Genomic DNA, 48,767 nt, shown 5'->3' on the forward strand with positions numbered 1-48,767 from the left:
CGCGCCCGCGCCCCGGCGCGCGGGGCGCCCCGCGCCGTCCGCGTCCGCGCGCCGGCCGGCCCCGGGCGCCGTCGTGGACTCGCGCAGGAGAGATCCATGACCAGCACCACCAGCACGACCCCGACCGGCGGCACCGAGGGCGGGCTCGGTCCCGCCCCCGGCCACCGCCCGTCGCCGACCGCCCTCGGCTACCCCCGCCAGGGGCGCGACCGGGAGCTGAAGCGCGCCCTCGAGGCCCACTGGGCGGGGCGGCTCGACGCGCCCGGCCTCCTCGCCGCCGCCGAGGAGGTGCAGGACCAGCGCTTCGCGGCGATGGCGGGCGCCGGGCTGCGGGAGGTCCCCGTCGGTGACTTCTCGCTCTACGACCACGTGCTCGACGCCGCCGCGCTGCTCGGGCTGCTGCCCGGCGCACCGGCGGCCGGGGGCCAGGAGGCCCGGCTCGCCCGGCTCTTCGCCGCCGCCCGCGGCGCGGCGGACGCACCCGCCTGGGAGATGACGAAGTGGTTCGACACGAACTACCACCACCTCGTGCCCGAGCTGGGGCCGGACGCGGCGCCGTCGCTGCACGCGGAGGACCTGCTCGAGCAGGTGCGCGGCGCGCGGCGCCGCGGGCTGGAGCCCCGGCCCGTCGTCGTCGGGCCCGTGACGCTGCTGCGGCTGTCCAAGCCCGCGGACGGCGCCCCCGCCGGGTGGCGCCCCGACGCGCTGCTCCCCCGGCTGCTGCCGGTCTACGCCGAGCTGCTCGCGCTGCTCGCCGCAGAGGGCGTCGGGTGGGTGCAGCTCGACGAGCCGGTGCTCGTCACCGACCTCGACGACGAGCTCACCGCCCTCGCCCGGGAGGCGGTCGGCCACCTCGCCGGGCTGGCCGACCGCCCCCGGCTGCTCGTCGCCGGGTACTTCGAGCGCCTCGGCGACGCGGCGCCGCTGCTCCTCGCGGCGGGCGCGGACGGCCTCGCGGTGGACCTCGCGGGGGCCGACCGCGCCGAGGTCGAGGCCCTCGCCGCGCTGCCGGGGCTCGCCGGGCGGCGGCTCGTCGCCGGGGTCGTCGACGGCCGCGGGGTCTGGCGCCGCGACCTCGAGCAGGCCCTCGACCACCTCGAGGTGCTCGCGGCGTCCGGCGCGCACGTCGACGTCGCCCCCTCGTGCTCGCTGCTGCACGTGCCGCACGACGTCGAGCGGGAGGTCCAGCTCGACCCCGAGGTCCGCTCCTGGCTCGCCTTCGCCGACCAGAAGCTCGCCGAGGTGGCCGTGCTCGCCCGAGGGCTCGCGGACGGGCGCGACGCCGTGCGCGCCGAGCTGGAGGCGTCGGCCGCGGTGGTGGCCTCCCGGCGCGCCTCGCCCGTGACCCGCTCGGCCGCCGTCCGCGAGCGCGCCGCGGGCGTCGTGCCCGCCGACCTCGAGCGCGGGACGCCCGCGGCCGAGCGGCGCGCGCTGCAGGCCGCCGCGCTGGGCCTGCCGCTCCTGCCGACGACGACCATCGGCTCCTTCCCGCAGACGCCGGAGATCCGCCGCGCGCGGGCGGCCCACCGCGCCGGGTCGCTCGACGACGCCGGGTACGAGGCGGCCATGGAGGCGGAGGTCCGCGCCGTCGTCGCGGCGCAGGAGGCCGCGGGCGTCGACGTCCTCGTCCACGGCGAGCCCGAGCGCGACGACATGGTGCGCCACTTCGCCGCCCGCCTCGACGGCTTCGTCACGCCGCTCCACGGCTGGGTGCAGTCCTACGGCAGCCGGTGCGTGCGCCCGCCCGTCGTCGTGGGTGACGTCTCCCGGCCGGCGCCGATGACGACGCGCTGGACGGCGTACGCGCAGTCGCTCACCGCCGCCCCGGTCAAGGGGATGCTCACCGGCCCGGTGACCGTCCTCGCCTGGTCCTTCCCCCGCGACGACGAGCCGCGCTCGACGACGGCGCGCCAGCTCGCGCTGGCGCTGCGGGACGAGGTGGCCGACCTCGAGGCCGGGGGCGCGCGGGTCGTCCAGGTCGACGAGCCGGGCCTGCGCGAGCTGCTGCCCCTGCGCGCCGCCGGGCGCGCGGAGTACCTCGCCTGGGCCGTCGACGCGTTCCGCCTGGCGACGGCCGTGGCCGCGCCGTCCACGCAGGTGCACACGCACATGTGCTACGCCGAGTTCGGCGACGTCATGGCCGCGATCGACGCCCTCGACGCCGACGTCATCAGCCTCGAGGCGGCGCGCTCGCGCCTGGAGGTGCTCGACGAGCTGGCCGCGGAGGGCTACGACCGCGGCGTCGGGCCGGGCGTGTGGGACATCCACTCGCCCCGCGTGCCCTCCGTCGACGAGGTGGCCGACCACCTGGCACGCGCCCTGGAGCGGCTGCCCGCGGACCGGCTCTGGGCGAACCCCGACTGCGGGCTCAAGACGCGGTCGGTCGAGGAGGTCGCGGCGGGGCTGGCCTCGCTCGTCGCCGGGGCCGCGCGGGCGCGCGAGCAGCTGGCGGGCTGAGCCCCGGGCCCAGGACCGCCGAGCCCCGTCCCGCGGGCACGACCGCGGGACGGGCCGGCGGCTCAGGCGCCGGGGGCGACGAAGACGTGCGAGGCGACGGAGTCGGCCAGCTCGAGGCCGACCTCGGCGCCGTCGGCGCGCACGACGACGGAGCCCTCGGCGCCGCGGCGCGCGGGCGCCCGGCGCTCCAGGGCGACGGCGCTGCCCGGGCGCACCTGCGCGGCCGCCAGCTGCGCCATGACGACGTGGTCGTACTGCACCGGCTCCCCGAGGCGCCGGACGAGGAAGACGCCCTCCCGCTCGCTCGCCTCGACGAGGGAGACGACGCCCTCGAGGAAGGACGACGACGCGTCGCCCGCGCCGTCGGGCGCGCCGCCCTCGAGCTCGCCCAGGCCGGGGATGGGGTTGCCGTAGGGGGACTCCGTCGGGTGGTCGAGGAGCTCGACGAGCCGCTTCTCGACGCGGTCGCTCATGACGTGCTCCCAGCGGCACGCCTCCTCGTGGACGTACTCCCAGTCCAGCCCGATGACGTCGGTGAGCAGGCGCTCGGCGATGCGGTGCTTGCGCATGACCCGCGTCGCGAGGGTGCGCCCGGTCTGGGTGAGCTCGAGGTGGCGGTCGCCGCTGACGACGACGAGCCCGTCGCGCTCCATGCGGGCGACGGTCTGCGACACGGTGGGACCGCTCTGCGACAGGCGCTCGGCGATGCGGGCGCGGAGGGGGACGATGCCCTCCTCCTCGAGCTCGAAGATCGTCCGCAGGTACATCTCGGTGGTGTCGATGAGGTCGCTCACGCGGTGTCTCCGTGTCCGTCGTCGTGGCACCGAGCGGCGTCGGTCTTCCCTGGAACGATCCTAGAGTGGCGCGCCCCGGCGGCGCCTCCCCCGCCATCGGGCCCTCCTCGTCGACACCTCGCGCCGCCCTCTCATGGGCCCTCCCCGCCGCCCTCCCGGCCTCGTCCGCGGACCCCGCGGAAACCCCTGGCGCGACGCCGGGGGCGGACGTACGGTGCCGCCACACGAGAGAGGAGGTGGTCCGTACAGTGAGTGGTACAAGGACACGTGAGGTGGCTGCCCGCTAGCCGCCCGAGCACCTCGGACGACGCTGCCCAGCAGTCGAGTCCGGCCGCCGACCGGGGAACAGGCCCCGGTGCGACAGAGGCGACCGGCGAGATCCCGGCAGCCACCGCAGCCCCCGGGTGCCGTGCCCGTCCAGCACGGCGCGACGTCGACGACGTCGGACCCGGGGGCTGTTCCACGCCCGGCCCCGGACGCCCCCTAGGGCGAGTCGTCGCCTGTTCGCCCCTCGAGGCCGCCACCGGAGGGCGAGTCGCCGTCTCCTCGCCCCTCAAGGCCGCCACCGGAGGGCGAGTCGTCCCCCGTTCGCCCCTCAGGGCTGCAGGCGCGCGAGGCGCCAGGCGCCGGCGTCGTCGAGGCGCGCCGGCTCGCCCGTCACCGACGTCCACGCCGCGCGGTCGTGCAGGCGCGAGGCGCGCCCGGCCCACAGCTCGACGGCGACGGGCAGCACCCGCACCCCGCCCCAGGTCGGCGGCAGCGGCACCTCCTGCCCGGCGAAGCGCTCCTCCAGCTCGGCGACGCGGCGCTCGAGGTCGGCGCGGCTGCCCACGGGCTGAGACTGCGCCGACGCCCACGCCGCCACCTGCGACCCGCGCGGGCGCTGGGCGAAGTAGGCCGTCGACTCCTCGCGGGTCACCCGCTCCACGCGCCCCCGCAGGCGGACGTTGCGCGACATCGCGTGCCACGGCAGCACCAGCGCCGCGTGCGCGCGGGCCTCGAGCTGGCGCCCCTTGGCCGACGCGAGGTTCGTGTAGACGACGGCGCCGCGCCCGTCGAGGCCCTTGAGCAGCACCGTCCGCGCGTCGGGGACCCCGTCGGCGTCGACCGTCGCGAGCACGACGGCGCCCGGCTCGACGACGCGCTCGTCCGCGGCCGCGTCGGCGTACCACCGCTCGAGCAGCCCCAGCGGGGCGAGGGGCGGGTCGGCGGTCCACAGCGGCGCGTCGTCCTCGAGCCCTGTGCCCGTGTAGGAGACCCGCGCGGACGGGTCGACCACCGGCTCGCGCGCCCCGCCGTGCTCGCCCGAGGCGCCCGCCGGCGCCCCGCCGCCCCCACCGCCGTGCTCCGCCGCGACCACGCGCGGCAGAGTAGGCCCGCCGGCGCACGGGCGCGCCGGGCGAGCGCGCCGCCCGCGGGGGCGGCGGAGGGGAGTCGCGGTGGACGACGACAGCGCGTCCGCGCGCGGAGAGACCGCCGCGGGCGAGCCCGGCGCGACCGGCGGCCTGGCGCGGGAGGCGTCGCTCACCGCACGCGCCGCCCGGACCACCCGGGTGAGCCAGACGGGCCCCGGCGTCCTGCGCTACCGCGGGCGCGACGTCGCCGACCTGGCCGGCAGCACGCCCTTCGGCGAGGTGTGGGCGCTGCTCGTCGACGGCGAGCCGCCGTCCGGCGCCCGCGACGGAGCCCTGCCCCCCGCCGAGCCCTTCCCCCTGCCGGTGCGCACGGGCGACGTGCGCGTCGACGTCCAGAGCGCCCTGGCGCAGGTCGCGCCCGTCTGGGGGCTCGCGCCGCTCATGGACACCCCGCCCGAGCGGGCCCGCGAGGACGTCGCGCGCGCCAGCGTCCTGGCGCTCAGCTTCATCGCGCAGTCCGCCCGCGGGCCGGACGCCCCGATGGTCCCCCAGCGCCGCGTCGACCAGGGCCGCACGACGGCCGAGCGCTTCCTCCTGCGCTGGCGCGGCGAGGTGGACCCCGACCACGCCCGCGCGCTCGACGCCGGCTGGACCGTCCTCGCCGAGGACGGGCTGACGCCGGCCACGGTCACCGCGCGGACGGTCGCCGCCAGCGGCGCCGACGCCGCCGCGTGCCTGTCCGCCGCCGTCGGCACGATGAGCGGACCGCTCTGCGCCGGGGCCCTTCCGCGCGTCCTGCACCTGCTCGACGCCGTCCACCGCACGGGGGACGCCGGCCGCGTCGTCGCCTCCGTGCTCGACGGCGGCCACCGCCTCATGGGCTTCGGCCTCCACGGCCGCGGCGGTCCGGACCCGCGGGTGCCGCTCCTGCGCGACGCCGTCCGCGAGCTCGCGCCGGCGCGCCTGCCGAGCGCCCTGGCGCTGGAGGAGGCCGGCGAGGCCGCCCTCGCCGAGCGCGCCCGCCGGGACGCGGACGGCCTGCCCCGCACCGCCAACGCCGCGCTGTGGGCCGCCGTGCTCCTCGACGGCGCCGGCGTCCCGGCGTCGATGCTCACCCCGCTCGTGCTCTGCGCGCGGACGGCGGGCTGGTCGGCGCACGTGCTGGAGCAGCACGCGGTCGACCGGGGGGCACGACCCGCGAGTCGCTGACGGACGCTGCGCAGCCGGTTACGGTGCGCGGCACGGGGATCGGACGGGGAGGCGCATGACGAGCGGGGGGCACGTCGCCGCGGAGGCGCGCGCCCGCGCGCTCATCGACGCGCAGCTGTCGGCGGCGGGGTGGTCGGTCCAGGACCGGGGCGACACCAACCTCTTCGCCGCGCAGGGAGTGGCCGTCCGCGAGGTGCCCATGGCGCCCGGCCACGGCCGCGCCGACTACCTGCTCTACGTCGACAAGCGCGTCGTCGGGGTCCTCGAGGCCAAGCCCGAGGGGACGACGCTGTCCGGCGTCGAGTGGCAGTCGGCCATGTACGCCACCGGCCTGCCCGCCGACGTGCGCCACAAGGCGGTGACGACGGACGGCCGCCTGCCCTTCGTCCTCGAGTCGAGCGGCACCGAGACCCACCTCACCAACGGCTTCGACCCGTCGCCGCGCGCGCGGCTCGTGAGCCACCCGCCGCAGCCGGCGACGCTCGCCCGGCTCGTGCGCGACGCCGAGACGGATCCCGACCGGGCGACGTGGCGCGCGAAGGTACGGCACCTGCCGCCGCTGGCGGTCGAGGGCCTGCGCCCGGCGCAGATCACCGCCATCGGGGGCGTCGAGCGCTCGCTCGCCGAGCAGCAGCACGACCGGTCGCTCGTGCAGATGGCCACGGGCGCGGGCAAGACCTTCACGGCGATCACGCAGGTGTACCGCCTGCTGCAGCACGGCGGCATGCGACGGGTGCTCTTCCTCGTCGACCGCAACAACCTGGCCGACCAGACGCTCGCGGAGTTCCAGAACTACCGGACGCCGGGCGACGGGCGCCGCTTCACCGAGATCTACAACGTCGACAAGCTGACGAGCGCGGGCGCCCTCGGCAGCAGCTCGGTCGTCATCTCGACCATCCAGCGGGTGCACGCGGTGCTCCGCGGCCGAGAGGCGAGCAGCGACGACGACCCGAACGTCGACGACTACGTGCCGGACAAGCCTGTCGAGGCGCCCTACAACGCCGCCGTCCCGCCGGAGGCCTTCGACCTCGTCATCGTCGACGAGGCGCACCGCTCCATCTACGGGGTGTGGCGCGGGGTGCTCGAGTACTTCGACGCCCACGTCCTCGGGCTCACGGCGACACCGGGCAAGCAGACGTTCGGCTTCTTCCGGCAGAACCTCGTCAGCGAGTACACCTACCCGCAGTCGGTGGTGGACGGCGTCAACGTCGACTTCGACGTCTACCGGATCCGGACCCAGATCAGCGAGCAGGGGTCCGTCATCGACGCCGGCACCGTGGTGCCGACCGTCGATCGGCGCACCCGGCAGCGCAAGTACGTCGAGCTCGACGAGGAGCTCGCCTACACGGGCCCGCAGCTCGACCGGGCGGTGACGTCGACCGACCAGATCCGCACCGTGCTCGAGACCTTCCGCGACCGCCTCTCCACCGAGATCTTCCCCGGGCGGAAGGTCGTGCCGAAGACGCTGGTGTTCTGCAAGGACGACGCCCACGCCGAGGAGGTCGTCACCACCGCCCGGCAGGTGTTCCGCATGGGCAACGACGCCGTCCGCAAGATCACCTACAACGCGCAGGACCCGAAGCGCGCGCTCAACGACTTCCGCCAGACGGCGGCCATGCGCATCGCCGTCACCGTCGACATGATCGCCACGGGCACCGACGTGAGACCGCTCGAGTGCCTGCTCTTCATGCGGGACGTGCGCAGCGCGCAGTACTTCGAGCAGATGAAGGGCCGCGGCGCTCGCACCATCGCGCCCGCCGAGTACCAGGCGGTCACGCCGGACGCCACGGAGAAGACCCGCTTCGTCCTCGTCGACGCCGTCGGCGTCACCGAGCACCCCTTCGTCGAGCCGCCGCTCAACCGGGAGAAGGGCACCTCGCTGCAGAAGCTGCTCGACCGGGCGGCCAACCTCACCCTCACCGAGGACGAGGCGGCGACGCTGGCCTCCCGGCTGTCCGCCCTCGAGCTGCAGCTCTCGCCCGCCGAGCGCATCGAGCTGGACGAGGTCGCCGGTGGGTCGCTGCGCGACGTCGTCCGCGGCCTCGTCGACGCCGTCGACCCCGACGTGCAGGCCGGAGTCCGCGCCGGGCTGGAGGGCGCCGACGCCGACCGGGCCGTCACCGAGCTGCTGGAGCGGGCGACCGAGCCCCTGGCGGCTAACCCACCGCTGCGAGCCCGCATCCTCGAGCTGCGGCGGGCGAAGGACCGCGTGGTCGACGAGGTGAGCGAGGACGTCCTCCTCGACGCCGGCGGCGTGGTGGACACCGACCGCGCCCGCTCGGTCGTCGAGAGCTGGCGCGCCTACCTCGAGGAGCACCGCGACGAGATCACCGCGCTGCAGGTGCTCGAGGAGGCCCGCGACCGGCACCTGTCCTTCGACGACATCGAGGAGCTGGCCAACCGCATCAAGCGCCCGCCGCACAGCTGGACGCCCGACCTGCTGTGGCGCGCCTACGAGGTCGTCGACGCCGGCCGGGTCCGCCACCGCGACCGGAACCGGCTGACGGACCTCGTGTCCTTGCTGCGCTTCACGCTGGGCCAGGATGACGAGCTCGTGCCGTACGCCGACCGCGTCGCCGAGCGCTACGCCGCCTGGCAGCGCCAGCAGGAGCAGGCCGGCGTGCGCTTCACCGACGACGAGAAGTGGTGGTTGGACCGCATGGCCGAGGTCATCGCCGCGTCCGCCGGCATCGGGCCGGACGACTTGGAGACGGCGCCCTTCACCGAGCGGGGTGGGCAGGACGGGCTCCTGCGGGCGCTGGGGGGCGACCGCGGGGTCGAGTTGTTCCACGAGCTGAACCGGGAGCTGACGGCGTGACGGCGCTGCCCCCTGATTGGCGCCTGACTCGGCTCGACGAGGTCGCCGACACCGCCCTCGGCAAGATGCTCGACCGCGGCAAGACCCGCGGGCACCGCGAGGTGCCGTACCTCCGGAACGTGAATGTGCAGTGGGGGCGCATCGACCTCGACGACCTGCTGACCATGGAGATCGCCGAGGACGAGCTCGATCGTTTCGCCGTGGCCCGCGGCGACCTGCTCGTCTGCGAGGGCGGCGAGATCGGCCGCAACGCGATTTGGCAGGGGCGGAGCGAGTACTTGGCTTACCAGAAGGCCCTTCACCGCATCCGCCCGCACGCCGAGCTCGAGCCTCGGTACCTCAGCCACCTGCTCCGTCGCTACGCCGACGACGGGACGTTGGCCAGCGTCGCCACCGGTTCGACGATCGCGCACTTGCCGCAGCAGCGCCTCCGCGCTTTGCCGGTGCCGCTGCCGCCGCTCGACGAGCAGCGACGCATCGTCGCCGTCCTCGAGGACCACCTCTCCCGCCTCGACGCCGCCGACGCCTACCTCGCCGCTTCCCTGCGTCGACTGCGGTCGGCGCATGGCTCGACACTTGCTCGACTCGTACCCGATGAGGTCGACTACCCCCCGCACTGGGACGCCACAACGACAGGCGGAGCAGGTCGAGTCGAATTGGGACGCCAGCGCCACCCCGACTGGCACGACGGCGACAACGTGCGCCCGTACTTACGCGTCGCCAACGTCTACGAGAACGACATTCGTGCACACGACCTGAAGTCCATGCACTGGCCAGGCGACACCTTCGAGCGCTTCCGCCTGCACCCGGGCGACGTATTGCTGAACGAAGGGCAGACGCCGGAGCTCGTCGGCAGGCCAGCGCTGTACCTAGGCCAGCCACCTGACGTCGCCTTCACCAACAGCCTCTTGCGCTTCACGGCACATGACAACGTTGTGCCCGAATTCGCACTCCTGGTCTTTCGACGACACGTGCACACGGGGCGTTTCACGCGGGAAGCGAGAATTACCACGAACATCGCCCACCTCTCCGCCGCACGCTTGAAGGGCGTCGAGTTCCCCATCCCGCCGCTCGAGGAACAACGAGCCCTCGTGAACGAGGCAACGAGCGTCTTCCAGGCACACATAAGGCTTCGAGAGGGTCTCGACCTAGCCGTCGCTCGTGGCACCGCCCTTCGCCGCGCCCTCCTCACCGCCGCCTTCACCGGTCGCCTGACGGGCCGATCCAGCGACATGGACGTCGCCGAGGAGCTGGCCGAGGCGGCGTCGTGACCGTCCCCGACTTTCAGACGCTCATGCGCCCGCTGCTGGCCGAGCTCGTCGACCGACAGCCTCACCGGGTCCGCGACCTCACGGAACGGATGTCCGACCTCTTCGGCCTCACCGAGGAGGAGCGGGCGCAGATGCTGCCCAGCGGACGGGCGCGGCTCATCGTCAACCGCGTGGGGTGGGCGGTGACGCACATGGCGCAGGCCGGCGTGGTCCACCGGCCGCAGCGCGGCCACCTCGTGCTCACCGACGCCGGCGCCGAGGTCCTTGCCGCCTACCCCGAGCGCGTGGACATGACGGTGCTCTCCACGTTCGCGGCCTACCGCGACTTCCGTGGTCGAACCTCGTCCGAGGCGACGCCGCCCTCCGTCGACCCCGTCGCGAGCACTCCGCCGGCGACGCCTGACGAGGTCCCGGACGTCACCGCAGCCGCCTCCCCGCAAGATCTCCTGGCCCAGGCCGTCACCGAGAACCGCGCGGCCGTCGAGAGCGAGCTGCTCGACCGTGCCCTCGCCCTCAGCCCTCCGGACTTCGAGCGCCTGGTCCTCGAGCTCCTGCGCGCCATGGGCTACGGCCGGGCGGGCCGACTCGAGCACTCCGGCGCATCCGGCGACGGCGGCATCGACGGGATCATCAGCCAAGACCCGCTCGGCCTGGACCGCATCTACCTGCAGGCCAAGCGCTACGCGGCCGACCACTCCGTCGGCCGCCCCGAGCTGCAGGGCTTCGTCGGCGCCCTCGCGAGCAACCAGGGTGATCGAGGGGTGTTCATGACGACAAGCACCTTCACCAAGGGCGCCCGGGAGACGGCTGACAAGGTCAGCCACCGCGTCGAGCTTGTCGACGGCGCCCGCCTCGCCGCCCTCATGCTCCGCCACGGCGTCGGCGTGCAGGCGGAGACGACGGTGACGCTGCACCGTCTGGACCAGGACTTCTTCGAGGCTCTGTAGGCGGTCGAGGTCGAGCGTCGCCACCGCCGCAGGAGCAGCTCGCGGGCGAGGGCGGGGTAGACGCCGTGTCGCTATGTCTTTATCTTCGTGACACCGGCACGAGGATCGACGGCGTGTCCCGATGACAAGGACATAGCGACATGCCTGCCCTCTTCCGCACTCCCGACCTGGACCTCGACGACGACCGCGTGCTGCACGACATCCACGCCATGCGGTCCGCACTCGCCACCGTCCTGCGCGCGCCGCGTCGTTGGACGGGAGGTCTGCGACGCTCCGCGCAGGCGCAGGCCATCCGCGGCTCCAACAGCATCGAGGGCTACGTGGTGTCGGAGCAGGACGCCCTCGCCGCGGTCGACGACGACGAACCGATGACCGCCGACCAGCGGACCTGGGCCGAGATCGTCGGCTACCGCCGCGTCCTCACCTACGTGCTGCAGCTGGCGTCCACGCCCGGCTTCCGCCTCGATGCGATGACCCTCCGCTCGATGCACTTCATGCTGCTCGAGCACGACCTGAGCAAGAGCCCTGGCCAGTACCGCCCCGGGGTCGTCTACGTCCAGGACGAGGCGACCGGTCAGACCGTCTACGAGGCACCGGACAGCGACGCCGTGCCGGCACTCGTGGACGCCCTAGCGGAGCGGCTCGACGCAGACCGCGGGACCGACCCGCTGGTGCGTGGCGCCATGGCGCATCTCAACCTCGTCATGGTCCACCCTTTCCGCGACGGCAACGGCCGGATGGCCCGCGCCCTGCAGACCCTCGTGCTCGCCCAGGACGACGTCCTCGAGCCGAGCTTCTCGAGCATCGAGGAGTGGCTCGGCCGCAACACCGAGGACTACTACCGCGTGCTCGCCGCCACGGGGCATGGCGCGTGGCGGCCCGAGCGCGACGCCCACCTCTGGGTCAAGTTCTGCCTGCGCGCGCACCACATGCAGGCGCAGACGCAGGCGCGGCGCTTCCGCGAGGCGGAAGAGCTGTGGAGTGCCATCGACGCGCTCGTCACCGAGCACGGGCTCCCGGAGCGCACCGCCGACCTGCTCTTCGATGCCGTCCGGGGTGCGCGCATCCAGCGACCGTCGTACGCCCGTCGCGCCGGTCTCGAGGACCGGACGGCCACCCGCGACCTCGGACGGCTGGTCAACGCCGGCCTGCTCCACCCGCACGGGCAGACCCGAGGCCGCTACTACGAGGCGACCGAGCGGCTGATGCACCCGTTCCTCGCCCTGCGCTCCGGACGACGACCGCTGGAGGACCCCTTCCCCGACCTGATGGACGAGGTTCGCCGCGCCTCGCCGCCGGTCACCGAGGCGCGGACCGTCTGACTGTCCGAGGTCGCCCCTACGGTCCAGGAGTGATCACGACTGGGATCGACCTGGCGACGGAGCCGGCGAAGACGGGGATGGCGACGATCCGGTGGGACGCCGACGGCGCAGTGCTGACGGACCTCCGTCTCGGCGTGGACGACGCCGCGATCGTCGACGCGGCGGCGACGTCGACGAAGCTCGGCCTCGACTGCCCGCTCGGCTGGCCCGACGGGTTCGTCGAGATGCTGACGAGGCACCACACCGGCCACCTCGAGCCCCACGCGCTGGACGACGCCGACTGGCGCCGTGGTCTGGCCAACCGCGCCACCGACGTAGCGGTCACGCAGACGACGGGGCTGCGACCGCTCAGCGTGGCCGCGGACCGCATCGGCCTTACGGCGATGCGGACGGCCAACCTCCTCGGCCGGCTCGCCGCCGCGGGCTCGCCGGTCGACCGGGCGGGCACGGGCGTCGTCGTCGAGGTCTACCCGGCGGCGTCTCTCCACGTCTGGGACCTCGGCTCCCGCGGTTACAAGGGCAGCGCCCGGACGGCGGCGCTCGGGGCGCTCGTCGACGGCCTCGTGGAGGCCGCGCCGTGGCTGCGGCTCGGTGAGCACGAGGAGCTCTGCCGGCGGCGTGACGATGCCTTCGACGCGCTGGTCGCTGCGCTGTCCGCCCGCGCGGCCGCGCTCGGGCTCATGGCCGTGCCGACGGACGCGCTCGCAGCGGCACGCGCCCGGCGCGAGGGCTGGATCGCCGTGCCGACGTCCGCGCTCAATGACCTCAGCTCCCAAAGTCGTTGAGGGAGCCTCGTCAGGCGTAGGGCGAGCGTGGTACGGACGATCAATTCTGCCGGGGGCTAACAATGTCACGGCACCACACCGGCCAGGGAAAGTGCAGGCGGAAACGACCGTGACGCTGCGCCGCCTCGACGAGGACTTCTTTGAGGCGTTGTGACCGCCGACCACGGAGACGAGGGTCCAGGACCCCTCCTGGGCCGTCGAGCGATTCGCTCAGGTCGTGCCGACGAGACGGAGCCCTTGTCGACCCACCTGCGGCGACGGCTGGCCCTCCGGCGCGAGTGACGGCGCCACCGTCGTCATGGCCAGCCCGAACGTGAGGTCGTGCACGTCCCCAGGGCGGAGGCCGAGCGCATCGGCGACGTCGCGCGTCGTCGTCCCGGTCTCTCGAAGAGCGTCGAAGACGATGCGCAGGACCTTGGACCGCTCGCGAGCGATGCCCGCCGGTTCACCCGCCCTGTACCCCATCTGAGTCAGGCGCACGCAGTTCTGGCGGTAGGTCCAGTCGCTCATCCGCCCCGCCGCGTGCAGGCTCCGGTTGAGCGCCATGGCAGAGACCCCGAAGTAGGCCTTGCTCCGGACGACCTGCGGCGCGGCGACCTCCCGCCCGACGCGGGTGCGGAGCTCCTCCACCGGCATGAGCAGTGCTGCAGCGAACTGGTCCGCCTCGCGCTCGAGGTCACCGCCCCCGGAGCGCGAGTGCAGGACGAGGTGCCCCAGCTCGTGCGCGAGGTCGAAGCGGGCCCGCTCCGGCGTCTTCGACACCGTCAGGAAGACGTACGGCGCCCCGTCGTGCCACACGCTGAAGGCGTCGACCTCCGCCGCGCCCGCGGGCAGGGTCAGGACCCGCACGCCATGGGCCTCGGCGAGGTGGACGAGGTTCGGCACGGGTCCGGTCGGCCGGCCCCACCGCCCCCGGAGTGCTGACGCAGCACGCACCGGATCGTCGTGGTCGAGCTCCGGGAGATCGACGTCCGGCACCGTGAAGCGCTCGAGCAACCAGGCGTAGAGCTCGATCCCGATGCGCCCCGCCGCGGTGGCCGCAGCACGCTGCCCGGCGGAGGTCCGCCGGCGAGCGCGGAAGGCGACGCGCTCGTCGTCGACGAGGTCCAGGGCAGGACGCCGGAAGAAGTCGCTCGGCACGTCGAGGGCGTCGGCGAGGGCCTCGCCGGCCTTCGCGGGGGCGCCCTCCCGCTCGTACGTGCTGACGGTGCGCGGGGTGACACCCAACGTCCGGGCGAGCGAGGTCATCGTCAGCCCGCGCCGCTGCCGCGCGATGGTGACGCGCGAGGGGTCGATGGGCTGCGACTCAGCGGCGCCCGACCCGGACCTCGACATCGCCGTCTCCCTCACCATCGTCACCTGCATCCCGCGCCGACCCCACGTCGGGTCCGAAGGTCAGCGGCGGCAGGAGGATGCGCTCCACCCAGCCGGTGACATGGCCAGTCTCGTCGACGCGGACCGGCAGGGACAGCTCGGCCCTGAGCTGCTGCGGGTCCTCGTCACTGAGGTAGTGCAGGAGGATCCACGTCTGTACTCCGTCGGTGCGCTCGGCAGAGGGATCCGCGACGACCCTGACGTCGAGGGGCAGCGCCATCTGCTCGTTGATGTTGACCGCCTGGACGGTCGACCGACCTCGAGCTCGAGCGGTCTGCGGCGTCACCTCGACCTCTCCGGTCCCCCGGTCGCCCCGTGCGACGAGGACCGCCGTGGTGCGGTCAGGGCTCAGCACACGCGGGGAGTTCCGGACGTCGTCGGGCGCCCAGTCGAGCTGGACCTCCAGCTCGCGTCGCAACGTCTCGACGGTGGCCAGCCAGCGCAGGATGCCGGCGGCCGTCACGGGGTGGTGCTCGGTCGCCTGCTGCGCGGACGTCTGCCCGGCTTCGAGCGCCATGACCAGCACGCCCCGCTCGAGACCCAGCTCCTCGAGCCGACGGTCGACGTCGAGCCCGCTGACGACGCGGACGGCGCCCTCTCCCTGCGGCACTGCGGTCATGAGACCTCCCCGTGGTGTGGAGCCACAGCCTCTCACTGGAGTGCGCAGAACCAGAAGACCCGCAGGTCAGCGCGCGAGTCGTCGCACGATGCCTGCAGCCGCGAGGCTGGACGACCCCCCGCCTCGCAACCGACGAGGCGTCACGCAGGACCGCTGGTCGGTCGACCCGAGGGCACCCTTGGTGCTGAACGGGCGGGCTCCTCGAGGGATCGGCGGAGACGGACGGACGGCAGAGACCGGCAGGATGCCCCCATGAGCGACGCCCGCCGCCTCGTCGACAAGCTCTGGTCGTACTGCAACGTCCTGCGCGACGACGGCGTCGGCACCATCGAGTACACCGAGCAGCTGACGTACCTGCTCTTCCTCAAGATGGCCCACGAGCGCGACGAGCGCGCCAACCCCTTCGCGAGCCGCGACAGCGCGCCGAAGCAGCGCATCGTGCCCAAGGAGCTGTCGTGGCAGACGCTCCTCGACGCCGAGGGGCAGGACCTCGAGGACACCTACTCGCGCATCCTCCGGGAGCTGGCCCGCGAGCGCGGTGTCCTCGGCACCGTCTTCCGCAAGGCGCAGAACCGCATCCAAGACCCGGCGAAGCTGCGGCGCCTCGTCGTCGACCTCATCGACAAGGAGGCGTGGTCGGGCACCGGCACCGACATCAAGGGCGACGCCTACGAGGAGCTGCTCTCCCGCGGCGCCGAGGACGTGAAGTCCGGTGCCGGGCAGTACTTCACGCCTCGACCGCTCATCGAGGCCGTCGTCGACTGCATCGACCCGACCGTCACCGACACGGTCATCGACCCTGCGGCCGGGACCGGCGGCTTCCTGCTCGCCGCCCACGAGCACGTCGCTCAGGCGCCGGCGTCCCGGGACTACACGCCGCCGCAGCGCAAGCATCTGGACGAGACCCTCGTCTTCGGCACGGAGCTGGTCGACGGCACCGCACGCCTGGCGGCCATGAACCTGCTGCTGCACGGCATCGGCAAGCTCGGCGGGGAGAGCCCGGTCGACGTCCGCGACTCGCTCATCGCGCCGCCGTCGAAGCGGGCGACCGTCGTCCTCTCCAACCCGCCCTTCGGGCGGAAGTCGTCGCTGACGATGGTCGGCGCCGACGGCCGCGAAGTGCGCGAGGACCGGGAGATCGAGCGCCAGGACTTCGTCGCGACGACGTCGAACAAGCAGCTCAACTTCGTGCAGCACATCATGAGCCTGCTCGAGATCGACGGGCGCGCCGCCGTCGTCCTGCCCGACAACGTGCTCTTCGAGGGCGGCGCCGGCGAGACGCTGCGGCGGCGGCTGCTGCGCGACTTCGACCTGCACACGATGCTGCGGCTGCCGACGGGGATCTTCTACGCCCAGGGCGTCAAGGCGAACGTGCTCTTCTTCGACAAGCGGCAGGCGCGCAGCGACGGGCGGCCGTGGACGGAGCGCCTCTGGGTCTACGACCTGCGGACCAACCAGCACTTCACGCTCAAGCAGAACCCGCTGCGCCGCCACCACCTCGACGAGTTCGTCGAGTCCTACAAGCCCGGCCGACCCCGGGCCGAGCGCGAGGAGACCGAGCGCTTCCGCTCCTTCACCCACGATGAGCTCGTGGCGCGCGATAAGGCCAACCTCGACATCACCTGGCTGCGCGACGCCTCGCTCGAGGACCTCGACGCGCTCCCCGCGCCCGAGGTCATCGCTCGCGAGATCGTCGAGGACCTCACCGCGGCGCTGGCCGAGTTCGAGGCGGTGGCGGCCGCGCTCGAGGCGTCGGCCGCCGAGCGAGAGGCCGAGGCGCCTGTCGCTGACTGACCGCGAGGAGCGGTGTGCGCTGAGGACGCGGTGCACCGCGTCCTCAGCGCACAGCTCCCCCGCAGCGGGGCGCCCGATGCGCCCGGCCGACGCGCTCGTGACGGACACCACCCCGCCCTCGCGCCGCGCGTGCGCCAAGATGCCCGCCGTGACGACCCCGGCCGACGTGCGCGCGCCCGACCTGCGCATCCCCGCGGAGCTGCTGCCCGCCGACGGCCGCTTCGGGTCCGGGCCGAGCAAGGTCCGCCCGGCGCAGGTCACCGCCCTGACCGCCGTCGCGCGGACCGTCGTCGGCACCTCGCACCGGCAGGCGCCCGTCAAGGACCTCGTCCGCCGCGCCCGCGAGGGCCTCGCCGCCCTGCTGGGCGCGCCCGACGGCTACGAGGTCGTGCTCGGCAACGGCGGGTCGACCCTCTTCTGGGACGTCCTCACCGTCGGGCTCGTCCGCGAGCGCGCGCAGGCCTGCGTCTACGGGGAGTTCACCGCCAAGCTCGCCGCGGCCCTCGCCGCCGCGCCGTTCCTCGCCGAGCCCGACGTCGTCCGCGCGCCCAACGGCTCGCTCGCCGTCCCGCAGGCGCGCGCGGGCGTCGACACGTACGCCTACGCCCACAACGAGACGTCCACCGGCGTCGTCGCTCCCGTGGTGCGGCCGGAGGGCGCCTACGACGACGCCCTCGTCGTCGTCGACGCGACGTCGGCCGCCGGGGGCGTGCCCGTCGACCTCGCCGAGACCGACGTCTACTACCTCGCCCCGCAGAAGGCGCTGGCCTCCGACGGCGGGCTGTGGCTCGCCGTCTGCTCCCCCGCCGCGCTGGCGCGGGCCGAGGAGGTCGCGGCGCTCGATCGCTGGACGCCGGCGTCGCTGTCCTTCCCGCTGGCCCTCGAGGCGAGCCGCAAAGAGCAGACGCTCAACACGCCGGCCGTCGTCACTCTCGCCCTCCTCGTCGACCAGCTCGAGTGGCTGCTCGAGCAGGGCGGCCTCGCGTGGGCCGCCGAGCGCACGGCGGCCTCCAGCGGCCACCTCTACGCGTGGGCGCAGGCCCGGGAGTGGGCGCGGCCCTTCGTCGCCGACCCGGCGCACCGCTCCCCGGTCGTCGGCACGGTCGACGTGCTCGCGCCCGTCGACGCCACGGCCGTGCGCGCGGTGCTGCGCGCCAACGGCGTCGTCGACGTCGACCCCTACCGCGCGCTCGGGCCCGACCAGCTGCGCGTCGGCATGTTCCCCGCCGTCGAGCCCGCCGACGTCGAGGCCCTGACGGCGTGCGTCGACTGGGTCGTGGAGCAGCTCTCGTGAGGGGCCCCGGAGCGGGCGACCGGCACGGGCGGCGCCCGGCCCCCGGCGGCGCCGCGCGGGCCCGCATGGCCGTCCGCCGCGCCGAGCGCGCGGGCCGCGCGGCCCAGGGCTCGGCGCGCGGGGCGGCCGCGGCCTCGGTCCGTAGGCTGCCCGACATGTCCCGCACCGCAGCGTGGGCGGTGGACGGCGCCCGCTTCGTCCTCCAGCGCCTGGTCCTCCGCCCGCTCGTGCGGTCGGTGGTCTCCGTCGAGGTCGAGGGCGCCGAGCGGGTCCGCGACCTGCCGACGCCCTTCGTCGTCGTCGCCAACCACTCGAGCCACCTCGACGCGCCGCTCGTGCTCGGGGCGCTGCCGCCGCGCGTGAGCCAGCGGCTCGCCGTCGCCGCGGCGGCCGACTACTTCTTCGACGCGCGGTGGCGCGCGCGCATCACGGGCCTCGTCTTCAACGCCTTCCCCGTCGACCGCGGCGGCACGCGGGGCAGCCACCGCGGCCTCGCCGCCCAGCTGCTCGACGAGGGCGTCCCCCTGCTCCTCTTCCCCGAGGGCACCCGCTCGCGCGACGGCTCCATGGCCCCCTTCAAGGTCGGCGCGGCGGCGCTGGCCGTCACGCGCGGCGTCCCGGTCGTGCCGGTCGCCCTCGTCGGGGCCTACGCCGCGATGCCGCGCGGGCGGAACTGGCCGCTGCCCGGCCGCCCGCCCGTCAAGGTCGTCGTCGGCGAGCCGCTGCACCCGCGCGAGGGCGAGAACGCCCGGGCCCTCACGCAGCGGGTGGCCCTCGCGGTCGAGCGGCTCGTGCTCGGGCAGGACGAGGCCGACGGCGAGGGCGAGGGTGGCCCGGGCGTCGTCGCCGTCGTGGAGACCGAGGCACGGCCGGCCGCCGACCCGGCGCAGACGTCCCTCCCCCCGGAGGACGACGCGGCCGACGCCCCGACGGCGCCCGACCCGGGCCGCGACGAGGGGCGCCCCGGCGCGGGGGCATCATGAGCCCCATGGACGACGCGGCGCCGCAGACCACCCCCCTCGACGCCCCCGGGCGCTCGCCGCGCACCGACCAGGCCGCGCAGGACGCCCGCGAGGGCGACGGCGGCAGCGGCGTCCAGCACATGAAGTGGTGGGGCTGGGGCCGCGAGGGCGTCAGCTTCGACCACCGCGACAAGCCGAAGCTGCAGCCCTTCGTCCTCGAGAAGGTCGGCGTCGACCTCGACACCCCGGGCCGCCCCGCGCTCGACTTCGACGAGCTGCCGGTGCCGGACAGCCGCGCCCCCGAGGAGCTGCTCGCGGCGCTGCGGACGGCGGCCGGCGACGGCCACGTGCACACCGGCGCCATGGAGCGCGTCGTCCACACCTACGGCAAGAGCTTGCGCGACCTGCTGCGCCTGCGCGCGGGCGACCTGCCCCGCACGCCCGACGTCGTCGTCTACCCCGGGGACGAGGACGCCGTCCGCGCCGTCGTCGACGCCGTGGCGGACGCCGGCGCCGTGCTCATCCCCTTCGGCGGCGGCAGCAGCATCTCCGGCAGCCTGCACCCGCGGGCCGACGAGCAGCGCCCCGTCGTCTCCCTCGACCTCGGCCGGATGAACCGCGTGCTCGAGGTCGACGAGCACTCGCGCCTGGCGCGCGTGCAGGCCGGCGTCCTCGGCCCCGACCTCGAGGACCAGCTGGGCGCGCGCGGCTGGACGATGGGCCACGTCCCCGACTCCTTCACGCACTCGACGCTCGGCGGCTGGATCGCCACGCGCTCGTCCGGGGCGCAGTCGGACAAGTACGGCGACATCGCCGACCTCACCCGCGCGCTCCGCGTCGTCCAGCCGGGCCGCACCGTCGCCACCCGCCCGGTGCCGAGCGAGGCCACGGGCCCGAGCGTGCGCGACATGCTCATCGGCTCCGAGGGGCGCCTCGGCGTCATCACCGAGGCGTGGGTGCAGGTGCACCGGCTGCCGGAGAACCGGCAGATCCTCGGCTACTTCTACCCCTCGTTCGAGGCGGGCCTGGCCGCGATGCGCGACATCGCCGCGAGCGACGCCTCCACCGTGCTCACGCGGGTGTCGGACGCGAACGAGACGGCGTTCTCCTTCGCCACCGGCAAGCGCAGCCGCGGCGTCTCGCACCTCGTCAGCTCGGGGCTCAAAACGGTGCTGAAGCGCCGCGGGTGGGACCTCGACGCGATCTGCCTGTCCTTCGTCGGCTTCGAGGGCGGCGCCGACGCGGTCAAGGCCAACCAGGCGATCGTCAAGAAGATCGTCAAGGCCCACGGCGGGATCGTCGTCGGCAAGGGCCCGGGCACGCTCTACGACCAGAAGAAGTTCGACACGCCCTACATCCGCGACTACATCCTCGACCGCGGCGCCCTCGCCGACGTCTCGGACACCGCGGCGTCGTGGTCGACCCTCCTGCCGCTCTACCGCCACGTGCGCGAGCAGGCCGACCGAGCCTTCGCCCGGGTCGGCGTCAAGGGCTGGATCATGTGCCACCTGTCGCACAGCTACCACGGCGGCGCGTGCCTGTACTTCACCTTCGCGTTCCAGCAGGTGAGCGAGACGCCGCTCGTGGAGTACGACGTCGTCAAGGGCGCCATCCAGCAGGCCTTCGTCGACGCCGGCGGCACCCTCTCGCACCACCACGCCGTCGGCACGGAGCACGCGCAGTGGCTCGCGGAGGACATCTCCCCCGCCGGGCGGGCCATGCTCGGCGAGCTCTTCGCCGCGGTGGACCCGCAGGGGCAGATGAACCCCGGCGCGATCGTCGACTGAGGCACTGCTCGTCGTCGTCACCCTGCCGCTGACGGCGTCCCACCCGGGCACTTCGTCGTCACAGTGCCGCTTCGGACGCCCCACCCAGGCACTTCGTCGTCACAGTGCCGCTGAAGGACGTCCTCCTCAGGTACTTCGTCGTCACAGTGCCGGTGAGCCCGTCAGGTGCCGCCGCCCGGCGCCGAGGCGGTGGACGACGTCGACGCGGTCGAGCCCCTCGGGCCGGTGGGTGAGCAGCAGGACGCCGCGCCCGGAGGCGGCGTCGAGCAGGTCGGCGACGAGGGCCTCGGCGGTCGGCTCGTCGAGGCCCTCGGTCGGCTCGTCGAGGACGAGCACCGCCGGGTCGACGAGGAGGGCCCGCGCCGCGGCGAGACGACGGCGCTCGCCCCCCGAGACGGTGCCCTCGCCGAGCCACGTCCCGAGCCCCGCGGGCAGGCGGGAGAGCCACTCCCCCAGCCGGACCCGCTCGAGGACGGCGACGAGCTCGGCGTCCGTCGCGCCGGGGCGGGCGAGCCGGAGGTTCTCCCGCACGGTCGAGGCGAAGAGGTGGTCGCCGTGGTCGCCGACGACCGCGACGCGGCGGCGGACGTCGTCCCCGGCCATCGAGCGGACGTCGACGCCGCCGAGCCGCACCTCGCCCGCGCGCGGGTCGAGCAGGCGGGTGAGGACGGCGACGAGCGTCGACTTGCCCGAGCCCGACGGGCCGAGGAGCGCGACCCGGCCGCCGTCGGGGACGTCGAGGTCGAGGCCGTCCAGCGCCGCCGGGCGCGCCGGGTCCCAGCCGGCGACGAGGCCCCGCACCTCCAGCGCGGACGAGACCGGCAGCGTCGCCGGTGACGTCGGATCCGCGACGACGACGGGCGCCGTCGCGAGGGCGTCGAGCCGGGCCCGGGCCTGGCGCGCGCGCCGGGCGGCGAGCGCGGCGTCGACGAGCTGCTGGGCGGGCTCGGCGAGCGCGAGGACGACGAGCACGAGGACGGCGGCGGTCTCGACGCCGAGGGCGCCGTCGCGCAGGGCCGCGGCGACCGCCGCCGCCGTGCCCACGACGGCGGCGCCCACGCCGGCGTGGCCGAGCGCCGTCGCGAGGCCCGCCTCCCGGGCGCTGCGGGCCTCGGCCGCCGCCAGCGCGGCGCTGCGGCGGGCCGGCAGTGCCAGCGCGGAGGCCTCGCCGCGGACGGCGAGCTCCTCGGCGCCGTCGAGCGTCTCGGTGACGGCGTCGACCACGTCGGCGCGCGCCCCGGCGACCGCGGCCTCCCGACGACCCGCTACCCGGTCGGCCACGAGAGGGGCGACGACCGCCGCGAGCAGGAGCCCGACGAGGACGGCGGCCCCCGCTGCCGGCGCGAGCACCGTCGCGACGCCGACCACGGCGACGAGCGGCACGGCCGCCGCGAGCGCCGGCAGCCGCCCGCGCAGGAGGCCGTCGACCCGGGCGTCGACGTCGTCGACCACGCGGGCCAGCAGCGTCCCCCGCCGCAGCGGTCCGGGCCCCGGCACGCGCGGCACGAGCGCCGCGTACACCTGCGAGCGCCACGCGCCGAGGCGGGCGAAGGCGACCTCGTGGCTGACGAGCCGCTCGAGGTAGCGCAGCAGCGGCCGCGCGACGGCGGACCCGCGGACGAGGACGACCGCCGTCGACAGGCTCAGCACGGGCGGCAGGTCCGACGCCCGCACGAGCAGCCAGGCGGCCGCACCCGTGAGCACGAGCCCGGACACCCACGACGACGCCCCCAGCGCGACGGCGGTGCCCGGCCGGGCCGAGGCCCAGCGCCACGCCCGCCCTGCGCGCCCTCCCCCGTCCGCCGCCGTCCCCCGCACCTCGTCGACACCTTGTCGCCGGGACGGGGTCCCGGACGGCGACGTGTCGACAGAGTGCGCCGAGGAAGCACCCCCCGAGGGCGATGTGTCGACGAAGTGCGCCGAGGAAGCACCCCCCGAGGGCGAAGTGTCGACGAAGTGCGGGACGGGGGCGACGACGTCGACGGCGCGGTCGACGGCGGCGAGCAGGGCCCTCCGGTGGGAGACGACGAGGACGGCGCAGCCGCGGGCGGCGGCCTCGCGCAGGCGCGTGACGACGACGGCCTCGGCGTCGGCGTCGAGGTGGGCGGTCGGCTCGTCGAGCAGCAGCACGACGGGGCGCCGGGCCGCGAGGGCCAGCGCGCGGGCCAGCGCCAGGCGCTGGCGCTGCCCCGACGACAGGCCCGCGCCGCCCTCGCCGAGCGGCGTCGCGAGGCCCTCCGGCAGGGCGGCGACCTCGGCGGCGAGGCCGATGTCGGCCAGGGCCGCCCAGCGCTCGTCGTCCGAGGCGAGGGGCGCGAGGGCGTCGGCGACGGTGCGCGCGTGCGGCAGCGTCGGCCGCTGCGGCACGTGGACGACTCCGCCCTCGACACCACCTCCGCCACCGGCGGCAGGACCGCCGACGGCGACCGTGCCGGCGACCACCGGCTGCACCCCGGCGAGCACGCGCAGCGCCGTCGTCTTGCCGGCGCCCGAGGGGCCGCGCAGCGCGACGAGCTCGCCGGCGCGCACGGCGAGGTGCGGCAGGTCGAGCGCGTCCACGACGGCGCCGGGGTGGCGCACGCGCACGCCCGCGGCGGCGACCGACGGTGCGTCACCGAGAACCGGCGCGACCGGGACGGCAGCGCCGTCGTCGCCGGTGAGCACCGCGTCCACCTCGTCGACGACGGCGGTCGCGTCGGCGGCGGCGTGGAAGCGGGCGCCCACCTCGCGCAGCGGTCGGTAGGCCTCCGGCGCGAGGAGGATGACGAGGAGGGCGGGCAGGAGGTCCATCGAGCCGGCGGCGACCCGCAGGCCCGCCTCGACGGCGACGAGGCCGACGGACAGCGTCCCGACGAGGTCGAGCGCCGTCGACGACAGGAAGGCCAGGCGCAGCACCCGCGTCGTCTCCGCGGCCTGCCGGCGCGTCATGTCCGCGACGACGTCGACCTGGCGCTGCGCCCGGCCGAAGAGCCGCAGCGTCGGCAGCCCCTGGACGACGTCGAGGAAGTGCCCGGCCAGGCGCTGCGTCGCCTCCCACCGCTGCTGCGCGCGCTCGGCCGTCGCCCACCCGACGAGCGCGGCGAAGACGGGGACGAGCGGCAGCGTGACGAGCACGACGAGCGCGGACGCCGGGTCAACGAGCAGCATCGCGAGCACGACGAGCGGCGGGACGACGCCCGCGACGACGAGCGAGGGCAGGTAGCCGTCGAACCACGGCCGCAGCGCGTCCACGCCGCCCGTGAGCAGCGCCCCGAGCCGCGAGGGTCCGTGCTGCGCCACCCACGCGGGGCCGCGCCGCAGCACCGCTGCGAGGACGGCCCGCCGCACCTCGTCGACGGCCACGGCTCCGGTCCGCGTCGTCAGCACCCGCTCGGCCCACGACAGCACCGCCCGCAGCAGGAGCCCGGCGGCGAGAAGGCCTAGCCAGCCCTCGACGGTGAGGGCGGGCCGCTCCCCCGCTCGCCCCGGGTCCGCCAGGGCGACGAGCGCTGTGACGAGCCCCGCGAGGACGCCGGCGAGCGCCACCGTGACGACGGCCTGCAGCGCCGACGCGACGACGACGGCCGCCACCCACGGACGGACGCGCGGCGCCTGCCGCAGGAGCCGCGGGTCGACGGGGCCGCGCGGCCGGCGCCGGGCCGCGGGCGCGCCGTCGCTCACGTCGCCACCCGCTCGCTGGCCACGCGCTGGCGCAGCACCCAGTACGAGAAGGCCTGGTAGGCCACGACTCCCGGCAGGACGAGCACCCCGGCCCAGCTGATGAGCCGGAGCGCCGAGTCGGTGGCCGACGCGGAGGCGAGGGTCAGCGAGTTCGCCGGGTCGAGCGTGCTGGCGAGGACGACCCCGTCGGCGATCCCCGCCGTCAGCGCCGCGACGACGCCGGCGGCGACCACGACGGCCGTGCCCGCGAAGGCGGCGGCCTCGCGGCGCCGGGCCACGAGCAGCGCGACGACGGCGAGCACCGCGGCGGCGCCGGTCTCGAGGACGGCTGGCCCCGTCCCGACGAGCGCCGTCACCAGGGCGACGACGGCCAGCGCACCCGCGCCGAGGCCCGCGACGACGACGGCCGTGCGCCGCGCCCGCACCCGCAGCGGCCCCGTCGTCCGCAGGCCGATGAAGGTGGCGCCGAGCAGCAGCGCCGCGCCGACGGCGACGACCGCGCCCGCCAGCGCCTCCCAGGACGCGAGCGGCGCGAGCGTGCGGGCGAAGCCCGCCCTGAGGCCGCCCGCCGACGTCACCTCGCCGTCGGCGCCGAGCGCCAGACCACGGGCGAAGACCGTGAGGAGCGCGCCGAAGAGGGCGACGACCCCGAGCGACGTCGCGGCGAGCCAGGCGTCGCACCGACGGCGCCACGCGGCGCCGGAGTGCTTGCCGCGGAACTCCAGCGCGACGCCGCGGCCCGCCAGCAGGAGCAGCACGAGCACGAAGGGCAGGAAGAGCCCGGACATGAGCGCCGCGTACCAGTCGGGGAAGGCGGCGAAGGTGACGCCGACGGCCGCGACGAGCCACACCTCGTTGCCGTCCCAGAAGGGGCCGATGGTGCGGACGGCCGCCGAGCGCTCGTGGTCGTCCCGGCCCAGCAGCGGGGCGAGCGCGCCGACGCCGAAGTCGAAGCCCTCGAGGACGAAGAAGAGCACCCAGCACAGCACGACGAGGGCGAACCAGACGGTGACGAGGTCCACGGCGGTCTCCGAGCTCGAGGCGGGTCAGCGGTGAGGGGTCAGCAGGAGAGGGGTCAGCGGGAGAGGGGTCAGCGGGAGAGGGGTCAGCGGGAGAGGGGTCAGTAGCTGGGCGCGAGGTCGCCCTGGCGGCGGCCGCCCGGCGTGCCCTCGCCGTCGGCGGCCGGCTCGTCGCGCCCCACCCCGACGGCGTCGTCGTCGGCGTCGTCCCGCTCGCCGCCGGAGAGGGCGCCGGTGTCGAGGTCCTGCCGCGTGATGTGGAGCACGAGACGGGTCCACACGACGGCGATGACGCCGTAGACGACCGTGAAGGCGGCGAGCGCGGCGAGCGCCTCGCCGGCGGTGAGGCCCGGCGAGATCCCGTCCTCGGTGCGGGTGAGCCCGAAGGCCAGCCACGGCTGGCGGGCCGTCTCGGTGAAGACCCAGCCGAAGGTGCCGGCGGCAGCGGGCAGCAGGGGCAGCACGGGCAGGAGGCGCAGCGCGCGGCGCACCCAGCGGTTCCCGACGGGCAGCGCGCGCCCGCGGCGGGTCGCCCAGAGGTAGGCGGCGGCGATCGCCGCGGCGGCCATCCCGATGCCGATCATGGCGCGGAAGGACCAGTAGGCCATCCACACGACGGGCGCGTAGTCGCCCGGGCCGAACTGGGCGGCGTACTGGGCCTGCAGGTCGTCGATGCCCTGGACGGTCGCCGTCGGGTCGCCCACGGCGAGGACCGACAGCAGGTACGGGACGTCGAGGCTGAAGAACGGCTCGCCGCCGCCCGGCCGGCCGACGGCGAAGATCGAGAAGGGCGCGCCGGCCGTCGTCGTGTAGAGGGCCTCGGCGGCCGCCATCTTCATGGGCTGCACCTGCGTCATGACCTTGCCGAGGACGTCGCCCGTCAGCGCCGTGAGGGCGCCGCCGGAGAGGGTGAGCCAGGCGCCGACCCGGGCGAGGGTGCCGAAGGCGAGCCGCTGCTCGTGGTCGTCGCCGCCCTTCGGCTCGCCCGGCTCGCCGAGGCCGGAGGCCGTCGGCACGTGCACCCAGCGGCGCCAGGCGCCGATCGCCAGGAGGAGGGCGCCGCCGAGCATGGCCGCGCCCGCGATGGTGTGCGGGAACGCCGCGAGGTTCACGGGATTGGTCATGAGGCCGAGGAAGGACTCGAGGCGGGCCCGGCCGCGCTCGGCGTCCCAGGTGTAGGCCACCGGGTTCTGCATGAAGGCGTTGGCCGCGAGGATGACGAACGCCGAGATGAGGGTCCCGACGGCGACGACCCAGATCGTCGCGAGGTGCAGGCGCCGCGGCAGGCGGTCCCAGCCGAAGTACCAGAGGCCGAGGAAGGTCGCCTCGAGGAAGAAGGCGAGCATCCCCTCGATGGCCAGCGTGGGCCCGAAGACGTCGCCGTAGGCGCGGGCGAAGTCGCTCCACCCCAGGCCGAACTGGAACTCCTGCACGAGCCCGGTCACGACGCCGACCGCGAAGGTGACGAGGAGCAGCTTGCCGACGAGCAGCGTGAGGCGGCGGTACCGCTCGCGCCCCGTCCGGTGCCAGGCCGTGTGCAGCCCGGCCGTCACCGCGGCGAGCGTGATCGACAGCGGCACGAACAGGTAGTGGTAGATCGTCACGACCGCGAACTGCAGCCGCGTGATGTCGAGCACGTCGAGCGCCATGGCCGGTCCGTCCTGCCCGTCGGGGAAGTCCTGAGCGCCGTCTACGACGCTCGCCGTAGATACTACGCACTGTCGTATGTCGGCTCACGTACGGGGTGCCGCGTACGACGAGCGGTCGTCGTCAGCCTCATGGCGGCGGTACGCTCGCCCGATGGCCGGGACGGGACTGGGAGACCTCGAGCGCGAGGTCATGGCGCAGCTGTGGGGCGCGCGCGAGCCGATGACGGTGCGCCAGGTGCACGAGAGCCTCAGCGCCGGACGCTCCCTCGCCTACACGACCGTGATGACGGTGCTCGACCGCCTGGCGAAGAAGGGCGTCGTCCGCCAGGAGCGGGCTGACCGCGCCTACCGCTACGCCCCCGTGCAGACCCGCGAGGAGATGACGGCGGCGCTCATGCTCGACGCTCTCGGGGCCGCGCCCGACGACGCCGCGCGCGACGCCGCGCTCGTGCACTTCGTCGGCCGGGTCGGGCCCGAGGGGGCCGCCGCGCTGCGCGCGGCCCTCGAGGCCTCCCGCCCCGCCTGAGCCCGGCCGCGCGCGCGTGACGTCGATCGCGCTGGGCGCCCTCGGCCTCGCGCTGTCCCTGCTCGTCCCCGAGGCCCTGGCGCGCGCCCGGTGGACGGCGAGGGTGCCGCGCGCGTCCGTCCTGCTGTGGCAGGCCGTGACCCTGGCCTCGGTCCTGTCGGCGGTCGGCGTCGTGCTCGTCGGCCCCGAGGAGCTCGTCCGCGCGCTCGACACCGGCCCGGACGTCGAGGCCTGGGCGCTCGTGGGCGCGCTCCTCGTGGCCGCGCTCATCACCGCGCGCCTGCTCGTCTCGCTGGCCGGCGTCATGGTGCGCTCGCGGCGGCGGCGGGCGCGGCACGCCCAGCTCGTCGACCTCCTCGACCGCGCCGAGCAGCACGCCGACCTCGAGACCCCGGGCGCCGCGCCCCTGCGCGTCCTCGACGGGCCCCTGCCGCTCGCGTACTGCCTGCCGGGCCGCTCGCCGCGCGTCGTCGTCAGCGGGGCCGCGCTCGACGCCCTGAGCCGCGACCAGGTCCGCGCCGTCCTCGCGCACGAGCAGGCGCACCTGCGCGCCCGGCACGACCTCGTCCTCGAGTCCTTCACGGCCGTCCACCGCGCCGTCCCCGCGCCGCTGCGCAGCCGCACCGCCCTCGACGCCGTCCACCTGCTGCTCGAGATGGCGGCGGACGACGTCGCGCGCGCCCGCTGCGGGGCGGGGCCCCTGCGCGGGGCGCTCGCGACGATGACGTCCACCGGCGACCTCGCGACGACCGCGAGCGACGGCCCGCCCGCCGGGGAGGCTGCCGACCGGGAGCGGCGGCTCGAGCGCCTGCGCGGGGCCGCGCCGACGTCGTCGCGCCTGCGCGCCGGCGTCCTGTCCCTCGCGGTCGCCGTGCTCGTGCTGCCGACCGTCTTCCTCGTCTGGCCCTGGCTCGTCGACGCCCTCGCCGCGGCGCCGCTCCTCGGCCGCTGAGCGCCCGGGGCTGCTCCCCCGGCGTCCTGCCGACGACACGCCCCCGCGGCACACCTCCTCACGGCGATGTGTCGACGACGTGCCCCCTCGACACCCCTTCTCACGGCGATGTGTCGACGACGTGCCGCTCAGAGCGCCCTCGGACGGCGATCTGTCGACGGAGCGCGGCGGCCGTGCGGTCAGGCGGAGGCGGCGTCCCCGGCGGCCCGGCCCACGCGCGTCGTGCCCGGCCGGGCGGCGCCGATCCAGCCGACGGGCGCCTCCCCCGCTGCGGGCGGCGCGTCGTCGGAGCCCGCCGCGGCCACGACGTCCGCGCTCGCCGGTGCGCCCGACGCGTCGCCGGCGGCGACCTGCGACGGCTCGGCACCTCCTCCGGCCCCGGTGCCGCCGTCCCGCAGGTGGACGTCGAAGAAGGCGAGGATGCGGCGCCGCGCGTCGGCGGAGGCCTCGTGGTCGTGCGAGACCCCCATGACCCGGCGCATGAGCGGCACGAGCGGCGAGGTGTCCGCCGTCCGCGTGATGAAGCCGTGCTGCGCGTCGGGGTACTCGCGGACGTCGTGCGGCACGCCGGCGCGGTCGAGCGCGGCCTCGACGCGCGCCGCTCCCCCGGCGAGCATCTTGTCGCGGCCGCCGTAGCTCGCGACGACGGGGCAGGCGCCCTCCACGGCGCGGTCGAGGGCGGCGTCGTCGTCCGGGAGCATCCCGTAGTTGACCGACGCCGCCGACCACCCGGGCCGCCCGGCGAGCAGGAGCGCGAAGCCGCCGCCCATGCAGAACCCGATGACGCCCACGGTGCCGGTGCAGTCCTCGCGCGCGGCGAGCGCGGCCCGCGCCGCCTCGATCCGCGCGAAGGCGGGCCCCTCGCCGCGGCTCACCTGCTGCAGCGTGCGGGCGACGCACGGCACGCGCCCCCAGCCCTGGGTGCGCCCGTCCTTGGCGTAGAGGTCCGGCAGCATCGCGACGTACCCGGCGGCGGCGAGCCAGTCGGCCTGGTCGCGCATGTCGTCGGACATGCCGAACGCGTCGTGCACGACGACGACGCCCGGCCACGGCCCCGGGTCGCGCCGCGTCGCCGGCGGCGTCGAGACGTACGCCGGCATGCCCGTGGCGCTGTCGCCGTCGGGGCCGGGGACCGTGGTCGTCGTCATGCGGGCACCCTCGTCCGCCCGCCCCCGCGCCGCACGCCGGGGCCGGCGCCGTCGCGTCACCCACCACACCCCTCGGGAGGGGCGATGTGTGGCCATGTAGTCCCGCACCCGGCGCCCGGAGGGGCGACGTGTGGCCATGTGGCCCCGCACCCGGCGCCCGGAGGGGCGACGTGTGGCCATGTCGCCCTACGAGGCGGTCGCGAGGGCGACATGGCCACACGTCGCCCTACCGGAGGACCTCACCAGGGCGATGTGGCCACACATCGCCCTCCCGGAGCACCTCACCAGGGCGACGTGGCCACACGTCGCCCCTCGGCGGCACCTCACCAGGGCGACATGGCCACACGTCGCCCTACCGGAGGACCTCACCAGGGCGACGTGGCCACACATCGCCCTCCCGGAGCACCTCACCAGGGCGACGTGGCCACACGTCGCCCCTCGGCGGCACCTCACCAGGGCGACACGGCCACACGTCGCCCTCGTGAGGGGCGCCGGAGGGGGCGGGTCAGGCGGCGCTGCGCGCCGCGCGGCCGCCGGCGGCGTCGAGGGACTCGCGCGCCGCCGCGCCCTCGTCGGGGTGCAGCACCTGCAGGTGCGGCTGCTCACGGAGCCGGTAGCGGATGCGCAGCCGGTCGCGGCGCAGCACCCAGGCGACGGCGCCCGCGACGGCGACGAGGGCGCTGATGCCGCCCACGTAGATGGTCCAGCGCGCCCCGAAGACGTCGCCGACCATGCCGATGAGCGGGGCGCCGACGGGCGTGCCGCCCATGAAGATCATCATGTAGAGGGCCATGACGCGGCCGCGCATGGACGGGTCCGTCGTCGACTGCACGTAGGTGTTGGCCGCGGTCATCATCGTCAGGCTCGACAGGCCGACGGGGATGAGCGAGACCGCGAAGAGCGTGTACGTCGGCATGCTCGCGGCCACGAGCGACGCGACGCCGAAGGCCCCCGCCGCGCCGAAGACCAGGCGCAGCCGGGGCTGGTCGCGCCGGGCCGCCAGCAGGGCGCCGGACAGCGAGCCGATCGCGAGGATCGAGCCGAGGACCCCGTACCCCGCCGCCTCCTTGTCGAAGACCTGGGTCGCCACGAGCCCCGTCGTCAGCTGGTAGTTCATGCCGAGGGTGCCGACGGTCCCCATCACGACGAGGATGACGACGACGTCGGGCCGTCGCCGCACGTACCGCAGGCCCTCGCGCACCTGCCCCTTGCCCTTGCGGGCCGCCGGGAAGGGGTGCAGCTCGGAGGTGCGCAGGCAGGCCACGGCGACGACCGTCGCCGCGAAGGACACGGCGTTGATGAGGAAGACCGGCCCGGTGCCGACGGCGGCGATGAGCAGGCCGGCGACGCCGGGACCGACGAGCCGCGCCCCGTTGAAGGACGCGCTGTTGAGGCCGATGGCGTTGCCGAGGTGGTCGGGCGGCACGAGCGCCGCGACGAACGTCTGGCGCGCCGGGGCGTCGAACGCCGTCGTCAGCCCGAGGAGGGTCGCGAGGGCGTACACGTGCCACAGCTCCGCCTGCTGCGTGACGACGAGCAGGCCGAGCAGGAGCCCCCACAGGCCGGAGAGGCCCTGGGTCCACATGAGGAGCTTGCGCTTGTCGAAGCGGTCGGCGACGACGCCCGCGTAGGGGCCGAGCAGGAGCATGGGCAGGAACTGCAGGCCCGTCGTGATGCCGACGGCGACCCCGGAGCCGGCGGTGAGCACCTGCAGGACGAGCCAGTCCTGGGCGATGCGCTGCATCCAGGTGCCGATGTTGCTGACGAGGGCGCCGGCGGCCCAGATGCGGTAGTTGCGGATGTGCAGCGAGCGGAAGGTCGCGCTCACGGGGCCACCACCCGCCGCAGGATCTGCGCGGCCTCGGCGAGGACGGCGCGCTCGTGCGGGGTGAGCCCGGCGAGGCGCTTGGTCAGCCACTGGTCGCGACGTCGCCGGGTGGCCTGCAGGAGCTCGCGGCCGGCCGGCGTCGTCTCGACGAGCACCTGGCGGCGGTCGTCCGGGTGCGGGCGACGGGCGACGACGCCCGCCTCCACCAGGGCGGCGAGCGAGCGCGTCATCGACGGCGGCTGCACGTGCTCGGCCTCGGCGAGCGCGCTGGGCGTCGTCGGCTCCATGCGCTCGAGGAGGGCGAGGACGGAGTACTGGCTGTCGGGGAGGGCGTCGTCGGCGCGCTCGGCGCGGATGCGGCGCACCGAGCGCATGAGCGCGACGCGCAGGTCGGCCGCGAGGGCGGAGGGGCCGGTGCCGGGAGCGCTGCGCCGCGCCGGCCCGCCGTCGCCCGCGGGGGCGCGCTCGGCGGGGCGGGTGCGGAGCTGCTGGGGCACCTCGTGAGCGTAGGTCATTACCCGGGCTAACGACATCAGGGGCGGCGGGCATTCCCTCCCCGGCGGGCGGCCGGCTCCTCCGGGTGCTTTCCCCACCGGCGCTACCGTCTCCCCGTGAGGTTCGCGCGCCTGCCCATGGAGGAGCGGCCGACGCCGCCCGCGCCGCGGACCGACGACCGGGTCGCCGCGCTCGCCGGGTCGGCGGTCTGGGCGGTCTCCCTCGTCGTCGTTCTTGTGGAGCGCGACGCACTGCTCGCCGACGACCGCGGCTGGTGGGTGTGGTGCTGCGTCGCCGGCCTCGCCCTCGGGCTCGTCGGCCTCCTGCACCTGCAGCGCCGCGAGATCAAGCACCGCACCGCGGTCCGCCGGGCCCGCCGCGAGGCGCGTGCGGCCGCCCGCGAGGTGCCCGCCGGTCCTGCGCGCCCGTCCGCGACCGCCGCGCCCAGCTCCTCCCCCGCGCCCGCGGTCTCCGACGGCGAGGCCGCGCCCGCCCCCGAGCCGCGCGGCTGACGCGGCGGCTCCCACCCGGCCGGTCCCGCCGTCCCTAGGGTGGGCGCGTGACCGACCTCGGCGCCGTCTTCCTGCCCCAGCTGCCGCCCGAGCGCCTGCGCGAGGTGGCGCTGGCGGCCGACGCCTCGGGGCTCGACGAGCTGTGGCTGTGGGAGGACTGCTTCCGCGAGGCGGGCGTCTCCACCGCGGCTGCCGCCCTGGCGTGGACGGAGCGGGTGCGGGTCGGCGTCGGCCTGCTGCCCGTGCCGCTGCGCAACGTCGCGCTGGCCGCCATGGAGATGGCGGTGCTGCACCGCACCTTCCCCGGCCGCGCCGAGATGGTCGTCGGGCACGGCGTGCAGTCGTGGATGGGGCAGGTCGGCGCCCGGGTGGCCTCCCCGCTCACCCTCCTCAGGGAGCACCTCGACGCGCTGCGCCGCCTGCTCGCGGGCGAGGAGGTGACGACGTCGGGCCGCTACGTGCAGCTCGACGGCGTCCGCCTGGACTGGCCGCCGCTCGGCGCCGTGCGCGTCCTCGCCGGCGCCGAGGGGGCGAAGACGCTGGAGCTCTCCGGCCGCGCCGCCGACGGCACCGTCCTCGTGGCCGGCACGACCCCGGAGCGCCAGCGGGCCGCCCGCGAGCGCATCGACACCGGCCGCGCCGCCGCGGGCCGTGAGGACCACCACCGGGTCGTCACCTACCTCCTCACCGCGACCGGCCCCGACGCCCACGAGCGGATGGCGCGCAGCCGCACCGAGTGGGACCTCCCGGACGCCGAGGACGTCGCCGTCGCCGGGACCGCCGAGCAGGTCGCCGACGCCGTCCGCCGCCTCGGCGACGCGGGCGCGGACGTCGTCGTGCTCCAGCCGACGGCCGACGACCCCGACCCCGCGGGCTTCGCCGCCTGGGCCGGCGAGCAGGTGCGCCCGCTCCTGCACTGACCGGCTCCCCGGCACGACCGGGCGGAGGGCCGGACCCGGACCGCCGGTGAGGCGCTCCCGAGCGGGTGGTGGCGCGGACGCGGCAGGCACCTCAGGCCGGCGCCCCGACCCCAGCGCGCCCCAGCCGGAGAGCGCCGAGCCAGTGCCCGAGCGCCCGCCGCACCACCCGCGGACCCGACCGCGCGCCACCCGACCCGCACGGGACCCGCGCGAGAGCGAGTGGTGGCGCGGGCGCGGCAGGCACCTCAGGCCGGCGCCCCGACCCCAGCGCGCTCCAGCCCGAGAGCGCCGAGCCAGTGCCCGAGCGCCCGCGGCACCACCCGCGGACCCAGCCAAGCCAGTGCCCGAGCGCCCGCGGCACCCGCCGCGGACCCAGGCGAGGCGGACGACCGACGCGGCAGGCGAGGACGCCAGGACGAGGGCAGCGCCGGCGTCGGGGAGGATGGGGCGACCACCCACGACAGGACGAGTGATGAGCACCAGCGCCCCTGCCCTCGCCGAGCCCGAGGCCGCGATCCCCGCGGACGCGCCCGACGCGCCGAGCCGCCACGCGGCGGTGCGGCGGACCTTCGCCGTCATCAGCCACCCGGACGCCGGGAAGTCGACGTTGACGGAGGCGCTGGCGCTGCACACGGGCGCGGTGACGCGCGCGGGTCACGTCAAGGGCAAGGCCGGGCGGGCGGGCGTCGTCTCGGACTGGCAGGAGATGGAGCAGCAGCGCGGCATCTCGATCTCGTCGGCGGTCCTGCAGCTGGACCACCACGGGCACGTGCTGAACCTCGTGGACACCCCGGGGCACGCGGACTTCTCGGAGGACACCTACCGGGTCCTCGCGGCGGTCGACTGCGCGATCATGCTCGTGGACGCCGCGCGGGGCATGGAGCGGCAGACGCGCAAGCTCTTCGACGTCTGCAAGCACCGGGGCCTGCCGGTGCTCACGGTCATCAACAAGTGGGACCGCCCGGGGCGCGAGGCGCTCGAGCTCATGGACGAGGTCGCGCAGGTCACGGGCATGACGCCGACGCCGCTGACGTGGCCGGTCGGCGTCGCGGGCGACTTCCGCGGCGTCGTCGACCGCCGCACCGGCGGGTACACGCGCTACACGCGCACGCCGGGCGGGGCGACGATCGCCGAGCAGGAGCACCTGACGCCCGAGCAGGCCCTCGAGCGCGAGGGCGAGACGTGGACGACCGCCGTCGAGGAGGCCGAGCTCCTCGCCGTCGAGAACGGCGACCACGACGAGGAGGCGTTCCTCGCGGGGCGCACGACGCCGGTGCTCTTCGCGGCGGCGGTGCTGAACTTCGGCGTCGACCACCTGCTCGAGACGCTGCTCGAGCACGCGCCGGCGCCCGCCCCGCGACCCGACGTCGCCGGCGCCCCCCGGGCTCTCGACACGGGCTTCTCCGGCCAGGTCTTCAAGATCCAGTCGGGCACGGACCGCGCGCACCGCGACCGGGTGGCGCTCGTGCGCGTGTGCTCGGGCCACTTCGAGCGCGGGACGCCGCTGACGGTCGCGCGCACCGGCCGCACGCTGACGACGAAGCACGCCCAGCACCTGCAGGGCGCCTCGCGGACGAGCATCGAGGAGAGCTGGCCGGGCGACGTCGTGGGCCTCGTCGGCGCCTCCGGCATCGAGGTGGGTGACACGCTGCACGCGCGCGGGGCGGTGGAGTACCCGCCGATCCCCTCCTTCGCGCCGGAGCACTTCGTCGTCGCGCGGCCGGCGGACCTCTCGCGGAGCAAGCAGTTCCACAAGGGCATCGCCGAGCTCGACGCCGAGGGCGTCGTCCAGGTGCTGCGCTCGGACCTGCGGGGCGAGCAGGCGCCCGTGCTCGCGGCCGTCGGCCCGCTGCAGCTGGAGGTGGCCTCCCACCGGATGGCGGGCGACTTCAGCTGCCCGATCCGGACCGAGCCGCTGTCCTACAGCGTCGCCCGCCGGACGACGCGCGAGCACGTGCAGGCGCTCACCCAGCAGCGCGGCACGGAGGTGCTCGAGCGCCGCGACGGCGACCTGCTCGCCGTCTTCACCGACGTGTGGCGCATGAACGGCGTCGTGCGCGAGCTGCCCGGCGTCGTCCTCGAACCGCTCGTCGCCGACACGACCGGCTGACGCGCCCCCGCCCGGGCCGTCGGGTCAGGACGCACGACGACGCCCCCCGCCGGAGCGCGGGGGGCGTCGTCGTGGCGGCTCAGTACTGCAGGCAGTCGAGGTACTCGAAGCTGTCCCGGGCGAACTCGGCGTCCGCGGGCGCCCCGTCGCGCTCGATGACGTAGTACTTCACCGAGCCGTGGGCGGCCCGGAGGATGGGCGCCCAGTCGACGTCGCCCTCGCCGACGTCGGTCAGCTGGGTGAAGTCGCCGAGCGTGTCCGCGGGGAGGAACCCGTCCTTGATGTGCAGCAGCTCGATGCGGTCCCCGTGCTCCTCGAGGAGCTCGACGACGTCGGCGCCGGCGTCCAGGGCCCAGTACACGTCGAGCTGGAAGGCGACGTACCGGGGGTCGGTGTTCTCCAGCAGGACCTCGTAGGCCGTCTTCTCCTCGCCCGTCGCCGGGTCGGTGACGACCGTCGTGAACTCCCACCAGTGGTTGTGGCCGAAGTGCTTGCCGGTGCCGTTGCGGACCGACGCACGGCCGAGCTCGTCCATGCCCTCCGCGGTGGCCAGCACGTCCTCGTACGTGCTGGAGCCGTCGCGCGCGATCCCGGGTGCCGCCCACCCTCCGGAGCCGGTGTACTTCTGCCCCAGCGCCTTCGAGAAGGCCAGGGTGTCGGCGAAGGTGCTCGCGTCCGTGCTGCCGTGCGAGGAGGGCGCGCGCAGCCCGTTCTCCCTGAGCAGCTCTCGGAACTCGGCGCCGCTGCGGCCCTCGTAGCTGCCGCCGAAGGGCTCGACGTTCCGGTAGCCGATGTCGGAGAGCTCGGAGAGGACCGTCTCGACGCCGACCGACCGCTGCCAGCCGGCGTAGCTGTACAGCTGGAAGGAGATCTTGCTGGCCGGCAGGGTGCGGCCCGAGCAGTCGGCCGCGGCGGGAGCGGGCGCGGCGGCGGCCGAGGTGGCCAGCAGTCCGGACGCGGTGAGGGTCGCGGCGGCCAGGGCGGCGGCGGCGCGGGCGCGGCGGGGAGCGGTCATGGGGTCCTCCAGGGGAGCAGGTCCCGCCGGGCGGGCCTGCGCGCTTCGACGACGACGGTGTGGTCAGGAGCGTGGTGGCGAGCGGTCCTCGGACGGCGTCCGTCCTCGGGGGCGGGCACCGTGATGCCTCGGGGGCCGGTCGCCGGTCCGCGCGGCGCCGCGCGGACCCGCCGGGCACGAGACCCGGCGACGGACCACTAGGCCCGATAGGTACCTTCTGCGTCAGCAGGCGGTCGGCAGCGGACCGCGCCGACCGCCGTCAGACCGACGACCGACCGGAGGCGGTGTGGACGTGCTCGCCGGGCTCCTCGTCCTGGCCGTGACCGCCGCGGCGATCCTGCTGGTGCTGCGGCTCGTGCGCCCCGACGCGATCGAGCGGCGGGGGCGCAACGCGTGGGTCGGCATCCGCACGGGGACGACCATGCGCTCGGAGGCGGCCTGGGTCGCGGCCCACCGCGCCGCCTGGCCGCTCGTGCGCGGGGGTTCCCTCGCGGCGCTCGCGGCGCTGGTGCTCCTCGGCGTCGTGTGGCTCGCGACGGGCCGCGACGAGGACCTGCTGGGCCTCGGGAGCGTCGGCGTGATGCTCGTGTGGGTCGCGCCCCTGCTCGCCTCGATCGGCCCGGCGCACGAGGCCGCCCGCGCCGCGGACGACGGCGAGCGCTGACGCCCCGCCCTGGGGCGCCGTCGGGGAGGACGAACGCCGCGGCTGCGGACGCGCCAGCCCACTGACCTGCGGCGACGCTGCGTGACCGGGGGTTCGTCCTCCTCGGCGGCGGGCCGTCAGGCGCCGGGGCGGTCCAGCGCCACGTCGACGAGGAGCGCCCAGGGCTCCGGCGAGCCCACCGGCGCGGGCACGCCCGCGGCGAGCAGCGCCTCGGCGAGCGCCGACCGCGCCCCCCAGGCGCCGGCCGCCAGGGCGACGGCCCGCCCGGCGCCGCGGGCGTCGACGGCGTGCGCGGTGACGGCGCCGTCGGCGTCCTCGAGCCAGGCGTCGACCGCCTCGCCGTCGACGACCAGCCGGTCGTGCAGGACGAGCCGCACCCGCTCGGCGCCGGGCCCGCCGGCCAGCCGCAGGAGCGCGCGGACGTCGTCGGGCAGCAGCACCCCGCGCCCGTCGCCGTCGACGCGGCCCGGCAGCTCCTCGGTCGCGAGCCCCAGCCCGAGGGCGTCCGCGACGGCAGCCGCCGCGCCGCGGGGGACGAGGAGCGCCGGCCCGCACGCCGGGTGCGTCGCGCGCAGGGGGTCGTCGACGACGACGACGTCCTCGGCGGGGCGGCGCACGAGCCGTCCGCCGTCGACCGCGAGGAGCTGCTCGACGTCGTCGGGCGTGCCGTCCAGCGGCAGCCCGTCGCCCACCCGGTGCGCCAGCGCCGCCCACGCGGCGAGCAGGTCGACGAGCGCCGGGGCGCCGGCCGGGTCGAGCACGGCCGCCCAGGCGCGCAGGTCGCCGAGGTCGGCCCAGCTCCGCGCCACGCCCGCGGCGGCGCCCCAGGCGGGTGGCAGCGCCCGGGCCGCCCCCGAGGCGGGCGGGAGCAGCGCCGTCAGGGCGGGGTCGGCGTCGGGCGCCGCCGTCGGGCCGGGAGCGCCGCCGTCGGTCGTGGCCGGACGGCCGCCGGAGAGGGCGGCCCCGACGGCGACGGCGGTGGGCGACGGCACCTCGAGGGCCTCCCCCGCGGGCCCGCGCAGCCGCAGCCGCGGGTGCAGCCGCCCGCCCGCGCGGGGGTCGCCCAGGGCCGCGGCGAGCAGAGCGACGACCCCGTCCGCGGCGTCGACCGGGACGTCCACGGGGCCGTCCGCAGCGCCGACCACGAGGTCGAGGTCACGCACCAGCGCCACCTCGTCGGCGACCCATCCCCCCGCGCCGTCGAGCGCGTCGAGGACGCCGTCCAGCCACTCCGGCGCGGCGTCGGCCAGCGCCGCCGGCGGGTCGTCGAGGTCGACGTCGTCCCAGACGAGGAGCCCCGCGGACGCCGTGACGCCGGCCGCCACCAGCACGGCCGCCGACCAGCGGTCGAGCAGGTCGTCGGCGACCGGCGCGACCTCCTCGGGGTCGAGCGCCGCCTCCGCCGGGGAGCCCGGCAGCACGAGCGACGCCGCGGGCGCGAGCTCGTCGCCGTCGTCGCGGAGCGGGAGGTCGAGCAGCCAGGCACGGGCGCCCGCCACCACGCTGACGGGCCACGGGCCCGCCCCACCGTCACTGCGGCCGTCGCCATGGCCGTCGTCGGGCAGGTCGTCGGCCAGCCAGCCGAGCACGACGTCGGCGAGCGCGTCGACGACGTCGTCCGGGTCGGCGTCGCCGGGCCCGCCGCCGTCCCCGTCGTGCTCCTCCCCGGCGCCCAGCCCGAGCACGAGCGCGTCGAGGTCGTCCTCGGCGAGGGCGTCGGCGACGGCGAGGACGGCGCTGCCGGTGGCAGGGTCGTCGAGGAGGGCGCCGGCCCCCGCGGGTGCGGCGCCGAGCCGCTCCAGCAGCGCGGCCGCCGCCCGGTCCTCGACCGCCCGGGGGTCGACGAGCCGCAGCCCGTGCGCGACGAGCAGCGCCCCGACCGCCCGGCCGGCCGGCTCCGGGCCCGCGAGGGCGTCGACGGCGGGGCCGGCCAGGAGCGCCCCCCGGCACCCCCGTGCCCAGCGCCCGCCGACGAGCGGGACGGGCAGCGCCGACAGGGCCTCGCGGGCCCGCTGGTCGAGGGCCAGCGGCGCGAGGGCGCCGGCGACGGCGCGCCACCCGAGCAGCCCTCCGCCCCGCCCGTCCTCCGCGGCCGGCTCGGCGAGACCGGTCTCGTCCGTCTCCCAGAGGTCCTCCCCCGGCGCCGGGAGGGGCCAGGCGTCCACGAGGTCGGCGAGCGGCAGCCTCCCGACGCCCAGCGCCGTCAGGGCCTCGCGGTGCCGCCGCGGGGAGGCCACGAGCGCGGGCTCGGCCACGGCGAGGGCGGCGAGCGCCGCCGCGTCGGGCTCGACCCCGCCGTCCTCGAGCGCGAGGGCGCGGGCGCCCGGCAGCAGGCGGGTCCCGCCGGCCGCGGGCGCGAGCAGCGGGACGTCGGGCAGCACCCGCTCGAGCGCCCGCCGCAGCGCGGCGTCCACCCAGCCCGCCGACGGGCCGACGGGCACGAGGTCGAGCGGGTCGGGCAGCTCCGGCGGCGCCGAGGGCTCGTCGGCGCGCCCGGGCCGGTCGGCCGGGTCCTCGGCGGAGCCCGGGGGATCCTCGGCGTCGTCGCCCTCCCCCGCGCGCCCACCGACGGCGTCGGCCCGCTCGGCCGCGACGAGGGCGAGCAGGTCGGCGTAGGCGGCCCCGGCCTCGACGAGGACGGCGTCCGCCGCCGGGCCGGGCTCGACGTGGCGCCGCGTCGGCTCGAGCGGCAGCCCGGCCACGAGGACGGCGGGCCACGGCAGCGGCTCGTCGGTGGGCGTCGGCGCCAGGACGACGCCCGCGCCGCCGGAGGGGTCCGCGCCGCCGCCGTCGAGCCGCCCCAGGGCCGCGGCGAGCGGGTCGGACGGCGCGGCAGGACGCCGGGGCAGGGCCCACGCCAACGCCCACCGGGGATCGGCGCGCTCCTCGGCGGGACGCCCCGCGAGCACCGCCGGCTCGTGGGTGCCGTTGCGGCGCAGCACGACCCAGCGGTCGGCCACGTCGCGGAGCACCCGGGCGGCGGCGCCCGGCCGCTCCACGCGGACCTCGCCCAGGGCCGGCAGCGCCAGCAGGAGGAGGTCGTCGACGGCGTCGAGCAGCGCCCCGACCGCCTCGACGGCGTCCGGGCGCAGCGGGAGGACCACGACGGTCGACCAGCCGTCCTCGACGAGCGCCGCCGCCTCCTCACCCCGGGGCAGGTCGTCGGGACCGACGGCGAAGGGCGTGCGCAGCACCGGCAGCGAGCCGCCCCGGCGCGCGACCTCGGCGGCGAGCTCCCCGCCCGCGGCGGCCGCGGCCTCGTGGGCGGCGGCGACCGCCCGGCGCCGGTCGAAGCCGACCCCACCCGCCGCCGTCAGGAGGGCGGGCGCGTCGCTCACCCCGAGGACGGCCGTGAAGCCGACGCCGAAGCGCCCGACCACGCCGTCCAGCGGGGGGCTGTCGCCCGCACCCGGCTCGGGACGCTTGGTCGAGGCCCGCAGGCCCGCCAGGGCCCGCACGCCGGCGGCGTCGAGCGGCACGCCCCCGCTGGCGGCCAGCAGCACGGGTGCGCCCTCGGCGGAGGAGAGCCGCAGCAGCAGCCGCCCGCGTCCGGCCTCCCCGCCGCGGACGGCGGCGTCGGCGGCGTTCTGCGCCAGCTCGACGACGACGCGGTCGCGGTAGCCGCCGAGCGCGAGCTCCTCCTCGGCGTTGGCGTCCTCCCGCAGCCGGTCGGGCGAGGCCGTCCAGGCCGCCAGCGCGCGGGCCCGCAGGCGGGCGCAGCCGAAGGGGTCGTCCCGGTCCGCGGGAGCGGGGTCGCCCTCGGGGCCGGAGCCGTCGGGGCGACCGGCGTCGTCGGAGGGACCGGACGTGCGCACCGCGCCGGTCAGGCGACCGGCACGACGTCGAGGACCTGGTCGTCGACGACGGGAGCCGGCACCTGCTCGCGCCGCACCTCGACGTCGGTCTCGCTGTGCGCGCCGCAGCCGTGGTCGACGCTGACGACCGTGCCGTCCGACGGCGACCAGCCGTTGGCGCAGACGCCGAAGACCTGGCGCATCGCCCCCGGCAGCGGCAGGAAGAACCCGCAGCTGCCGCAGCCCGCCGCCGACGCCCTGGCGCTCTCGGCGCTCGGGCCGTGCTCGCCGTCGTACCAGCGCTGCGCCGCCTCGGCGCGCCCGTCGCGGGAGAGCACCCGGCGCCGGCCGAGCCCGAGCTCGTGGAAGCCGACGGCGTCGACGTCCTCCTCGCCCGTGGCGGTGAAGCCCGGGACGAGCCGCTCGTCGTCCTCCACGCGCGGCAGGACGTCAGCCGGGCCCACGTCGCCCGGCTGCAGGCGCTCGGCCCACGGCAGCCACGCCGGCGCGAGGACGGAGCCCTCGCCGGCGAGCAGCTCGGCCTCGCACACCGTGGCGACGCGCGCCCGCGGCGCCCGCGCGAGCGTCACCGCCCAGCGCCAGCCCTGGTACCCCGCTGCGGTGCAGGCGAAGTCGTGCGTGAGGAGGCGATCGTCCTCGACGCGGACGCCGAGGTGCTCGCCCACGAGGGCCTCGCCGCGGGGGCCGCGGCCGGCCACGGCCTCGGCGGCCTGGCGCGCCAGGTCCACGGCCCCGGCGAGCACGGCGTCGGAGGCGGGGGCGCGGCGCCGGCGGGGGGGCACGCCTCAGCCCTCCAGGTCGTCGGCGACGCGGCGCAGCACGGTCGCGACCTTGCGACCCGCGCTGCGGTCCGGGTAGCGGCCGCGGTGCAGCTGGTTGGACACGCCGTCCAGGAGGCGGATGAGGTCCTCGACGACGACGGCCATGTCCTCGGGGCTGCGGCGCGTGCCCGACGTCACGGTGGCGGGGGCCTGGAGCACCCGCACGGAGAGCGCCTGCTTGCCGCGGCGCCCGTCGGCGACGCCGAACTCGACCCGTGCGCCCGGGGAGACGGTCGTCCCCGCCGGCAGCGCCGAGGCGTGGAGGAAGACCTCGTCGCCGTCCTCCGCGGCGATGAAGCCGAACCCGCGCTCGGCGTCGAACCACTTGACCCTGCCTGTCGGCACCCTCGTCCGTCCTCGCGTCGTCCTGGGCCGGGCGGCTCCCCGCGGTGGGCGCCCGTCCCCCGGTCGGGGACGGCGACACGGGCGCGGGCCCGCTCCGGCGTGCACCCGCCAGGCTAACCCTCCCGAGCGGCTCGGCGTCGGGCCGCGGCGCCCGCCCCGTCACCCCCGCCGCCCCAGCCCCGCCCCCGAGCCCGCCCCTCCCGAGCCCCCGGAGCCCTGCGCATGCGCCGCCCGCCCCCGCCCGCCCCGTCCTCGCCCCCGGTGCAGCCGGTCGTCCTCGGCGGGGACATCGGCGCGTACAGCCTCGCGCGCGCGGCCCACGAGGCCTACGGCGTGCGCACGGTCGTCGTCTCGAGCGCCGCCACGGGCCCGGTGCGGCGCTCCCGCGTCGTCGACCACGTCGTCGTGCCGGGCGTGGACGCGCCCGAGGTCGCCGTCGCGGCGCTCCACCGGGTCGCCGACGAGCACGCCGCGTCCGGCTCCGGCGCGCCGCTGCTCCTGCTCGGCAGCGCCGACCGCGCCGTGCGGCTCCTCGTCGAGCAGCGCGCGCACCTCGAGGACCGCTTCGCCCTGCCCTACGTGGGCCGCGAGCTGCTCGACCGCATGACCGACAAGGAGGGCTTCGGCGCCGTCTGCGCCGAGCTGGGCATCCCCTCCCCCCGCACCGTCGTCGTCGACGTCCAGCGCGACGCGCGCGCCACGGGCGGGCCCGGCGTCGACGTCGGCCGCACCGTCGGCGGCGGGGCGCCGCTCACGTTCCCCGTCATCGCCAAGGCGGCGAGCACGACGGCGTACGCCGGGGTCTCCTTCCCGGGCAAGCAGAAGGTCTTCACGGTGCGCGACGCCGTGGAGCTCGACGACCTCGTCGACGTCCTGGCCCGCGCGGGCTACCGCGGGACCTTCCTCGTGCAGGACCTCGTACCCGGCGACGACTCCGGCATGCGGATCCTCACCTGCTACAGCGACCGGTCGGCCCGGGTGCGGTTCTCCTCCTTCGGCCGCGTCCTGCTCGAGGAGCACACGCCCGGCGCGCTGGGCAACCCCGCCGGCATCGTCACGGGCGGCGGCGCGGAGGTCGCCGAGCAGGCCCGCCGCCTGCTCGAGCACGTGGGGTGGACGGGCTACGCGAACTTCGACCTCAAGGTCGACCCGCGCGACGGCCGCGCCGTCTTCTTCGAGCTCAACCCCCGCCTCGGGCGCAGCAACTACTACGTGACGGCGAGCGGCCAGAACCCCGTGGAGCTGTACGTGCGCGAGCACCTGCAGGGGCTCGACCCGCTGCCGCCCGGCGCACCGGAGCTGGCGGACGCCGAGCGCCTCTACACGGTGCTGCCCCCGGCGCTGCTGCTGCGCTACGTCGCCGACCCGGAGCTGCGGGCGCACGTGCGGGGCCTCGTGCGCTCCGGCCGCGCCGTCGACCCCCTGCGCTACGACCCCGAGCGCGACCCGCGCCGACTCGCCTATGTGGCGGCCGCGCACCTCAACCAGGTGCGCAAGTACCGCCGCCACTACCCGCTGGAGCGGGCGCGCGAGATCCGGGCGGAGGCCGAGGAGCTCGTGCGGCGGGGCGCGGCGTGAGCCCCTCCCCGGACGACGTCGCCCCCGACGACGTCGCCCCGGACGTCGCCGCCCCCGGCACCGCCGTCCCCGGCACCGCCCCCGACTCCGCTCCTGGGCCCCCGGCCGGCGAGCACCCGCTCGTCGGCGTCGTCGGCGGCGTCGGCCCGCTCGCGACGGTGAGCTTCCTCGACGCCGTCGTGCGGCTCACCGAGGCCGAGCGCGACCAGGACCACGTCGACCTCGTCGTCCTCCAGCACGCGACGATCCCCGACCGCACGGCCCACATCCTCGGCGCCTCGGCCGCGGACCCGGGGCCGGTCATGGCCGAGGACGCCCGGCGCCTGGAGCGGTGGGGCGCCGGCTTCGTCGTCGTGCCCTGCAACACCGCGCACCACTACACGGCGCAGATCGCCGCGGCCGTGGACGTCCCCGTCGTGAGCATCGTCGGCGAGACGACGGCGGCCGCCGTGGCGCGGCGGCCCGGGCTGCGCGCCGCCGCGGTGCTGGCCACCGAGGGCACCGTGGCGGCCGGGGTCTACCAGCGCGCCCTCGAGGCCGCCGGTGTGCGCGCCCTCGTGCCCGACGCCGCCGGGCAGGCCGTCGTCACCAGCGCCATCTACGACGGCGTGAAGGCGGGCGCGGCGGTCGACCTCCCGGCCCTGCTCGCCGTCGCCGAGGAGCTCCTCGCGCAGGGGGCGGAGGTGGTCCTCCTCGGCTGCACCGAGCTGTCCGTCGTGGCCGAGGGCGCGGGCCTGCTCGACGACCCGCGCTTCGTCGACTCCCTCGACGCGCTGGCCCGCAGCACGATCACGCGGGCCGGCCACCGGCTGCGCGAGCGACGGGCGCCGAACCCGGCTGCGGCCGGGCGCTAGGCGGTCCGGCGGCGGGCCGCCCAGGGCTCGAGCCAGGCCGGGAAGGCCTCGAGGTCGGGCAGGACGACGTCGGCCCCGAGCGCTGCCAGCGCGGCGGGGTCGTGCGCGCCCGTCGCCACCGCCACGGCGGCCGTCCCGGCGGCGCGGGCGGCGTCGACGTCGGCCGGGTGGTCGCCGACGTAGACGACCGCGCCCTGCTCGAGGAGGGCGCCCGCCTTCGCGACGCCGAAGCGGTCCCCCGCCACGGCGTCCACGAGGTCGTCCAGACCCGCCCAGGAGAGCACCCGCCCGACGGCCTCGCCCCGCTTCGCGCTGACGACGACGGCCCGGCCGCCCCCTCCGACGACGGCCTCCAGGGCGGCCCGGGCGTGGGGCATCGGCCCGACGAGCGGGTGGCCGCCCTCGCCGTCGGGGCGCCGGTCCTGCGCGCGGTAGCGCGCGGCGAGGTCCTCGAGCAGCGCCGGGGTGGCCCGCCCCGGCGGCACGAGCGCGGCGAGCGTCCCCGCCAGCGGGAGGCCGCGCGCGGCCTCGGCGGCGGCAGCGTCGAAGGGGAGGCCGGCCTCGCCCAGGGCGGCGCGCAGGCACGAGCTGATGCGGGGGCCGGAGTCGACGAGCGTCTGGTCGAGGTCGAAGCCGACGACGGGGCCCTCGCCCCGGCGCCGGCCCGCGGAGGGCTCCGGCGTCACTGCGTGCACCGGCGCCACCCTACGGACGAGGTCGAGGACGCCCGGACGGGCCCCGGGAACGATCCGGACGTAAGCCCTCACAACAGGCGAGTGATCTGACGCACCGTGACGGACGGGTGCGCAGCGCGGCTGAGAAGAACCTGCCGGCACCCTTGACGGACGCCGGGAGGTGGGGTCCCCTACGTCCGGACGGGTGACGCAGCGCGACCGCGCGGTCACTCGCCGTGCTGGCCTGCGCCGGCGTCCCCACCGGCCCCCGGGCCGGACCGCTCCCACCAGGAGGCTCCCCCCGTGCACCCTCGCCCCTCCCCGAGCGCGCGCTCGCGCCGCGCCGCCGCGGTGCTGACCGGCCTCGGCCTGGTCGTCGCCACCGTCGGCAGCGTCGGCCCGGCCGTCGCCTCGCCGGTCGCGCCCGTCGGCGACCCCGCCGCCGCGACGGACTTCACCGACGGCCGCTACGTCGTCACGCTGGCCCAGGAGCCGGCCGCCACCTACGAGGGCGGCGTCGCCGGCCTCGCCGCCACCGCGCCGGCGGAGGGGGAGAAGCTCGACGCCGACAGCCGCGAGGTCCAGCGCTACCAGCGCTTCCTCGAGCGCCAGCAGGAGGACGTCGCCGACGTCGTCGACGCCGAGCCGGAGTACCAGTACACGGCGGCGGTCAACGGCTTCTCGGCGGAGCTCACGGCGGAGCAGGCCACGGCCCTGGCTGCCACGCGCGGCGTCGTCAGCGTCGAGCGCGACGTCGCGCTCGACCTCGACACCGTGGACAGCCCGGCCTTCCTCGGCCTGACCGGCGAGGACGGCGTCTGGGCCCAGCTCGGCGGCCCGGACGCCACGGGCGAGGGCGTCGTCGTCGGCGTCATCGACTCCGGCATCACCCCGGAGAACCCGTCGTTCGCGGGCGACCCGGTGACGACGAGCGAGCCGGGCGGCGTCGGCAGCACGTTCCGCACGGCCGACGGGAACATCGGCGTCGTCAAGGCGGACGGGGGGGGTCTTCGAGGGCGAGTGCGAGACCGGCGGGACCTTCACCGCCGACCTCTGCAACGACAAGCTCGTCTCGGCGCGCTACTTCGCGGACGGCTTCGTGGCCAACGTGCCCCCGGCCGACTACAGCGAGTTCGAGGAGATCTCCCCGCGCGACAGCGACGGGCACGGCACGCACACGGCCGGCACGGCCGTCGGGAACGACGGCGTCGAGATGGTCGTCGACGGCCGCGACTTCGGGCAGGGCTCGGGCATGGCGCCCGGCGCCAAGCTCGCCACGTACAAGGTCTGCTTCGAGGACGTCGACCCGAACACCGGCGGCTGCTACACCTCCGACTCCGTCGCCGCCATCAACCAGGCGGTCCTCGACGGCGTCGACGTCCTCAACTACTCGATCTCCGGGTCGACGACGAGCTCCATCGGCGCGGTCGAGATCGCCTTCCTGTCCGCGGCGTCCGCGGGCGTCTTCGTCGCCGCCTCGGCCGGCAACTCCGGCCCGGCCGCCTCGACGGTCGCCCACAACAGCCCCTGGCTGACGACGGTGGCCGCGAGCACGCACCACTACTTCTACGGCACGGTCGAGACCGGTGACGGCGAGCTGTACCGCGGCTCCTCGGTCACCGCTCCGCTGCCCGAGGGCGCTCCCGCCGTCCTCTCCTCCGAGGTGGCCGCCGCCGGCGTGGCCGTCGACCGGGCGCGCCTGTGCTACCCCGAGTCGCTCGACCCGGCGCAGGTCGAGGGCACGGTCGTCGTCTGCGACCGCGGCACCATCGCGCGCACCGACAAGTCGCTCGCCGTCCAGCAGGCCGGCGGCGCCGGCATGGTGCTCGCCAACACCGCGCCCTCGAGCGTGGACGCCGACGTGCACTACGTGCCGACCGTCCACGTCGACGAGGTCGCCGGCGCCGCGATCAAGGAGTACGTGGCGAGCGCGGCCGAGCCGACCCTCGCGATCCTCGCGGGCGACCAGACCGGCGCCGCGCCGCAGCCGGCCCCGGTCATCGCCGGGTTCTCGAGCCGCGGCCCCTCCGCGGCCCACGACGGCGACCTGCTCAAGCCCGACATCTCCGCGCCGGGCGTCAGCGTCCTCGCGGCGGTCGCCCCCGGCCCCAACGGCGGGCGCGACTTCAACTTCCTCTCGGGCACCTCGATGTCGAGCCCGCACGTCGCCGGCCTGGGCGCGCTCGTCCTCGGCGTCCACCCCGACTGGAGCCCCACGGCGGTCAAGTCCGCGATGATGACGACGGCGTACGACCTCCTCGAGGAGGACGGCACGCCGGACACGGACCACTTCAACAGCGGCGCGGGCCACGTCGACCCGACCCGCTTCCTCGAGCCGGGCCTCGTCTACGAGTCCGACGTCGACGAGTGGCTGTCCTTCCTCGAGCGCACCGAGGAGGTCGACTTCGGCATCCCCGGCATCGACCCGATCGACGACGCGTCGAACCTCAACCAGCCGTCCATCGCGATCGGCGCGCTCGCCGGCACGCAGACGGTCACGCGCACCGTCACGGCGACCACCCCGGGCCTGTACCGGGCCGTGGCCGACGTGCCGGGCATGGACGTCAAGGTGACGCCGCGGGTGCTCAACTTCACGGCCCCCGGCCAGAGCCGGACCTTCACGGTCCAGCTGACCCGCACGAGCGCCCCGCTCGGCGAGTACGCGCAGGGCTCGCTCACGTGGGAGGGCCGCGGCCTGTCCGTGCGCTCCCCCGTCGTCGCCCGCCCGGTCGTCGTGGCCGCGCCGCTCGAGGTGACGGCCGACGTCGCCGACGGCGACATCACCTACCGCGTGACGCCCGGCAGCTCGGACGCCATCGACGTCACGGTCAACGGCTTCGTGCCCGGCCAGCGCGTCACCGGGGACGTCGTCTCCGGGAGCCCCCTCACGGTGGGCGAGACGAACGCGTCGACGGACATCTACCCGATCGACATCCCGGCCGGCACGACCCTCGGGCGCGCCGACCTCACCGCGGGCGAGGGGGCCGACGACCTCGACCTCTACGTCACCGACGCGGCGGGCCGGATCGTCGGCCGGTCGGCGACAGGTGACGCGGACGAGCAGGTCACCCTGCGCGACCCGGCGCCGGGCCGCTACCTCGTCCACGTGCACGCCTACTCGACGGCGTCGACGGGCGGCGACTACACCCTCGACGGCTTCGTCGTCGGCGGGCCGCGCGGCAACGGCACGGCGACGCCCGACCCGATCCGCGGCCGCCAGGCCCGCCCGCTCGACCTCACGGTCGGCTGGTCGGGCCTGCGCGACGGCACCCCGTACCTGGGCGTCGTCACCTACGAGGGCGCCGACATCGAGACGATCGTCACGCTCGACTGACCCGCCCCCGGCCCCGCGCCGGGACCACCGCAGGCGGCCCGCCCCGAGCTCGTGCTCGGG

At 76.4% G+C, this 48,767-nt stretch carries 35 protein-coding genes and 1 pseudogene; 21 read left to right on the top strand and 15 right to left on the bottom strand.

All coding sequences use genetic code 11. The features are described from left to right. Positions 1-96: 96 nt before the first annotated feature. Positions 97-2,457: a 5-methyltetrahydropteroyltriglutamate--homocysteine S-methyltransferase gene (metE, locus tag WDV85_RS02970; protein WP_339569194.1), complete on the top strand. Its 2,361-nt coding sequence runs from the start codon at positions 97-99 to the stop codon at positions 2,455-2,457. Between the two features lie 62 nt (positions 2,458-2,519). Here the strand turns inward: metE and WDV85_RS02975 are convergent, their stop codons facing one another. Next, the gene (locus WDV85_RS02975; RefSeq protein WP_339569195.1) at positions 2,520-3,251 is read right to left on the bottom strand and encodes a metal-dependent transcriptional regulator; all 732 of its coding nucleotides are present in this window, start codon (positions 3,249-3,251) and stop codon (positions 2,520-2,522) included. A 595-nt stretch (positions 3,252-3,846) separates the two neighbouring features. After that, positions 3,847-4,611, bottom strand: a complete 765-nt coding sequence (gene pdxH, locus WDV85_RS02980) for a pyridoxamine 5'-phosphate oxidase (RefSeq protein ID WP_339569196.1) — start codon at positions 4,609-4,611, stop codon at positions 3,847-3,849. A gap of 79 nt (positions 4,612-4,690) precedes the next feature. Between pdxH and WDV85_RS02985 the strand changes: the two genes are divergently transcribed. From WDV85_RS02985 to WDV85_RS03010, 6 genes are all read left to right on the top strand, one after another. Beyond that, a complete protein-coding gene (locus tag WDV85_RS02985) occupies positions 4,691-5,815 on the top strand; it encodes a citrate synthase (RefSeq protein WP_339569197.1) in 1,125 nt (374 codons plus the stop codon). 55 nt (positions 5,816-5,870) lie between these two features. Then, positions 5,871-8,633 (top strand): type I restriction endonuclease subunit R, encoded by a 2,763-nt coding sequence (locus WDV85_RS02990; RefSeq protein ID WP_339569198.1) that lies wholly within the window; start codon positions 5,871-5,873, stop codon positions 8,631-8,633. Then, positions 8,630-9,904, top strand: coding sequence for a restriction endonuclease subunit S (locus WDV85_RS02995; protein WP_339569199.1), 1,275 nt, complete (start codon positions 8,630-8,632; stop codon positions 9,902-9,904). Before WDV85_RS02990 ends, WDV85_RS02995 begins: the two co-directional genes overlap by 4 nt. Next, positions 9,901-10,851, top strand: a complete 951-nt coding sequence (locus tag WDV85_RS03000) for a restriction endonuclease (RefSeq protein WP_339569200.1) — start codon at positions 9,901-9,903, stop codon at positions 10,849-10,851. Before WDV85_RS02995 ends, WDV85_RS03000 begins: the two co-directional genes overlap by 4 nt. Positions 10,852-10,991: 140 nt before the next feature. Beyond that, positions 10,992-12,173 carry a Fic family protein gene (locus WDV85_RS03005; RefSeq protein ID WP_339569201.1) on the top strand — a complete coding sequence of 394 codons (1,182 nt, stop codon included), beginning with the start codon at positions 10,992-10,994 and terminating at the stop codon, positions 12,171-12,173. 29 nt (positions 12,174-12,202) lie between these two features. After that, a complete protein-coding gene (locus WDV85_RS03010) occupies positions 12,203-12,958 on the top strand; it encodes a DUF429 domain-containing protein (RefSeq protein ID WP_339569202.1) in 756 nt (251 codons plus the stop codon). Between the two features lie 210 nt (positions 12,959-13,168). Here WDV85_RS03010 and WDV85_RS03015 read toward each other — a convergent pair whose 3' ends face one another. Both WDV85_RS03015 and WDV85_RS03020 read right to left on the bottom strand, forming a co-directional pair. Beyond that, positions 13,169-14,308 carry an XRE family transcriptional regulator gene (locus WDV85_RS03015; RefSeq protein ID WP_339569203.1) on the bottom strand — a complete coding sequence of 380 codons (1,140 nt, stop codon included), beginning with the start codon at positions 14,306-14,308 and terminating at the stop codon, positions 13,169-13,171. Continuing rightward, positions 14,265-14,951, bottom strand: coding sequence for a hypothetical protein (locus WDV85_RS03020; protein ID WP_339569204.1), 687 nt, complete (start codon positions 14,949-14,951; stop codon positions 14,265-14,267). Before WDV85_RS03020 ends, WDV85_RS03015 begins: the two co-directional genes overlap by 44 nt. Positions 14,952-15,203: 252 nt before the next feature. On the opposite strand from WDV85_RS03020, the gene WDV85_RS03025 reads away from it, so the two are divergent. The 4 genes from WDV85_RS03025 to WDV85_RS03040 all read left to right on the top strand — a co-directional run bounded on the left by WDV85_RS03025 (position 15,204) and on the right by WDV85_RS03040 (position 20,788). Next, positions 15,204-16,745: a class I SAM-dependent DNA methyltransferase gene (locus tag WDV85_RS03025; protein WP_339569205.1), complete on the top strand. Its 1,542-nt coding sequence runs from the start codon at positions 15,204-15,206 to the stop codon at positions 16,743-16,745. A 139-nt stretch (positions 16,746-16,884) separates the two neighbouring features. Next, on the top strand, positions 16,885-18,039 hold the full coding sequence (serC, locus tag WDV85_RS03030) for a phosphoserine transaminase (protein ID WP_445263183.1): 1,155 nt from the start codon (positions 16,885-16,887) through the stop codon (positions 18,037-18,039). A 155-nt stretch (positions 18,040-18,194) separates the two neighbouring features. Further along, entirely contained in the window at positions 18,195-19,022 is an 828-nt protein-coding gene (locus WDV85_RS03035; RefSeq protein ID WP_339569207.1) for a lysophospholipid acyltransferase family protein, read from the top strand. 5 nt (positions 19,023-19,027) lie between these two features. Beyond that, positions 19,028-20,788: an FAD-binding oxidoreductase gene (locus WDV85_RS03040; protein ID WP_339569208.1), complete on the top strand. Its 1,761-nt coding sequence runs from the start codon at positions 19,028-19,030 to the stop codon at positions 20,786-20,788. 141 nt (positions 20,789-20,929) lie between these two features. Here WDV85_RS03040 and cydD read toward each other — a convergent pair whose 3' ends face one another. The 3 genes from cydD to WDV85_RS03055 form a co-directional block, all read right to left on the bottom strand. Continuing rightward, positions 20,930-24,448 (bottom strand): thiol reductant ABC exporter subunit CydD, encoded by a 3,519-nt coding sequence (gene cydD, locus WDV85_RS03045; protein ID WP_339569209.1) that lies wholly within the window; start codon positions 24,446-24,448, stop codon positions 20,930-20,932. After that, entirely contained in the window at positions 24,445-25,470 is a 1,026-nt protein-coding gene (gene cydB / locus WDV85_RS03050) for a cytochrome d ubiquinol oxidase subunit II (RefSeq protein ID WP_339569210.1), read from the bottom strand. Before cydB ends, cydD begins: the two co-directional genes overlap by 4 nt. A gap of 98 nt (positions 25,471-25,568) precedes the next feature. After that, on the bottom strand, positions 25,569-27,116 hold the full coding sequence (locus tag WDV85_RS03055) for a cytochrome ubiquinol oxidase subunit I (protein WP_339569211.1): 1,548 nt from the start codon (positions 27,114-27,116) through the stop codon (positions 25,569-25,571). 151 nt (positions 27,117-27,267) lie between these two features. On the opposite strand from WDV85_RS03055, the gene WDV85_RS03060 reads away from it, so the two are divergent. Both WDV85_RS03060 and WDV85_RS03065 read left to right on the top strand, forming a co-directional pair. Further along, complete coding sequence (locus tag WDV85_RS03060; RefSeq protein ID WP_171202443.1) at positions 27,268-27,642, top strand: BlaI/MecI/CopY family transcriptional regulator; 375 nt, start codon at positions 27,268-27,270, stop codon at positions 27,640-27,642. Between the two features lie 16 nt (positions 27,643-27,658). Continuing rightward, positions 27,659-28,594, top strand: coding sequence for a M56 family metallopeptidase (locus tag WDV85_RS03065; protein ID WP_339569212.1), 936 nt, complete (start codon positions 27,659-27,661; stop codon positions 28,592-28,594). 179 nt (positions 28,595-28,773) lie between these two features. On the opposite strand, the gene WDV85_RS03070 is transcribed toward WDV85_RS03065, so the two are convergent. The 3 genes from WDV85_RS03070 to WDV85_RS03080 all read right to left on the bottom strand — a co-directional run bounded on the left by WDV85_RS03070 (position 28,774) and on the right by WDV85_RS03080 (position 32,067). Continuing rightward, the gene (locus WDV85_RS03070) at positions 28,774-29,742 is read right to left on the bottom strand and encodes a dienelactone hydrolase family protein (RefSeq protein ID WP_339569213.1); all 969 of its coding nucleotides are present in this window, start codon (positions 29,740-29,742) and stop codon (positions 28,774-28,776) included. Between the two features lie 505 nt (positions 29,743-30,247). Continuing rightward, complete coding sequence (locus tag WDV85_RS03075) at positions 30,248-31,570, bottom strand: MFS transporter (RefSeq protein ID WP_339569214.1); 1,323 nt, start codon at positions 31,568-31,570, stop codon at positions 30,248-30,250. Next, positions 31,567-32,067, bottom strand: a complete 501-nt coding sequence (locus WDV85_RS03080) for a MarR family winged helix-turn-helix transcriptional regulator (RefSeq protein WP_339569215.1) — start codon at positions 32,065-32,067, stop codon at positions 31,567-31,569. The genes WDV85_RS03075 and WDV85_RS03080 overlap by 4 nt, the downstream gene beginning before the upstream one ends. Positions 32,068-32,181: 114 nt before the next feature. Between WDV85_RS03080 and WDV85_RS03085 the strand changes: the two genes are divergently transcribed. The 3 genes from WDV85_RS03085 (at position 32,182) to WDV85_RS03095 (ending at position 35,607) form a co-directional block, all read left to right on the top strand. Next, positions 32,182-32,577: a DUF2530 domain-containing protein gene (locus tag WDV85_RS03085; RefSeq protein WP_339569216.1), complete on the top strand. Its 396-nt coding sequence runs from the start codon at positions 32,182-32,184 to the stop codon at positions 32,575-32,577. Positions 32,578-32,624: 47 nt separating this feature from the next. After that, positions 32,625-33,497, top strand: coding sequence for an LLM class flavin-dependent oxidoreductase (locus WDV85_RS03090; RefSeq protein WP_339569217.1), 873 nt, complete (start codon positions 32,625-32,627; stop codon positions 33,495-33,497). A gap of 472 nt (positions 33,498-33,969) precedes the next feature. After that, positions 33,970-35,607 carry a peptide chain release factor 3 gene (locus WDV85_RS03095; RefSeq protein WP_339569218.1) on the top strand — a complete coding sequence of 546 codons (1,638 nt, stop codon included), beginning with the start codon at positions 33,970-33,972 and terminating at the stop codon, positions 35,605-35,607. 79 nt (positions 35,608-35,686) lie between these two features. Here WDV85_RS03095 and WDV85_RS03100 read toward each other — a convergent pair whose 3' ends face one another. After that, on the bottom strand, positions 35,687-36,622 hold the full coding sequence (locus tag WDV85_RS03100; RefSeq protein WP_339569219.1) for a sugar phosphate isomerase/epimerase family protein: 936 nt from the start codon (positions 36,620-36,622) through the stop codon (positions 35,687-35,689). A 286-nt stretch (positions 36,623-36,908) separates the two neighbouring features. On the opposite strand from WDV85_RS03100, the gene WDV85_RS03105 reads away from it, so the two are divergent. Continuing rightward, the gene (locus WDV85_RS03105; RefSeq protein ID WP_339569220.1) at positions 36,909-37,286 is read left to right on the top strand and encodes an SdpI family protein; all 378 of its coding nucleotides are present in this window, start codon (positions 36,909-36,911) and stop codon (positions 37,284-37,286) included. 116 nt (positions 37,287-37,402) lie between these two features. Here the strand turns inward: WDV85_RS03105 and WDV85_RS03110 are convergent, their stop codons facing one another. Genes WDV85_RS03110 through WDV85_RS17045 form a run of 3 tightly spaced genes read right to left on the bottom strand, consistent with a single transcriptional unit; the run spans position 37,403 to position 42,267 of the window. Then, positions 37,403-41,101, bottom strand: a complete 3,699-nt coding sequence (locus tag WDV85_RS03110; protein WP_339569221.1) for a sacsin N-terminal ATP-binding-like domain-containing protein — start codon at positions 41,099-41,101, stop codon at positions 37,403-37,405. An 8-nt stretch (positions 41,102-41,109) separates the two neighbouring features. Further along, on the bottom strand, positions 41,110-41,883 hold the full coding sequence (locus WDV85_RS03115) for a DUF3027 domain-containing protein (protein ID WP_339569222.1): 774 nt from the start codon (positions 41,881-41,883) through the stop codon (positions 41,110-41,112). A 3-nt stretch (positions 41,884-41,886) separates the two neighbouring features. Continuing rightward, a complete protein-coding gene (locus WDV85_RS17045) occupies positions 41,887-42,267 on the bottom strand; it encodes a cold-shock protein (protein ID WP_445263145.1) in 381 nt (126 codons plus the stop codon). A gap of 222 nt (positions 42,268-42,489) precedes the next feature. Between WDV85_RS17045 and WDV85_RS03125 the strand changes: the two genes are divergently transcribed. Both WDV85_RS03125 and WDV85_RS03130 read left to right on the top strand, forming a co-directional pair. After that, positions 42,490-43,845, top strand: coding sequence for a carboxylate--amine ligase (locus WDV85_RS03125; RefSeq protein WP_339569223.1), 1,356 nt, complete (start codon positions 42,490-42,492; stop codon positions 43,843-43,845). Further along, entirely contained in the window at positions 43,842-44,699 is an 858-nt protein-coding gene (locus WDV85_RS03130) for an aspartate/glutamate racemase family protein (RefSeq protein WP_339569224.1), read from the top strand. The genes WDV85_RS03125 and WDV85_RS03130 overlap by 4 nt, the downstream gene beginning before the upstream one ends. Here the strand turns inward: WDV85_RS03130 and WDV85_RS03135 are convergent. Then, a complete protein-coding gene (locus tag WDV85_RS03135; RefSeq protein ID WP_339569225.1) occupies positions 44,696-45,394 on the bottom strand; it encodes an HAD family hydrolase in 699 nt (232 codons plus the stop codon). The two genes, WDV85_RS03130 and WDV85_RS03135, sit on opposite strands and share 4 nt — an antisense overlap. 330 nt (positions 45,395-45,724) lie before the next feature. Between WDV85_RS03135 and WDV85_RS17050 the strand changes: the two are divergent. After that, positions 45,725-46,081, top strand: a pseudogene (locus tag WDV85_RS17050) (protease inhibitor I9 family protein); the annotation flags it as partial. 391 nt (positions 46,082-46,472) lie between these two features. Next, on the top strand, positions 46,473-48,707 hold the full coding sequence (locus WDV85_RS03145) for a S8 family serine peptidase (RefSeq protein ID WP_339569227.1): 2,235 nt from the start codon (positions 46,473-46,475) through the stop codon (positions 48,705-48,707). Positions 48,708-48,767 lie beyond the last annotated feature (60 nt).

The sequence above is a fragment of the Pseudokineococcus sp. 5B2Z-1 genome (assembly GCF_037482305.1).
GTDB lineage: Bacteria > Actinomycetota > Actinomycetes > Actinomycetales > Quadrisphaeraceae > Pseudokineococcus.

Coding starts and splice junctions, on each gene's coding strand:
- metE (WP_339569194.1), top strand. CDS start 97: ATGACCAGCACCACCAGCACGACCCCGACCGGCGGCACCGAGGGCGGG.
- WDV85_RS02990 (WP_339569198.1), top strand. CDS start 5,871: ATGACGAGCGGGGGGCACGTCGCCGCGGAGGCGCGCGCCCGCGCGCTC.
- WDV85_RS03005 (WP_339569201.1), top strand. CDS start 10,992: ATGCCTGCCCTCTTCCGCACTCCCGACCTGGACCTCGACGACGACCGC.
- WDV85_RS03020 (WP_339569204.1), bottom strand. CDS start 14,951: ATGACCGCAGTGCCGCAGGGAGAGGGCGCCGTCCGCGTCGTCAGCGGG.
- WDV85_RS03025 (WP_339569205.1), top strand. CDS start 15,204: ATGAGCGACGCCCGCCGCCTCGTCGACAAGCTCTGGTCGTACTGCAAC.
- serC (WP_445263183.1), top strand. CDS start 16,885: ATGCCCGCCGTGACGACCCCGGCCGACGTGCGCGCGCCCGACCTGCGC.
- WDV85_RS03035 (WP_339569207.1), top strand. CDS start 18,195: ATGTCCCGCACCGCAGCGTGGGCGGTGGACGGCGCCCGCTTCGTCCTC.
- WDV85_RS03040 (WP_339569208.1), top strand. CDS start 19,028: ATGGACGACGCGGCGCCGCAGACCACCCCCCTCGACGCCCCCGGGCGC.
- WDV85_RS03055 (WP_339569211.1), bottom strand. CDS start 27,116: ATGGCGCTCGACGTGCTCGACATCACGCGGCTGCAGTTCGCGGTCGTG.
- WDV85_RS03060 (WP_171202443.1), top strand. CDS start 27,268: ATGGCCGGGACGGGACTGGGAGACCTCGAGCGCGAGGTCATGGCGCAG.
- WDV85_RS03070 (WP_339569213.1), bottom strand. CDS start 29,742: ATGACGACGACCACGGTCCCCGGCCCCGACGGCGACAGCGCCACGGGC.
- WDV85_RS03095 (WP_339569218.1), top strand. CDS start 33,970: ATGAGCACCAGCGCCCCTGCCCTCGCCGAGCCCGAGGCCGCGATCCCC.
- WDV85_RS03100 (WP_339569219.1), bottom strand. CDS start 36,622: ATGACCGCTCCCCGCCGCGCCCGCGCCGCCGCCGCCCTGGCCGCCGCG.
- WDV85_RS03125 (WP_339569223.1), top strand. CDS start 42,490: ATGCGCCGCCCGCCCCCGCCCGCCCCGTCCTCGCCCCCGGTGCAGCCG.